Below are 57,671 nucleotides of genomic sequence, written 5' to 3' on the forward strand. Positions count from 1 at the left end.
GACACAGGGGACCGCGTCCGCGTCCGACACCGTCGAGCGGTCCAGCCCCCGCGCGGGATCGTCCCTGGCCTCCCGCAGCCGTCGGGACGCCTCGTCGCCGGTGTCGGCGACGAACCAGATCTGGGAACCGTCCGGCACCTCCCCTCGACCTTCAGATCGCCGGTCATCTCCGTGCCGTCACTCGGGGTCCGGAACTCCAGACCGTCGGAGCCGCCGACACTGATCCCGGTCAGGAACACCAGTACCGCTCCCCGGCCAGCACCAGCAGCGCGTCGACGACCTTCTCCCAGACGGTACTTCGCACACCGCTCAACAGTTTGCAATCACTGGACCCACCTCAGGAATTCGGTGAACGATCGCCGTCGGTGACACCGCACCGCTGACGACACCCCCTGGGGGTAATTGCGCTCATACGGGTAAGGGGTATATACAGGTGGGCGACGACAGGAGGGTCGATGTCCACCGACAGCTTCTTCGCCCGCGCGGGCGCCAGCATCGCCTACCAGCTCACCGGTTCCGGACCGTCCTTCGGCTACGCCCACGGCGTCATGCTCAGCCGCGCGGCCGTCGCCCGGCTCGAACTGTTCGACGTGGGATCGCTGGCCGACCGGCACCGGGTGCTGACCTACGACCAGCGCGGCCACGGCTTCTCCAGCGGCCGCCCGGTCGCCGAGGACTACCGGTTCGAGAACATCGCCGAGGACCTGCTCGGGTTGCTCGACAGCCTCGACCTGCCCGAACCGGTGGACTTCGCCGGGTCGTCGCTGGGGTGTGACACCGCGCTGCGGGCCGCGATCGCCGCGCCGGCGCGGTTCGGCCGGCTGGTGCTGATGATCCCGCCGGTCGCCTGGGAAAGCGGCGAGCGGCAGGCCAGGCAGTGGTACTTCGACACCGCCGAGAGCATCGAACGGGAGGGCGCGGCCGGCTGGCGCGCGCGGATGGCCGGCGGCGAACGGCCGCCGATCTTCGCCGACTACCCGCACTACAGCTTCGTGCCCGACGTCACCGACGACCTGCTCCCGGCGGTCCTGCGCGGCGCCGGGATGTCCGACCTGCCGTCCCACGAACAGATCGCGACGCTGACCCACCCCACGCTCATCCTCGCCTGGGACACCGATCCGCTGCACCCGGTGGACACCGCGCGGACCCTGCGCGACCTCATCCCCGGCGCGCGGCTGCACGTCTCGTCGACCGTCGCGGACATCAGGACCTGGACCGGGCGAATCGCCGAGTTCCTCGGGGATCCGGCCAGGTAGCGGGTGCACGCGGGTCGCCCTAGGCTTTTCGACGGCACGGTGACGGGGGCGGAGGTGCGGCGATGACAGGGCCGTTGCTCCTGGGCGGGGCGGTGCTGCTGGCCGTCGGCGCGCTCCACGGAGTCGCCTTCCTCGTCCGTCTCAGTAGGACGGCCACCGGGGTGGCGCCGTTCCTGTCCGGACACGCGCCCGCCGAACACGCGCTGTCGCGCTTCCACGTCCGGTGGTACGCGATCACGATGGTCTTCCTCGCCTTCGACATGGAGATGGTGTTCATGTACCCGTGGACGCTGGTCGTCGCCGAGGAAGGGCTGACGGCGGTCGTGGAGATGTTCGTGTTCCTGGCGATCCTGTTCGCCGGTGTCATCTACGCGTGGCGGGAGGGCGCGCTGCGGTGGACGTGACCGGCTGGCTGCTGCGGCACACCCCGCCCCGCCCGATGGTCGTCACCGCCCCCGGCGGCACCTCGGCCAGGGTCGCGGTCGAGCGGGCCGTACTGGCGCGCGGCTGGCGCCCGGCACTGAACCCGGCGCGGACCAACCTCCTGGTGGTCGCCGGGCACGCCCCCTGGCTGGAGCCCTACCTGCGCCGGGTCTGGGACTCGATCCCCGCGCCCAGGGTGCGGGTCGACGTCCCGGAGGCGCTCGACGAGCGGCTGCTCGACGACGCCCTCGCCGCGCTGCGCGACCCCGTGCGCCAGCGGACACACCACACCGAACCGGTCGAGGACGTGTTCATGGCAGACCGGGCGCCCGACCGGGACGGGCTGACGCTCGACGAACTGCACGTGCCGCTCGGGCCGGTGCTGGCGTACTGGCCGGCCGGGCTCATCGTCCACACGCGACTCCAGGGTGACGTCGTCACGGCGGCCACGGTCGAGGTCGCCGGTGCCGGCACCGCCACCGGCGACGCGTTCTGGTCCGGCGCCGACCCGGTGGCCCGGCGGCTGGACGCGTGCGGGCGGCTGCTGGCGCTGGCCGGGTGGACCGACCAGGCCGTCGTCGCGCAGCGGCTGCGGGACGCGGTCCTCGACGGGCGGCCGGCCGACGGGCTGGCGCGGTTCACCGCGCGGGTGCGCCGGTCCAGGACGCTGCGCTGGCTGCTGGCCGGTGTCGGACACGTCACCGACGGGCCGTTCGCGGGGGACGCGCTGACCCGGCTGTACGGGTGGCTCGACGGCACCGGGCCGCCGCCCGACACCCGCTGGGCGCTCGACCACCTGCCGGAGCTGCTGGCGGGAACCGAGCTGGCGAACGCGCGGCTGGTCGTCGCGAGCCTGGACCCCGACCTGGAGCCGTCGCACCATGGTTGAGCAGACGCCCTGGTGGGGTGCGCTGGTCCTGCCGGCCGTACTGGTCGCGTTCGCGGCGGCGGCCGTCGCGCTGGACCGGGGACTGGACCCCGCGCGGATCGGGTTCGGGGCGGCGGTGGCCGCGCCGGGCCGGGCCGTGGCCGGGCTGCTGGTGCAGCAGCGGCGGCGGACGCTGGCCGCCGACGGGCTGCTGTGGCGGGGTGCGGGCGTGGTGCTGGTGGTGGCCGCCGTGCTGGCGTCGATGGTGACGCCGCTGGGGCGGTGGGTGGTCAGTGACCTGTCGGTCGGGGTGGTGTGGTTCAACGCCATGGAGATCATGGCGTGGGCGGCGGTGTGGCTCGCCGGTTGGGGGCCGAACTCGGCGTTCGCGCTGGTCGGCGGCTACCGGTTCGTGGCGCAGGGGCTGGCCTACGAGCTGCCGCACATGTTCGTGCTGACCACCGCCGCGCTGGGCGCCGGGTCGCTGCGGATCGGCGACATCGTGGCCGCCCAGCAGGGGCTGTGGTTCGCGGTGTGGATGCCGGTGGCGTTCGTGGTGTACCTGGTGTCGGTGCTGGGGATGGCGTTCGCCCGGCCCTTCGACCACCCGGCCGGCGCCGACCTCGCCGGTGGGGCGCTGGCCGAACTGTCCGGTGTGGACCGTCTGGTGCTCTCGGCCGGGCGGTGGGTGCTGCTGGTGTCCGGCGCGGCGATGGCGGTGCCGCTGTTCCTCGGCGGGGGCGCCGGGCCGCTGCTGCCGGACTGGCTGTGGTCGCTGGTGAAGACCGCCGTGGTGCTCGGCGCGCTGGTGTGGGCCGGGCACCGGCTGCCGACCGTCCGCATGGAACGGTACGCGGAGATCGCCTGGATGGTGCTGGTGCCGGCGACGCTGCTGCAGGCTCTGATCGTGTCCCTCGTGGTGCTCTAGGAGGCGTCGTGGCGGTGGTGTTCTGGGTGTGCGCGGTCGGCGCGGTGGCCGCCGGCATCGCGGTGTTCCGGGTGGACTCCATGGCCAGGGCGACGTTCGCGCTGCTCGCGTCGTTCGTGTTCGCCGGGGTCGCGGTGCTGCTGGTGGAGCTGACCTACCTGGGGGTGCTGGTCATCCTGATGATGGTCATGGAGATGGTCGTGATGGTCGTGTTCATGGTGATGTACATGATGAACCCGGCCGGGCTGATGCCGATGACCATGGTGCACAACCAGAAGGGCTCGCTGGGCATCGCCGCCGGGGTGTTCGCCGTGCTCGCCGCCGGGGTGTACCTGATCGACTGGCCCGACGGCGGGCCGCCGCGGCCGGACGACCCGACGATGCAGTTGGGCGAGGGCCTGATGGGTCCCAAGATGCTGGCGATGATCACCCTCGGCCTCGCGCTGTTCGCCACGATCGTGGTGACCGTCGTGCTGGCCACCCACCGGGGTCGCTACGACCGCTACGGCGACGCGCTGGACCGCGCCACCCCGGACGACCCGGTACGCGGAGGACTCGGCCGATGACCCTGCCGGACTACCTGCTGCTCGCCTCGGCGCTGTTGTCCGTCGGGCTCTACGGGGCGCTGTCCCAGCAGTCGATCGTGATGATCATGATGGGGATCGAGCTGATGGTGAACGCGGTGATCGTCGGCGCGGCCGCGTTCTGGTACTTCACCTCGGCCGACCGGCCGGACGCCCAGGTCGTGGTGGTGCTCGCGGTGACCGCGATGGCGATCGAGATGGCCGCCGGGTTCGCCGTCACCACGGCCGTGTTCCGCGCCCGCGACGTCGACATGACCGACATGGCCGCGGACCTGCGGGACTGACATGCTCTGGACACTGATCGCGGTACCGCTGCTGGCCGGCGGCGGGTTGCTGGTGGGCGGCCGGCGGGCCGACCGGATCGCCGCGCCGGTCGCGCTGGTGACCGCGCTCGCGGTGCTGGTGCTGGCTCTCGTGCGCGGGCCGGCCGTCGAGGCGTCGTTCGTGGCTGGCGTGTCGTTCGGCCTGGCGGCCGGCGGACTGTCGACCGTGATGTGCGTGCTGGTGGCCGTCGTGCTGGCGGCGGTGACGGTGTTCGCCACCGGCGAGCCGGAACTGCGGCGGGCCCGGTTCTTCGGGCTGCTGCTGGTGTTCGCCGGCGCGATGCTGGTCACCGTGACCGCCACGACGCTGCTGTCGCTGCTGATGGCGTGGGAGGTCATGGGGGCGGCGTCCTACGCGCTGATCGGCTACCGGTGGCGCGAGCCCCGGCGCGGCGAGTCCGGCACGGTGGCGTTCCTGACCACCCGGGCCGCCGACCTCGGCCTGTACCTGGCGGCCGGCGCGGCCCTGGCCGGCGGGGCCGGCGGGCTCTCGCTGGACGCGCTGGCCGGGCTGCCCGACGGGTGGCGCGACGCGGTGGCGGCCGGGGTGGTGCTGGCGGCGCTGGGCAAGTCGGCGCAGCTGCCGTTCAGCTTCTGGCTCTCGCGCGCGATGGACGGCCCGAGCCCGGTGTCGGCGCTGCTGCACTCGGCGACCATGGTGGCCGCCGGCGGCTACCTGCTGCTGCGGCTGGAACCGCTGCTGGCGGCGACCCCGTGGGCGGGGGCGGTGGCGGCGGTGGCCGGCGCGCTGACGGCCGTGCTGCTGGGGGCGGTGGCGGTGGTACAGCACGACCTCAAGCAGTTGCTGGCCGCGTCGACCTGCGCGCAGCTGGGGTTCGTGGTGCTGGCCGCCGGCACCGGCGGGGTCGCCGGGGGCGGCGGGCAGTTGGTGGCGCACGCGCTGGCCAAGAGCCTGCTGTTCCTGGGGGCCGGGGCGTGGCTGACGGCGTTGGGGACCAAGGAGCTGGCCGGGCTGCGCGGCGCCGGCCGGGTGTACCCGGTGGTGGGGGTGAGCTTCGCGGCCGGCGGGCTGGTGCTGGCGGGGACGCCGCCGCTGGCCCTCTGGGTCACCAAGGACCACGTGCTGGCCGGCGCCCTCGGCGACTCGGTGTGGCTCTACGTCCTGGGGTTGGCGGCGGCCGGGTTGAGCGCCGCGTACGCGGCCCGCGCGGTGGCGATCGTGTGGTCACGGCCGGACGTCGCCCTGGCCGGGCGGGTGTCCGGATGGCAGGCGGGCGCGTTGGTGCCGCTGGCCGCCGGGGCCGTGGCGTTGGGAGTGCTGGTGGTTCCCGGGGTGTGGGCGTGGTTCGCCGGGATCGTCGGCGGCGGCGACCCGGCCGGGCCGGCGTGGTGGGAGGCGGTGGCGTCCGGGGCGGTCGCGGTCGGGGTGGCCGGGGTGGTCGCGGCGGTGACCGTGCGGCGGGACCCGGTCGGGCAGCCGGCCGACGGGCGGCACGAGCTGGACCGGACCGACGACTGGCTCGGGCTGGAGCGGTTCGTCCGCACCGCCGTGGTGACGCCGGGACTGGCCGGGGCCGGGGCGCTGGCCCGGTTCGACGACCAGGTGATCGACCGGGGCGTGGCGGCCGGCGCGGCCGTCGGGACGGCGTTCGCCAGGGTCACCGACCGGCGGGTGGAGTGGTCGGTCGACGGGCTGGTGCGCGCGGTGGCCAGCGGCGCCGGCCGGCTCGGGCGGCTGGCCCGGCGCCCGCAGACCGGGCAGCTGCACCAGTACTACGCGCAGGCCGTGGTGGCGCTCGCCGCCCTGGCCGTGCTGTTGATCGTGCTGTCGAACGGACGGTGAGGCGTGCTCAGCATTCTGGTTTTCCTGCCGGTGGCGGTGGCCGCCGGGCTGGTGGCGCTGCCCCGGCTCGGCGACGGCGCCGTGCGGTGGACCTGGATCGTGGCCAGCGCGGTCGAGGTGGTGCTCACCGTCGCGTTGTGGATCGGCCACGACGGTGACGGTTACGGCTACGAGGTCAACCACCGGTGGATCCCCAGTGTCAGCTCCGGGTACCACGTCGGGGTCGACGGGTTGAGCCTGCCGCTGGTCGCGTTGACCACCGTGCTGTTCCTGGCCTGCGCGGTGTACTCGCTGCGCCACACCGACCGGATCCGGTCGTTCGCGGCGCTGTTCCTGTTCCTGGAGACCGTGTGTCTCGGGGTGTTCGTGTCGCTGGACCTGGTGCTGTTCTTCGTGTTCTTCGACCTGTCGATCGTCGGGATGTACTTCGTGATCGCCGGCTGGGGGCACCGCGACGCGGCCCGCGCGGCGCTGCAGTTCTTCCTGTACACGTTCCTCGGCTCGCTGGCCCTGCTGCTGGGCTTCATCGGCCTGTACCTCTCGGCGCGGCCGCACACCTTCGACATGGTGGCGCTGGCCGAGCAGAACCCGTTGGCGGGCAAGGGAGGCGTCGCCACCCTGGTCCTGGCGGCGATCCTGCTCGGGTTGGCGATCAAGACCCCGACCGTGCCGTTCCACACGTGGCTGCCGCCCGCGCACACCGAGGCACCGGCGGCCGGCTCGGCGATCCTGGCCGGGGTGCTGCTGAAGCTGGGCACCTACGGGTTCGTGCGGATCGCCATGCCGATGCTGCCCGGGACGTGGCGGGACTGGGCGTGGGCGATCGTGGTCGTCGGGGTGGTCTCGGTGCTCTACGGGGCGCTGGTGGCGCTGGCCCAGCGGGACTTCAAACGGATGGTGGCCTACACGTCGGTCAACCACATGGGCTACGTGGTGCTGGCCGTGGGCGCCGCCGGCCTGGTGTCCACCTCGGACGCGCAGGCGCAGGACCTGGCGGTGACCGGCGCGCTGACCCAGATGGTCAGCCACGGCCTGATCACCGGCGCGCTGTTCCTGCTGGCCGGGGTGCTCCACGAGCGGGGCGGCAGCTACGACCTCGGCGCCTACGGTGGGCTGGCGGCCAGCGCGCCGGCCTTCGCCGGGCTGACCGCGCTGGCCGCGTTCGCCTCGCTGGGCCTGCCGGGGTTCTCCGGGTTCATCGCCGAGTTCCAGATCTTCACCGGGTCGCTGCCCGGCGCGCCGGTGCCCACCGCGTTGGCCTTCCTCGGGATCCTGATCACCGCCGCGCTGTTCCTGCGGGCCTACCAGCGGCTGTTCCTGGGACCGGCGACCCGCCCGGCGGTGGCCGACCTGACCGTCGCGGAGACCCTGTCGATCGCGCCGCTGATGGTGCTCGCGGTCGTCGTCGGGCTGTTCCCCCGGTTCCTGCTCGACCTGGTCGAACCGGCCGCCCGCACGCTGGGCGAGTTGGTGAGCCGCTGACGTGGAGACCGACATGGTCGCGGCGATGGCCGCCGACCTCGCCCGGCTGCTGCCCGAACTGTTCCTCGCCGGCGCCGCCGTGCTGGGGCTGCTGCTCGGGTCGTTCCTGCCCCGGGCGCGGCAGTGGCCGGTGCGCGCGCTGGCCGCGCTGGCCTGCGTGGGCGGTCTGGTGGCGACGATCGCCGGCTGGCCGGACGAGCCGACGGCCGTGTTCGCCGACACCTACGCCGTCGACGTGGCGACCGCCGCGACCCGGGCGGTGGTCGGGGTGTCGGTGCTGCTGGTGCTGGGCCTGACCGGGGCGCTGCGCGGGCACGCGCGGGAAAGCGAGTTCGTCGTACTGCTGCTGCTCGGCGCGCTGGGCGCGATCCTGCTGGCCGGCGCGAACGACCTGCTGCTGCTGGCGGCGGCCTACCTGCTGGCCAGCGTCCCGCTCTACGCGCTGGTCGGGTTCTGGAAGGACGCGCCCGGCACCGAGGCGAGCCTGAAGTTCTACCTGCTGGGCGCGCTGCTGGGCACGACGCTGCTGGTCGGCGTGATGCTGCTGACCGGTGTCGGCCGGGGCAGCGACTACCCGATGCTGGGCCGGATGCTGCCCGGGGCGCCGGCCGCGGCCGTGGCCGTCGGGGTGGTCGCGGTCCTGGGCGGGCTGCTGTTCAAGGCGGGCGCGGTGCCCGCGCAGTTCTGGGTGCCCGACGCCACCGAGGGCACCCACCCGGTGGCCGGCGCCGTGATCACCACCATCCCGAAGATCGGCGCGGCGGTGGCGCTCTACCGGCTGGTCGACGTGCCGCTGGCCGGCGCCGGCCTGGACTGGCCGCTGCTGGTCGCGGTCGTCGCCGCCGCGACGATGACCCTGGGCAACCTGGCGGCGTTCTTCCAGACCGACGTCCGCCGGCTGCTGGCGTACTCGACGATCAGCCAGGTCGGCTACGTGCTGATGGCGGTGGCCGCCGCCGGCCGGGCGACGCTGGCGCTGCCGTCGCTGCTGCTGTACCTGGCGGCCTACGCGGTGACCAACCTGGGCGCGTTCGCCGTGGTCGCGGCGCTGCCCGGGGCGCGGTCGCTGGCCGACTACACGGGCCTGCGCCGGTACCGCCCGTGGCTGGCGGTGAGCCTGGTCGTGTGCCTGCTGGGGCTGGTCGGCACACCGCCGACGGGGGTGTTCGCCGGCAAGCTGACGGTGTTCACCGCGGCGCTGGACGCCGGCCTGGGCTGGCTGGTGGTGCTGGCGGCGGTCAACACCGTCGCCAGCGTCTTCTACTACCTGCGCTGGATCGCCCCGGTCATGCGGGGCGAGCCGTCGCTGGCGGCGGCCGACCGGTGGGCGGGCGTGACGGCCTACGTCGCCGCGCCGGTGTCGGTGGCGGCCGGTGTGCTGGCGGGCCCGGTGCTGGCGGCCGTCGCCGGGTCCCTGCACGGGTGAGCGGTCAGGAGTCCCGGCGCAGGACCTCGGCCAGGACCGCGACGTGGCTGTGGGACACGTCGCGGGTGGCGGTGAGCAGGGTCAGCGGGCCGGGGGTGGCGGCGGTGCGCAACTGGGCGAGGGCCGCCTGACGTTCGGGGGTGGTCAGCTCCTCGTGGTAGCGGGTGCGGAACTCGGCGAAGCGGTCCGGGTCGTGGCCGAACCAGTGGCGCAGCTCGGTGGACGGGGCGACCGCCCGCACCCAGGCGTCGAAGTGGGCCGACTCCTTGCGCAGGCCGCGCGGCCACACCCGGTCCACCAGTGCCCGGAACCCGTCGTCCGGGTCGAGGTCGTCGTAGACCCGGCGGATCCGGATGGTTCCCGCTGTCATGCTGTGTCCTCCCCGATCGTCGGTGGGGCCGAGTCTCGGGGTGGTGCGGGCGGGCCGCAACTCGTCAGCCGGTGCCGCTGAGTTGGCGAACCCAGTCGCGCAGGCTCGGGTTGGCCGGCCGGTACGGCGGGGCGCCCCACCCCCAGCGGCGCACCACCGACCCGTCCAGGACCTCGTCGGCGCCGGTGTGCATCGGCCGCAGGTACGGGCCGTTTCCGGGCAGCAGGCGCAGGATCCGCCAGATGCCCGACGAGGACGGGTCGTGGCACACGCCCTGCCACGCCGCGTCCGGCACGGGCTCCGCGCTGATCGCCAGCCCGGCCGCCGCCGCCCGTTCGACGAGCCACTCCCGGGTGAGCGCGGCCAGCGGCGGCTGCTCGGACCCGCCGCCGCCGACGTCGCCGTGGGCGCCGACGAACCAGCGCTGCTCGACCACCGTCGGGTGGCCGGGGGTCGGGCGCGGCACCCCCGTCCACAGGGTCGGGGCGAACTGGCGGCGGCGTTCGTCGACGGCCATCAGGTGGCACGCCTGGTCGACCAGGCCGCTGAGTTGGGTGTCGTGGAACTGGTAGCGGCGGCGCGAGAGCCACCGGCCCAGCGTGCCCGGAATGCCCAGCGCGCCGACGGTGTCGAACACGCCGACGAACCGGATGCGCACCAGCCGCGACCCGTCGAGCAGGGCGTGGTCGGCCGGGGTGGCGGCCAGCCCGTGGTCCTCGCGCAGCTCGCGCAGGCCGGGAGCGTCGGTGTCGCGGTAGCGGGCGAACAGTTCCTCGTCGCCGATCGCCGACAGGTCGGCCAGGCCGCACTTGGCGATCATGCCGGCGAGACTGCGCGCGGTGAACGCGCCCCGGCTGTAGCCGATGAGAAAAATCCGGTCCTGCTCCGAGCGCCAGTTGGCGGCCAGGAACCGATAGCCCTCACGGATGTTGTCGTCGAGGCCGAACCCGAAGATGCCGCCGCGCAGCCGGTCGAAGCGGCCGGTGCCGACGCCGGGGACGTAGTGGCAGCGGTAGTCGTGCCCGTTTCCCGGTGCGGCGACAAGGCGTTCGTAGATCTGACTGACGTTCGTGTTCTCGTTCAGGTCGTTCCACGTTCCGTCGAGCAACACCACCAGATCCATGGTGTCCTCCTTCCCCGTCACCCGAAAAATCGTTCGCCCGCACCGATTCGCTACGGGGTACACGCGGTGGCGACGGCGCGGTGACGCGCGCGAGACGGTGGCGTGCCCGCTCCAGGGCATGCTGGACCGGTGAGCGTCGCACGGTGTCAGGAGATCAACGCGCGGCTGCGGGCCGCCGGGATCACGGTTCGCGAGGCCGCCGGGTGGCGAAACCGGGGAAACGGCCAGACATCCGCCTACGAGGGCGGTCTGGTGCACCACACGGCGACCGGGTACGGGATCGCGTTGCCCGGCACCGGGGTGGGCGCGCTGCTGATCAACGGACGGCCCGACCTGCGCGGGCCGCTGTGCAACTACGCCGGCAACGACGACGGCTCGATCACCGTCATCGCCGCCCATCCGGCCAACCACGCCGGCGCGTCCGGCGGGCGGTCCATGGGCCCGCTGCCGACGACGTCGTCGTTCAACCGGCGGGTGCTGGGCCTGGAGATCGTCTACCCGGGCGACCGGCCGATGCGCCCGGCGCAGTACCGGGCCGCGCTGGTGTGGGCCAACGTGGTGGCCGCGGTGTGCGGACGTGGTGACGTCCAACGGATCCGCGCGCACGCCGAGACCAGCGTGACCGGCAAGTGGGACCCCGGCGAGGCGCCGGGCCGGACCATCGACATGGCCGCGTTCCGGGACGCGGCCCGGAACCTGGAGGCCGACGTGACACCCGAGGAACACCGCTGGCTGAAGTTCGTCCACGACCGGGTGGCGGGCATGTTGCGCCAGCGGTACTACGTGCGCGACCCGGTGCGCGGCGCGCGCGAGGTGTCGAACACGACACCGGGCGCGATCCCCGCGCAGGTGCTGGACACGTTGGACGGCAACACGATCATCCAGCGGATCGCCCCGCTGCTCGACGACGAGGCGCGGATCATCGCGGCCCTGCACCAGGTGCGGGACTCCGCCGAGGTCACCCCGGACCAGGTCGGCCAGCTCGCCGAGGCGCTGGCCACGACCCTGCCCCGGGACCTGGTCGACGAGTTCGACACCCGGCTGCGCGCCGCCTACGACAGCTGAGGCTTGACCACCAACAGCTGCGACTGGAGGAAACGCTCCCGCTCGCCCGGTTTCCGCGCCAGCCGGGCGACTTCGACGAACCCGTTGCGGCACACCAGGTCCGCCAGGGTGTCAGCCGGCCAGTGGTAGGCGGTGGTGACCCGGTGGTCGAACGGCGTCGGCTCCGAACCTGTTTCGCTGCCGAAGAAACCCAGGTTCAGGTGGCCGCCGGGGGCCAGCGCGCGGTGGAACTCGGCGAGGACCGCCGCCAGCTCGGCCGGCGGGGTGTGGATCGTGGAGAAGTGGGCGAGGATCCCGCCCAGTGACCCGTCGGCGACGTCCAGGGCGGTCATCGAGCCGACCGCGAAGCTCAGGTGCGGGAACGCGGCGCGGGCCAGGGCGACCATCTCCGGGGAGACGTCCACGCCGTGCACGTCCACCCCCAGCGAGTGCAGGTGGCCGGTGAGGTGACCGGGGCCGCAGCCGACGTCGGCGACCGGGCCGTCCACCAGCTCGGCGAACGCGGCCAGGAACGCCCGCTCCAGCGGGGCGGCGGCCACCCAGCCGTCGACCAGCTCGGCGTAGAGCGTGGCGACGGAGTCGTAGGCGGTGCGGGTCGTGGCTTCGGTGCTGGTCACGACCGTGCACGCTACCCGCCGGGCTTGGTCTCCTTCGCCGGCACGGCCATCGGCACCACCCGCAGCGCCGCGCCGGCCACCGCCGCGTTGCCGACCCGGTCCTGGCCGGCGGCCATCGTGGACGCCACGTGCGAGGGCACGGTCGTGGACTGGGCGTCCATCGCGGTCTTGGCCGCCTGGGCGTTGCCGACCACGGCCGGCACCAGCACCAGCGGCTTGGTTCCCCTGTCGGCCGCGGCGGCGGTACGCAGCTCCCCGGCGGTGACCGGGACGGCGGGCTGCTGCTGTGGCGGAAGCAGTTCGGGCATCGACCTCACCCCGTGGTCGGTTGGCGGCCAGCAACGTCGGTCAGCAACTCAGCATACGGGCCCAGCTCGGACGGGCGGAACAGCCGAGCCTCCCGCTGGAACTGCCGGGACACGCCGCGCACCACGTGCCGCATGCCGATGTCCCCGGCGTTCTCGTCGGCCGCCGCCAGCGCCGCGGTCCTGGCGGCGGCCATGATGCCGGCGCCGGTCAGGTCGAGCCGGGCGAGGGTCTCCACGTCGACGTCGGCGGCCAGCGGCGCCTGCGGCGGGAACGCCAGGCTCCACAGCCGGTGCCGCTCCCCCACACCCGGACGCGGGAAGTGCACGACGAACTGGAACCGGCGGGTGAACGCGGAGTCGATGTTCTCCTTGAGGTTGCTGGTCAGGATGACCAGGCCCTCGCTGTCCTCCAGGCGCTGCAACAGGTAGCCGACCTCCAGGTTGGCGTAGCGGTCGGTGCCGTGCTTGACGTCGCCGCGCTTGCCGAACAGCGCGTCCGCCTCGTCGAACAACAGCACCGCGTGGCTGTCCTCGGCCTGCTGGAACACCGCCTCCATGTTCTTCTCGGTCTCCCCCACCCACTTGGACACCACCTGCGCCAGGTCGACCTTGAGCAGCTCCAGGCCCAGCATCCCGGACACGACCTCGGCGGACATCGTCTTGCCGGTGCCCGGCTCGCCGGTGAACAGCGCCTTGATGCCGCCCTGCCCGGAGCGCCGCGCGAACCCCCAGTTCTCGGCGATCCTCGGCCAGGCCCGCGCGGCCGAGGCGATCTCCACGATCTGGGCGCGTTGCGCGTCGGGCAGGACCAGGTCGTCGAGGGTGCGGCGCGCAACCACCGAGCGGACCGCGCCGCTGTTGCGGCCCCGGGTGACGGTGGCGATCGCCGGCTCCACATGCTCGGCCACCGGCTCGGGGTGACCGTTGCCAGCCAAGCGGGCACCGGTGCCGGCGACGGCGGCGACCGCGCGGAGCTCACCGCCGCTCATCCGGTAGCGCGCGGCCAGGTCCTCCAGCAGCCGGCCGTCCAGGGCGGGGAAGGCCGCCGACCACATGGCGCGGCGCTCCGGGAAACCCGGGGTGGCGAAGGTCAGCTCGGCGTAGGCGCGGGCGGCCAGCAGGGCCGGCGGACGCCACGGGGTGAGCCCGGTCAGGCACAGCGGCACCCGCGAGCGCAGCAGCGGATCCGCCGGCACCGCCGGAAGGTCGTCGGTCGGCAGCCACAGCACCGCGCCCAGCGCCGCCGCCGTGTGCAGATCGGTGGGCAGGTCGGAGGTGATGCGGCGCAACGGTTTCCCGGCGGCGGCGGCGAACGCGACGGCCGTGTCGAGCTGGGTGTCGGCGGGGGCGCCCCACAGACCGGCCACATCGATCTCACCGGCGACGAGCGCCCTGGCCAGGTCGGCCAGGCGGGGCGCCGCCACCGGCGAAGCCGGCGCCGGGGCGGTGACCTCACCCGGGTCGTGGCCCACCAGACCCGGATCGGCGCCCCACCCCAGCAGGACGTCGAACACGCCCCGGCCGAGGGTCAGCTCCTGGGCGAGCTCCACCGGCGGGTCACCGTGGGCGCGGAGCAGACCGAAGCGCCGCAGCCGGCCGGCCGGCCCGAGAGCACGACGCAGCGCCAGCCGACTCGCCGGAGTCTCGGCGATGACCGTCACCAGCAGCTCGACACTGGGAGCGCGGCGGTTGAGGTTGTCCACGACGTAGGCGTAGACCCGTTCGTAGGCCGGATCCAGCTCAGGAGCGGCGACCAACAGCAGGGCGTCCTGCTCCTGCCGGGTCAGGCCGAAGCGGGTCGCCAGGGCATCCAGCGGCAGGCGCGCCCCCCGGGCGGCGGCCAGCCGGCGCAGGTCCTGTTCGGACTCGGGATCCGCGCGGGGCGGGGCCGGAGGTTCGGACAGCGCCCCGGTGAGCTCGTCGACCCGCTCCAGCAGCAGCGCCACCTGCTCGTCGGTGACACAGAACGGGGTGAGGTCGGGGCGGGTGAGCCGGGCGGCCAGGCGTGACTGCCGGTCGACGGCCACGCGCAGGGCGTGATGCAGCTCGGCCAGCCGCAGCCGCAGGTGCTCGACGGGAAGGGTCATGTCAGCCGCCCGCGAACGTCAGGGTGCGGCCGCCGAGCCAGACCACGTCGGGGACGTCGGTCAGTGCACCGGCGCGCAGCAGGTCGGCGTGCCGGCGGCCCAGCGGCAGGCGCACGCGGACCGCGTCGGAGGTGTGGTGGACGGTGGCCTCCAGGTCGGCGAAGCGGGCCAGTGCGAGGACCGGGCTGGGGGTTTCGCGTTCCCGCCACAGGTTCCAGGAGATCAGGCCGAGGCCGAGAGCGGCGGCGAGCATCGCGCTGCGCTCCAGGGCACGAGTGGCCGCGCGGCGGCCAACCACCGGATCGGGTGACCTCCGCCCACCCTGCTCCGTCGCGCGGCCGCCGGGGGGCCCCCCGTTTTCCACGTTACCGGGCGGCACCGACAGTTCTGGGGAGAGCGCGGCCAGGAGCTCGTCGAGGTGTGCGGTGTGGGCGGGCAGGTCGGCGGCCAGACGGGGGGCGGGGTTGCCGGCGGTCCACAGCGGGGTGGAGCGGGGCAGCGGGTTGCCTGCCGTCCGGGGCGGGGTGGGGCGGGGCAGCGAATCGCCTGCTGTCCACGGCGAGGTGGAGCGGGGTGGCGAGTCGGCAGCGGGTCGCGGCGGAGTGGGGCGGGGCAGCGGGTCCTGGGGGGCGGGGGTGGTCCACGGCGGGGTGGGGCGGGGCAGGCGGGTGAGCGGGTCGCCGCGTAGGGGGCGGACGGTGGTGATGACGGCGGCGCCGGCCTCGGCCAGGTCGCGTAGGCAGTGCGGTGGCAGAGGGCTGTCGCACACCACCAGGTCGGGGCGCCCGCACGCGGCCCAGTGGCCCAGCAGGCCGACGACGTCGGGCGCCCAGGCGATCGGGAACAGACCCACCGAGTCGACCAGTAGCAGGCCGTCGCCGGTGCCGGTGACCAGCAACGGGTCGGTCGGGTCGTGGCCTCGGCACAGCGACAGCGCGAGCACACCGTCGAGGACCGGTAGTGCGGGTGCCACCGTGGCGGCGAACCGGCCCAGGTCGGGAAGCTCGGTCAGGCCGGCGAAGGCGGCCGCGGCGGCGTGCGCACCGGCGGTGTGCCGCCAGCCGCGTTCGGGGGCGGGCAACACCTGGTAGGCCAACGCCGCGGCGAACAGCGGCGCGTCGTCGAGCAGATCCACGGCGGCCAGGGCGGGGCCGATCGCGTCGAGGTAACCGATCCGCGCCAGCGGGCCGGCCAGCAGGAACGGCAGCACCGAACAGACCGTGGTCTCCCCCACCGCCACCGGCGGGCTGGTCACCGCCGGGGGCGGCTCCGGCGGGACGGCCGGCTGGGCGCGGACGAGAGCGAGCAGGTCCGCCGGGGACGGACTGGCCGGCGGGGACCCCGGGCCGGGCAGAGGGGACTCGGTCAGAGGTGACCCGGGCGGAGGGGACCCTGGCGGCTGGCGGCGGGCGAACTCGGCGGCCAGGGCGGTCAGGACGGCGTCGCCGTTGGGCGGCACCGACCAGACCAGGTCGGCCAGCACGGCCAGCAGGAACACCCGCAGCGTCTCACCGGGCAGCGACGCCAGCAGCGGCACCAGCTCCCCGCGCCCGGCCAGTTCGGCGAACAGCACGGCCGGCGTGCGCCGGTCCGGCCCGGGCGGCGCCGCCACCACCGCCAGCAGGTCCGCCCCTGGGTCCACCGCCCCGTCCACAGCGGAGTTCACAGTGTCCACTGTGGAATCCACTGTGGAGTTCGCAGCGTAGTTCACGGTGGAGTGGTCGGGTGTGAGGACCAGGCCGGTCAGGGTGGCGGGCGGGCGGCGCAGCCGGACGGTCACCGTCACCGGTTCGGTGATCTCCAGGTCCGGGCCGTCGCCGGCCAGCGCGTCGGCGAAACGCTCGCCCAGCGCCGCCGCCAGTGCCTCCGGCAACAGCTCGGGCAACGCGTCCAGGGCCTGGCGGACCAGACCGCGCGGGTCCGGACCCCAGCTCCACCCACCGCGCCGGACCACCCGCACCACACACCGGTGCACGGTGACGTCGCCCGCGGTGGACGTGGTCACGGCGCGGTCACCGCCACCAGCCGGCCCACCCAGCCGGTGACCAGCACCAGCGCGCCGTACTCGCCGGCCGGCACGGTCAGTGGCAGCGTCACCGAGTCCTGGCCGGCGGCGATCTCCCCGGCCAGGACGTGGGTGTCCTGGGCACCGGCGACCAGCGCGAACACCGGGGTCGCCGGCCCGGCGGCCACCGGGACGGTGACGACGAGCCCGGTCGGGTCCAGCCGCACCCCCTCGGTCCAGTCGGCCAGGCGCACCAGCCCGGGTTTCGGGTCGGCGTCGGCGACCTGCTCGACGCCGAAGGCCAGTGGATCGGTGAACACCCTCGGCTCGTCGTCGGCCAGCAGCGGCGACAGCTCGCGGGCCGGCACCGCGACCGTGACCGGCCCACCGGCGGTGGGCACCCGCAGCGGCAGCGCGTCACCGACGAGTGCGGCGGCGTCGGCCGGGACCGCACCGCCGGTCGTGGCCACCGCGCCGGCAACGTGCCCGGTGTCGGGCAGGAACACCACGTGCAGTGCCATCACCGGTCACCGCCGACCGTCGCCAGGACCAGGAAGTCCGCCGCCCCTGGCCGGTCGGTCACCGCGCCGGGGTCGACCACCGGGTCGTAGGTCCTGATCCGGCAGCGCACCCGCCGCTCCGAGTCCACAGTGGACTCCACGGGGGTGACCAGGACCGTGGCGGTGGCCGGCGGCGGCACGCGTGGGGTCAGGTACACGTGCAGCGCGACCCGGCCGTCGGCCACCTCCTCCGGCGTGACACCGGCCGGCAGCGGCAACAGCATCCCGTCGGTGGCGGTGCCCGACGCGGCCAGGACGCTGCCCGCCGAGATACGACCGGCGAAGCTGCCGGCGATCGTCAGGTTCCCGTTGGCGGCCACCGTCATCAGCGGGCTGACCGAACCGGTCGCCCGGTACAGGCCGAAGACCAGGTTCGGCGGGTCCTCACCGGACAGCACGATCGCCGGGGCGCCCTCCCGGGGAACCGGGTTCGACCGCAGCTCCAGGGTGCCCGACCGCGCGGACACGGTGTCCGCGCGCACCCCCGCGTAGCGCGGGGACACCCGCCGGGCGCTGGCGGCCACACCGGTGAAGTGCCCGTCGGTCCACCGGACGAAGCCCAGCAGGACCAGCCAGCGCACCGGCGGGTCGGCCGGCGGCGCGCCCACCGGCGGCGGCTGCTGGTCGGCGACCAGCAGCTCGTCACCGAGGCGGCCGAACAGCAGCTGGTAGGACTCGGTGACCCGCGACGGGCCGGCCGGGCCGGCGCAGGAGACCAGGCCGCTGGCCGGGGCCACCCGGTCGGCGGCGGCCAGGAACACCGGGTACGGCTCGGTAGTCGGCAGGTCGGCGCCGTTCACCGAGGCGAAGTCGCCCTCGGAGAGCACCACCGGCGACGGCACCACCAGCTCACGCCCGGTGCCGTCGACCGCCAGCCCCGCCGCGACGCTCACCTCGACGTAGCGGGCGCCGGTCGCCGCGTCGGTGCGGTTGTCGGTGACCAGCTCCAGCCCCTCGGCGATACCCCAGTCGTGCAGGTGGCGGGCGTGTCTGGCCGCCGCGCCCCGCGCGTGCTCGACGGTCGCCGCCAGGTCGGCCGCCGCCAGGACCTGGCCCTCCAGGAAGGTCGGGCGCACCGGGGCGGTCATGACGACTCACCCGAGCGCGGCCGGGGTTTCTGGGCGCGGGGCCGCCTGGCCGGCGGTGTGGGCGGCGCCTCGGCCGGCGCGCTCTCCAGGTCGGCCAGCCGGGAGCCGAGACGGTCGGGCAACTCGGCGCGGACCTGGCCGACCTGCTCGGTCGCGGCCTCCAGCGCGGCACGCAGGACACCGACGGTCGCGGTCAGGTCGCTGACCTGGTCGCGCAGCACGTTGAGCTCCCGCAGGCTGTCGGTCACGTCGCTGGGCACCGTGTACACCTGCTCGTGCAGCACCCTGGGCGGGGTCTCGCCCGGCGCCGGGGTCAGCAGCAGGCTCAGCAGCTGCTCCAGGTCGCCGGTGCGCGGCCACGGGGCCAGCAGGCCGGCCAGGTACGGGCGCGGCACCGGGCCCTGCGGCGGCGGCGCGGGCGGCTGGTACACCGGAACCGGTTGGCAGCACAGGCGTTCGGCCAGCTCCCGCAGCCGGTACAGCTTGGGCAGCCACTCGCCGTAGGCCGAGCCGCCGGGCAGCACCTGCTCCCGGGTCGCCGAGCAGACCCGCAGCACGTCGCAGCCGTCGAGCTCCAGGTGGGCGAGCAGCACGCCGTCACCGCAGGAGTCACCGCAGTCGACACACGGCGGGTTGAGCGTCGAGCAGGCGGTGTCGGCGACGAACCGGTGCAGCGCGATCGTCAGGTCACGCGCGGCCTCGGCCAGGTGCGCCAGCTCGGCGGCGGTCAGCCGGCGGGTGCTGTCCGGCTCGGGCACCGGCAGCGGCTGTGGGAGGTCCGCCGCGCGCACCTGCGCCCGCAGCCGGCAGTCCGCCGCGCCCGGCGCGCGTTCCAGCCGGCCCAGCAGCCACTCCCGGATCTCGGCCAGGTCGGCGCGCAACACCACGGCCAGCACGTTGTCCAGCGGGGTGCCGTTGGCCAGCAGCCGCACCTCCAGCGGCGCCTGCGCGTCCGGCGGCTCCGGCACGACCCGCGCCACCGTTTCGGCGAGGACCGCCGCCGCCAGCCCCCGGTACACCGGGTCGGGCCACACCTGCTCCTGGTCGGCCGACGCGAGCCGGGCGCAGACGGCACCGAGCACCTGCCGGGCCTCGCCGACCCGGTCCAGCGCCGGGTACCTGGCACGCAGCTCACGCTGGGCGGCGTCGTCGTGGGTGTCGTAGCGGGCCAGCGACGCGGCCAGGGCACGCACGTGCTCGGTCAGCGCCCTGGCCTGCGGCGGCGCCGGCTGGCCGTCGCCGGGCTTGGCCAGCTCGGCGAGGCTGGTGGTGAACCGGACCTCGTCGGCGCCCTCGAACAGGACCGGGCGGGCCGGTGAGGCCAGCGTGGCGAACGCCGGGTCGAGGTAGTGGCCCAGGCGCCGGGCCAGCCGTTGGATCTGGTGGAACCGGTCCAGGTCGCCGATCCCGGCCAGCAGCCGGGTGCCCGGGTTGTAGCGGTGGTCGTCGTGCGAGGCGCAGCGGACGGCGAACCGCAGGCCCTCACGGACCCGCGACGGCACACAGCCCGGCGTCGGGCAGGGTTGTTCGGTGGCGTAGGGGGCGACCGGGTCGACCGGCTGCTCGTCGTAGTGGACGAACAGGCCGTAGCGGCGGTCGCCGTCCTCCTCGCAGCGGTCGCAGTCCACGCCAAGCGAGCTGACCCGCAGCTCCCGTACGAGCGCGCCGACGTCCACCTTCTCCTTGCAGGACACCACGATGTCGTTGCCGGCGCAGTCCAGGGCATGTCCCGGCCGGACCTCCACCGTGCCGCCGCCGCACGGGTCGCAGTCGACCTCCAGGCCGCAGACCACCCCGGGGCCCAGCACCGACCGGTTGTGCAGGCGCTGCTTGCCGGTGACGTAGTCGACCAGCAGCGTCAGGTCCTCCTCGGTCAGCAGCTGGCCCGGGAAGAACCTCGGTCTGGTGAACACGGCCGGTCGGTTCGACGTCCCGCCGCAGCCGCAGCCGCAGTCAGTTCCGGTCATCGGCGCTCCTCGGTGATGAAGAACCAGCTCTCGAACACGTCGCCGCCGGCGCCGGTGCCCGACGTCCACGGGCCGACCCCCGACGGCGGGACCGCGCAGCCGGGGCGCGGGTGGGTCTGCCCGTCGGCCTCGGCACCGAGGTAGGGCACCTTGCCGCCGACGTTGGTGCCGTCGACCGGGCGGCAGCACCGGTCGAGCAGGAACGCGGCGCGGACGGTGACCAGGACCCGGTCGCCGTCCTGGAGGGTCTCGCGGGTGGTCTGGCGGTAGCGGAACTCGCGGGTGAACTCCTCACCGCCGGTGGGTTCGGCGAACGTCCCGCCCATGTACCAGGTGTTGGCGTTGCGGCCGGCGCCGCCCTCGATGACCTGGACCTCCACCACACCCGGGTCGAGGCAGTCGACGCGGATGTCGTCGGAGAACCGCACGACCAGCCCGCCGCCCTCTTTCTGCGTGCCGAGCAGCTCCTTGGCCTCGTCGACGGTGTAGGTGTGGCCGTGGATCCAGTTGACGCCGGTGATCACCGTCGGCACGTGGCGGCCGAAGGGCCGGCGCACGTTGTTGTGGATCTGGTGGGGGCGCACCGGTTCGGTGCGGCGCACGTCGTCGATCCTGGCCAGCCACAGCACGGTGTGCTCGCAGCGCGAGCAGCAGGTGTCGCAGCGTCGGTCCTCGGGCGGGCAGTGCTTGGTGACGCGGATGGTGTAGCCCTCGTCGGTCCAGCCGTGCTCGCAGTCACCGGTGTCGCCGCAGGCGCTGTTGTAGACGGTCCTGGTCGGCTCGACGGGGCGTTCGCAGTACTCGACGCCGATCCACACGGTGTCGGTGTCGCGTTCGTCCTCGGGCAGCGCCGCGAACAGGTCGATGACGCACCCGTCGCGGACGACGACCTCGTTGCCCTCGCAGTCCACCCCGAGACCGGGGGTGATCCGTACCTTCGCCTGGTGTTCCTTGGGGTCGGTGCTCGCGTCGTGGTGCCCGGCGGGCTCGACCAGCAGCCCGCACACCACGCCGTAGCCGAGCAGGCAGCGCAGGCGCAGCTTGAGCTTGTCCCGGAAGTACTCCTGTTCACGCTGGAAGTCCCGCGCGGTCAGCATCTGTCCGTGGAAGTACCGCAACCGCCGCAGCGGCGGGACGTCGAACTCGGTGGTCATGCCCCAGTCCTCTCAAGACACTCGTGTGTGGATCCCGACCGCGCTGACGACGCCGACCTCCAGGCCGTGGCGCGCGCCGCGCGGTCCCGGTCGCAGAACCCCGTCGTGGTTGAGCCGCAACGGGTGTGGCCCGCCGAGCACCGGCGGTGGCAGCGGGACGAACGCGGTGTCCACCCCGACCGCCGAGCGGGTGCCGACCACGAACCCCGCGCCGCCGGTGTGCACGGTCGCCTCGGTGTGCGCCGGTGCCTGCCTGGTCACCAGGCGCCGTACGGCCCGCTCGTCGGCCGGGCCGGGCAGCCGCACGCGGAAGCGGTGGGCGTGCGCGGTGAGCGGGTCGGTGTCCGGGTCGCCGTAGGCGCGCAGCGGGGCCGCGCCCAGCGCCGAGCCGTCCAGGCGGAACCGGGTGGTGGTCCGGCCGAACAGGCGCACCGAGCCGAGGCCCGGGGCTGGGCCGGGCGCCGACACGGTGGCCCAGGCGCGTTCGTCGGCCAGTTCGTCGAGGACCGGCTCGACGCCGAACACGATGCGGATGGCCCTGGCCAGCGCCTGGCGGGTGCCGCGCCAGCGGTAGAGCCAGGGCGCGGCGGCCAGCAGCGCGCGGCGGGTCGCGGCGTCCCACCCGGACTCGAAGGTCAGCCCGAGCAGGCCGGCCAGCCACGGCAGTGCCCGGTCCGGGACGCCGTGCGGGTCCAGCAGGGCGGGGTGGCGTTCGATGACCCGGTCCAGGTCGGCGAGCGTGGCGTCGAACAGCGACAGGAACCGTTCGGTGAAGTCGTCGGCGGCGGGGTCGACGCGGAACGCGGCCGGCAGCAGGTCGGCGCTGGTGGTGCGTGGGAAGTCCAGGCGGATCCGGTGCAGGACCGGGGTGGCGGAGGTGTCGCCGGACAGCCGCACCCGGGCGGTGAGGAACCGGCCGGGCGGCTGGTCGACGAGCAGGTCGGTGATCCCGGGCGGGACGTGCTGCCAGTCGGAGTCGGCGTGGTGGCCGTCCTCGGTGACCACGAACGCCACCGACACGGCCGTGCCGGGCGGGACGTCGGCGTCGATCCGCACGCGGTGCCAGCGGCAGCGGGAGATGCCGCTGTCGATCAGGTCGGTGTGGAACTGGCCGGTGGCGGCGTAGCGGCCGGGGCTGGCCGGCGGGTGGTCGGCCGGTTCGCCGAGCCAGGTGTGGCAGGTGGTGACGTGGTCGCCGTCGGGGCCGGGTTCGCGCAGGCAGAACCCGTTCTCGTCGGCGGAGACCAGCGCACCCGCCGCCAGTTCGTCCACCATGGACTCGACGGTGGACTCGACGCCGTCCCGGTACACCCGCAGGTCGTCGGTCAGCAGCCAGACCGCGCCGCACGGCCCGACCCGGACACCGAGCAGCTCGCCCGGGACGCCGGTGCGCAGCACGCCGCACGGACGGCCGTCGGGGGTGAAGCGGCGCAGGTCGGTGCTGCCGGCGCGGGCCACCAGGATCCGCCCGTCCTGGCCGAGCGCCACCAGCCGGGGGCGGTGGGTCCGGATCACCGCGACGAGCTGGTCACCCTCGTTGTGCCACACCAGGACCCGGTCGCCGTCCACCACCGCCACCCGGTGCCCGTTGGCGGCGACGGCACGCGGGGCACGCAGGTGGGGGTCGCGCTCCCGGGGCCACACCGGGGTCCAGCCGCCGGTGCACGTGTCGCGGCGCAGCAGGCGTCGCCCGGCGACCAGGTACCACGAGCAGGGCCGGCAGCCCGGCGCCAGGCGCGGGTCGGGGAACCACGGGAGCAGGTCCTCGCGGGTCGGGCCGTCCGGGTCCGGACCAGGATGGGCCAGGCGGACCCCGGCCGGGTCGGCGAAGCCGACCAGGTCGGCCACCTCGGTCTGCTCCCAGCCGACGGTGTCGTCGAGCAGGCGGAACGTCGCGGCGTCAGGTGCGCAGGTCATGGCCGTGGCCCTTCCTCGACCGGGATCAGCAGCGGGCGTAGCGGCCAGACCAGCGCGTGCGGCGGCAACGCGTGGTCGGCGCACGGCGGCAGACGCAGGCCGTCGACCGTCAGCACCAGGGCCGAGACCGCCAGCACTCCGTCGACGGTCAGCAGGCGGCGGACCAGCGGTGTGTGGCGCAGGGCGCCCCCGAAGGGCCAGCCGGCGCCCTCCTCGCCGCCGCGCACCGGGTCCAGGTAGGTGGTCAGCGCGTCGGCCGCCCGGGTGAGGACCTCGGCGCGCTCACGGTCCGGGTCGAGCGTCACCCGCGCCTCCACCGCCACCGACCGGAACTCGGCCGGCGCGGTGACCACCGTGACCCCGGCGGGGGCGACCGTGCGGGTGAGGTGGTCGGCCACCGCCCGCAGGGTGTCGGCGGTCGGCACCGGCACGGCGTCCCCCTCCGGCGGCGGGACGACCAGGACGCCGACCACACCGGGCACGGGCCGGCCAGGGAACCCCGGGTGCAGGCCGGGAACGCCGTGGGCGCGGGCGACCAGCGCGCCGGGCGCCTCGGTGGCCAGCAGGCCGTAGTCGGCGGGGGCCACCGCCCGACCCCGGGCGCGCAGCTCGGCGGTGCCCCGGCGGATCGCGTCGGGATCCGGTTCGGGGTCGGTGCCGCCGGTGGCCGGGAACGGGTTGGTGACCCGGGTGACGAACGGCAGGGCGGTGATCACGCTGGTGACCGCCCCCGCGTTGACCGCGCCGGCCGAGCCGCCGCCGACCCGGTAGCGGACCGCGCGGACGTTGCGGAACCCCGGCGGCACGGCCGCGCCGACCACACCGTCGCCGAAGGTGAGCTCGCCGGTGGCGTGGTCGACGACGAACACCCGGTCCAGCGGGCCGAACCCGGACAGCGTCGCCACCTCGCGCCAGCGGGCCGCCGGGCCGGTGACCGTGCCGAACACGTCGGACACCGGGTCGTTGTCGACCTCGATCACCACCGAGCCGGCCAGGATCGGGACCTGGCTCAGGCGCATCCGCCGCGCGGCGCTGACCGTCCGGTCCTGGATCGGCTGGGGCGGCTCGTCGGTGATCGTGCGGGCGGCGGTGGCCGGCACCAGGTTCAGCCGCAGCCCGGTGACCACCGGCGCCTGGCGGGCCAGCGAGCCGTGGGCGAAACGCAGCCGCAGCCAGCGCAGCACCGGGCCGGCGGGTGGGGTGCCGGGCTCCCAGGTGCGCGGCACCCGCAGCTCCACCGTGCCGCTGGCCCGCAGGCCGGCGGTCTCGTCCCGCAGGACCTCGGCCGCCACGACCCGGCCGCCGTCGAGCACGTCCCAGCGCAGGGCGGGCGCCGGTGGTTCGGGCAGCGGTGTCAGGCCGCCGGCCGAGGCCGGGGCGGGCGGCACCGCGTCGACGACGAAACCCAGCGACAGCGCGGGATACGGGCTCGCCGGGCCGGACAGGCCGATCCACAGCGCGTTGCCCGGCACCGGCTCCTCGCCCAGCGGGGCGAACGGGCGGCCGGGTCCGGCCGGGCCCAGCGGCACCGGCTCCACCGACTCGGCGCGCTGCACGGCGAGCGCGGCGATCCGCGCCGGCGTGGCGTAGAGGTCACGTTCGGTCTCGAACACGACCTGGCCGTCGGGGCCGGTGGCGGCGGCCTGGAACCCGGCCGGCACCAGCACCGAGGCGCCGTCGGGCGGGGTGACGGTGAACTCCAGCTGGGTGGCCGCCGCGCCGGCCGGGCGGCGGCGCACGCCGACCACGCGCAGGTGCTCGGCCAGAAGCTTGTCCGGCAGCCGGTTCACCCTGGCCAGCACCGGTTCGGCCTGGGTGCCGAACAGCCGCACCAGCGCGACCCCGGCGTCCTGGCGGTCGGGGTTGGTCCAGTCCGGGGTGTAGCCGGGGATCCGGTCGCGGACCCCGGCCCGCACCGACTCCCTGGTCGCGTCGACCAGTTCCGGCCGGCCGCCGACGATCCGCGCCGGCTCGTCGGAGTCGCGCTCCCACCACACGGGCTCGTTCACGACGCCCCCTCGCAGGCTCGGTGACGCCGCTCGCGGTCGCCCTGTGACATTGGTTCGCTCGCAAGCTCACTCACGACAGCCCCTCCCCCGGCTCGACGGCAGCGACCACCGCGACCCGGACCTCCCGCAGCGCGGGCAGCTCACCCGGCGCCAGGGCCACGTCCTGGCAGTGCTCCCCCGGCGCCGCGCCGTCGAGGGCGACCGCGACCGCCGACACCGACGCCAGGTCCCCGAGGGCGGTCTGGGCCGCGCGCAGCAGGGCCGAGGGCGCCAACGGGTCGCCGAAGGGCCAGCCGGTGGCGAGGTCGCCGCCGGTCAGCGGGTCCAGGTAGCGGCGCAGGGCCTCGCTGACCGTGGCCGCGACCCTGGCGCGGTCGGCCGGGTCGCCGGCCAGGTCGACCCGCAGGCGCACCGGGCGGTAGGCCGGCGCGCGGACGAACACCTCGGTGGTGATCAGCCGCGCCCGGTCCAGCCGCTCGGCGACCGCGCACAGCAGGCCGGGGTCGGGGTTGGGGGCGGGCACGAAGTCCGGGCGCGCCGGGTCGCGGGTGACCGCCGGCAGGACGTGCACGGTGACCGCGCCGGGGACCGGCACGCACGGGAACCCGGGGTGCTCGCCGACCGCCGCGTACGCCCGGCCGACCGCCACCCCGGGGGTGGTGGTGGCCAGGGTGACGTAGTCCTGTTCGGTGACCGCGCGGGTCACCTCGTTGAGGGCGCCGCCGGCCCGGTCCCTGGCCTGGGCCACGGTTTCCGGCTCGGCGCCGTCGGCGGCCCGCACCAGGTTCGCCGCGCGCACCGTGCCCGCCACATCGCCGACCGGGACCCAGTTCGCGGTCAGGCCGCCGTTGCCCTCCAGCCCGCCGCCGAGGGTGTAGGTGACCTGGACGTCGGCCGGCGCGCTGACCGGGATCCGGGCGGTCAGTCCGTCGCCGAAGACCAGGGCGCCGTCCTCGCGGTCGAGCAGGTGGGTGCGGTCGCGCGAGGAGCCGAAGGTGAAGTCGGGGACCGTCCGCCACGGCTCGTCCCCCAGGACCAGCGTCGCGTCCAGCAGGCGACCGGCCGCCTCCGGCAGCACCAGACGCTGACCGGGCAGCTTGAGCCAGGCGTAGAGCTGCTCGGACAACTCGGTGCCGGTGACCGTGCGCGGCTCCTGGTGGCGGGCGGCGGACACGTTGGGCGCCAACGACACCAGCACCGGCGGCGCGGCGAACGTGGCCGCCGGGGTGGACACCAGCAGGCCGAGGTCCTCGGTGCGCCAGTCCGGCGGCGGCAGCAGGCGCACCACCCCGGAACGGCGCAGCCCGCCCGTGCCGTCCGCGACCGACGCGAACCCGCCGGCCCGGTCGGTCCCCGGCCGGAACCACGACCAGGTCAGCTCGGCCGGCGGGCCGGCGTCCACCGCGCGCGGCGACCAGGACGGCGCCACGTCCGCCACGTCCAGCTCCACCAGCAGCGTCAACCAGCCAGGGGCGGCGTGCCCTGGCACCAGCGGCAGGCCGATCCTGGCCTGTGCCGGACCGCCGTCGGCGCCCAGCAGCGCCACCCCGCGCCCGGCGAGCAGGTTGGCGGTGCGGTCGCGGTCGGTCCACAGCGTCAGCTCGCCGTCGAGCGGGAACACCGCCACCTCGTCGTCGGTGGTGAACCGCACGCGCGCGGCCTGGTCCCTGGTCAGCACCGTGCCGGCCGGCACCAGCGGGACCGCGACGCCGTCCTGCTCGGCGCCCAGCGCCAGCACGGTCGAGGCCGGCACGGCCGGGCGCGGCGGGTCGAGCCCCAGCAGCGCCAGGACGGCCACGACCAGCGCGTCGGGCACCTGGTCGAGCCAGAACAGCCGCTGCTCCAACAGGTAGGCGAACAGTTCGAGCAGGGTGACGCCCGGGTCGGCCGGCGCGTGCAGCGTCCAGGTGCCGGCCGACTCGGCCGGGATCGCGCGGCGGACCGCGGCCATCAGGTCGGCCCAGGTGAGGTCGTCGAGCCTGGGCGAGGGCAGGGTCACGGCGTGCTCCCGGTGAGGCCGAGGTAGAACGGGAACACCAGGTTCGACCTGGTGTTGGTGCGCCGGACGCGGTACTCGACGGTGACCGTCACCCGCGAGGCGTCGGCCGGGTCGGTCTCGGCGCGCACGTCGTCGAGCTCCACCCGGGGCTCGAATTCGCGGACCGCGTCGGCGATCGAACGCTCCAGCTCCCGCAGGTTCGCCACGCTGCCCGGCGCGAACACCGACTCCGGGGCGCGGGTGCCGAAGTCCGGGCGCATCACCCGCTCGCCGGTTCCGGTGAGCAGCAGCGCCCGCAGGCAGTGCTCGATGCTCTGCTCGCCCACGGCGTAGGACAGCCGGCCGGCCTCGTCGGGCAGGATCGGGAACCGCCAGCCGGTGCCCAGGAACGGTTCGCTCACGACAGGGTCACCTTCTTCGCCAGCACACCGTCGGTCAGCGGGGTGGTCGGCGCGCTGGCCACGGTGCCGGCGACCGGGTGGGTGTGGGTGTTGAACGCGGCGAGCAGCGCGGTGCCCAGCACGCCGGGTTCGGTGGCGCCGCCACCGAGGTCGATGGCGTCGGCCTCCACGACCACCGTGGGGGCCTTGAGGGTGATGGTGCCGTCGGCGGCGACGGTCACCGAGCCGCCCTCGGCGGTGGTGATCCGGATCTGTTTCTCGCCGTCGTCGAGCAGCACCTCGTGCCCGGCCCTCGTGCGGATGATCTTCTGGTCGCGGCCGTCCGTGCGCGCGGTCGGCGGTTTGTCGACGCCGTTGTACAGCCCGCCGAGCACGATCGGGAACCGCATGTCCCCGTGCACGAACGCCACCAGCACCTCGTCGCCGACCTCCGGGACGAACACCGAGCCGTAGCCCCCGCCCGCGTACAGCTGGCTGACCCGACACCAGTCGGTGACCGTGGCGCCGCCGTCGAACCAGTCGAACCGCAGCTTCACCCGGCCCTCGTCGTCGCCCTCGTTCTCCACCACGATCGCCTCGGCCAGGCCGTAGTAGCGGCGGTCGGTGCTGCGCGCCCGCGGCATCGTCCTGGTCACGGTGTCTCCCCCTGGTGGATCCGGCGGCCGGTGAAGGTGGTGAAGAACCCGCTGGTGCCCAGGGTGTGCTCCACGCGCTTGACGAAGTAGGTGCCGGAGAAGCGCCGGCCGAGGCCGAAGATCTCCAGGTTGTCGCCCGGCCGCAGCTCCGGCAGCCCGGCGACCCGGCCGGTGGCGGTGATGAACTCGTAGGACCGTTCCCGCAGCAGGCTGATCGCCAGCTCGCGGGCCTCCTGGTCGCTGGTGACCGGGGCGTCGACGAGGACCTCCTGGCGCCCGCCGAGCACGCTCTCGGCGACCTCCGGCCCGCTCTCCCCGCCCGCCGAGTTCTGGCCGGCCGGCAGGTTCTCGGCGGTCGCGGTGAACGCGATGGCCTGCTTGGTCCTCGGGTCCCAGCCGCGCACGGTCAGTTTGCTGACCTGCTGGGAGACCGTCAGCGTCGGGGTGAAGTCCAGCAGGTTGGGCACCAGGTCCTCGGGCAGCGCGGTCGGGCCGGTGGTCAGGCCCGGCTGGTAGGCGAGGCGGAACAGCCGGATCGGGCGGCCGTCGCGGCCGTCGGTCGGCTTGATGAAGTACAGCGTCTCCTCGCCGGTGTCCGGGTCGGGCAGCAGGAAACAGTCGAAGTCCAGGCGCTTGGCGCGTTCCATCAGGAACTGCGCGTCGGTCTGGTTCTTCTGCACCACCCGGTCGTGCACCGGGCCCTCGCGGGTGGTGACGATCCGCAGCTTGTTGCGCTGGGCGATCTTCTCGGCGATCTGCCAGTCGGCCAGGTCGCGGTAGACCTTCTCCACGTTCTGGTCGGGTTTGCTCTCCTTGAGCCGCACCATCCCGTCCACGCCGCTGACCGTCACCGTCGGCGAGGCGCCGTCGGGGAACTTGGGGGCCAGCGTCGTGACCGTGCCGGTGGCCACGGTCCACAGCCGGTCGGCGTAGCCCAGACGCACCGACACCCGTGAGCCGAGCCGGAAGTCCCGCGAGTCGGAGTGCTTGAACCGCAGGTTGACGTCGTCCCAGTTGTTCAGCTCCAGGTCGAAGCCGGACATCTCGTCGAGGTCGCGGTGGACCTTGATGTCGATGATGTCGTTCTTGGTCGTCGGGTCGGCCTGGACGCCCTCGATGACCACCTCGAACTCCGGCGCGTACCGGTCGGGGTCGGCGATCTCGGGCAGTGTGGCGGTCATGCCCTCCCCCTCACGGCAGCCGGGGCACGGTCAGTACCCGCCCCGGTGTCAGGTCGCGCGGATCGCTGATCCCGTTGGCGCGCGCCAGTTCCCGCCACGCGTCGGGCCGCCGGTAGACCGCGGCGGAGATGCTGGACAGGGTGTCGCCCCGGCGCACCACGTAGCTCTTCTCCACCGTCGGCGAGGACCGGGGCGGGTCGGCGACCTGCTGGGCGGCCGGGCGGAACTCCTTGAGCGTCACGTCCAGCTGCGCGCGCAGCGGCACGCCGTCGGGGCGGAACAGCACGTAGTTGACGTCCAGCTTCTCCAGCACCCCGGTGAACACCGCCTCGTCCCACACGAACCGCACGACCGGCGGGGCGTGCTCGCGGCTGTCGGGGCGCATCAGGCCGCGCAGCGCGTCGACGTAGGTGGTGCGGACGTTCTCCAGGGTGTCGGAGGTGTCGACCAGCGCCTGAACGCTGAGCGTCTCGCTGCCGCCGCGCACGTACTGCAACGGCGGGGTCTCCAGACCGGGGATGGTGATCTCGGCGAAGGTGTTGGCCTTGCTGAGCTTGTAGTCGGTCGGGTTGAACCGCAGCGGGATCCGGCGCGCCCGCTCGTCGGCGATCACCGGGCGGACGATCTCCAGCCTGGCCAGCGCACCCTGGCTGGCGAACGACACCGGCGAGACGCTCACCAGACACCCTCTCCGTCGCCGAGGCGGCGATCGCCCTGGCTGTGCGCGGCGCGGGCGCACTCGGCCTCGTAGAGCCGCGCCCATTCCCTGATGTGCTTGTTGAACAGGCGGGTGAACACCGCGCCGTCGTCACCGTCCACCTGCAACCGGACCTCCAGGTTGTGGATGATCACGTTCTTCGGCACGTCCGCCACCTCCTAGAGGACATTGGTCAACCCCTCGTGCGCGATCTCCAGCTGCTCGATGGCGACCGCGTTCTGCTCGGCGTGCAGGTCGGGCCCGCTCCATTTGGCGGCCAGGCCGCCGTGGAAGGCCCAGGCCATCGCCGGCACGCCGTCGGTGCCCAGCACGATCACCGCGCCGTCGCGGCGCGCGCCCAGCGAGTCGGCCAGACCCGCCTGGTACCAGGACCAGAGCACCCGGTCGCGGACCACGCCGACCTTCAACGTGATCCGGTTCCACGAGTGGCGCAGCGGCAGCTGGTGGACGGTGTCGTTGCGCCCGCCCTCGGCGTAGGTCACCACCTCCAGCTGCCCGCCGAGCCCGGTGACCTCCTGGAACGCCCCGGCCGCCACCAGCGGCAGCAGCAACGCCTGCGCCGCCGGCAGGTAGGCGTCCCCCGGATCGAGCGTCACGATGAACCGGTACTTGGGCAGCGGATCGATCACGACTCGATCACCTCCAGGTCTCGGTCCTGGCCCAGGGTCAGGCGGAGGTGGATGAACTCCATGGGCACCGCCGGGGCGACGTCGATCTCGCAGACCAGCTGGGCGGGGTCCTGGTCGGGTGGGTTGTTGGTGTCGTCGCACAGGACGCGGAAGGCCTGTTCGGGGCGGGCGCCGGCCAGGGCGCCGGTGCGGTAGGCCTCCAGCAGGACCGAGGTGACGGCCCGGACCAGGGTCAGCCGCAGCTCGGGCGAGTTCACGTCGAACACCAGCGGTCCGGCGACCCGGCGGATGGCCCGCACCAGCAGGTGCAGCAGCCGGCGGTGGGCGACGTAGCGGCGGCGCGGGTCACCGGACAGGGTGCGCCCGCCCCAGCCGACCAGGCCCCGCCCGCGCTGGCAGCGCACCAGGTCGATCCGCGCGTCGAACAGCCGCACCAGCTGCTCGCGCGGGTGGTCGACGGTCAGGTCGACCGCGTCCAGCAGCACCGCGTTGGCCGGGGTGTGGTGGGCGCCCCGCTCGCCGTCGAGCCGGGCGACCATGCCCAGCACGTGGCCAGACGCCGGCACCGCGCGGGTGCCGTGGGCGGCCGGGACCAGCAGCGGCGGGTGGAAGACCGCCGCGTTGGCCAGTGCCGGGTCGCCGGACGCGGTCAGCGACTCCACCCAGGACACCACTTCATCCACAGTGGACAGATCGGGTGGCACGTCGAGCACCACCAGCCGGTCGGCCAGCGGCTCCACCACCGCAAGCAGCTCGGCCACCAGATCCAGGTGGTCCTGGCCGGGCAGGTCCGACCCCAGGTCGGGCAGCGCCACCAGCGCCGGCTCCGGCAGATCGGCCTGCACGCGCACCGCGCCGGCGTAGTCGTCGCGGTCCGGCGGGGAGTCGGTGCCACCGGCCAGGACCAGGTCCCAGGTCTGCGAGATCGGGCCGCCCGGCGGCGGTAGGGGCGCCGCCGGGCGGCTGGCAACCAGCCTGACCAGTCGCGAGGCGGAGAGCCGCTCCACCACCTGCGCCGGTGGCAGGCCGGCGAAGACCTCCGCCGGCTCACCGGGGACGATCACCCGCACGGTCACCGTCGGCGGGCCGGCGACCGTACTGGCCTGGTACCGGATCGCCACCCGGGCGCCGTTGGCCCACGTCCCGGGACTGGCCGCCACCACCCGGTAGCAGCCCTGCCCGACCGTCCACTCCGCACTCGCCGGCGACGCCGGGCCGCTGACCCGCGACACCCACGCCGTCCGGCCGCCGTTGTCGAAGAAACCGCGCAGCGCGTACGGCGTCGCCGACGAGCCGTCCGGCTCGCCGAACACGCCGACGACCTCGTTCCAGCTGGTCACCCTGACCGGACGGTCGACCGGGCCCCGGCGGGTACGGCCGAGGAAGGCGGCGACGTCGGTGCGCAGCGGCTCCGCGCCGGCCGCCACCGGCTCGAAGGTCAACCGGACGCCGGGAAGTGCGGGGGTCGTCATCGGCTCACGCGTCGATCAGGAAGCTCTCGACCGCCAGAACGAGCGTCTCCATGGCGATCTCGTTCTTGGTGGCGTTGAACGACGGGCCGGTGTACTTCGTCGGCCACGCCCGGTCGAAGTTCCAGCGCATCACCTCCTGGCGGTTCTCGTCGAGCATCACGATCGAGCCCGACGTGCGCCGCACCTTGCCGTTGAGCGCCTCCACGACCCAGTTCCAGAAGCCGACGTGGCCGGTGACGCCGCGTTTGAACGTCAGCGCGCTGGGCGCCTTGCGCAGACCGGTGAGCTTGCGGACGGTGATGTCCTCGCTGCCGGTGCGGTACTCGATCACCGGGATCTCCACGTCCAGCCCGCTGGCCTCGGTGAACGACCCGCTCACCGCGACGCCGTCGTCGCTGACGTTGGTCACGATGACCAGGAAGTTGTAAGCGGCATACGGGTCGTCCCTGGTCACAGGTGGCATCGGGGTCGCCTCTCAATCACGTCGACGTACTCACACAAGCTGCTGTTCACGGGTCTTCTGCTGGATCCGGAAGATCACGAACTCGGCCGGGTAGACCGGCGCGACACCGATCACGCAGATCAGCCGGCCGTTCGCGAGGTCGTCCTCGGTCATCGTCGAGCGGTCACAGGCGACGAAGAACGCCTCGTCGGCCGTGGTGCCGGCCAGCGCGCCGGAACGCCACACGGTGGTCAGGAAGTTGGCGACCGTCTGGCGCACCAGCGCCCACAGCGCCTCGTCGTTGGGTTCGAAGACCACCCACTGGGTGCCCTCCTCGATCGACTCCTCCAGGAACAGGAACAACCGCCGCACGTTGACGTACTTCCACGAGGTGTCCGAGGACAGCGTGCGCGCGCCCCACACCCGCTGGCCCAGGCCGGGGAAGAACCGGATCGCGTTGATCCCCTTGGGGTTGAGCAGGTCCTGGTGGCGCTTGGTGACGTCCTGGGCGATGCCGTCGGTGAGCCGGATGCCGCGCACCACCACGTTCGCCGGCGCCTTGTGCACGCCGCGCTCGTTGTCCACGCGGGCGTAGATGCCGGCCAGGTGCCCCGAGGGCGGCACCTCCAGCGCGCCGGTGGCGGTGACCGGGTCGGTCACCACCAGCCACGGGTAGTAGAGCGCCGCGTACTTGGTGTCGAAGACCTCGCGGAAGGTCTGGATTCCCTCGATGTCCAGGCCGTCCTGGGGGTCGAGCAGGGCGAACCGGTCGTGCAGCTGCTCGCAGTGGGTGACCAGGGCCGACTGGACGGTTCCCGCCCACACGCCGGGCACCGCGCACACCGACACCTCGTCGATGTCCTCCAGCGCCACGATGCCGGTGCGCTGCCCGCTGCCGCCGTCGGTGCCGACGAAGTCGGCGACGGTCAGGCCGTCGTAGGCGTCGTCGCCGTCGTCGGCCAGGGTCAGCCAGCTGCCCGTCGCCGGGGTGGGGAACGCCGCCGGGTCGTCGGACAGGTCGGGCAGGGTCGTGGCCCGCACCAGCCGCGAGCGGGCGGCCAGGACACCGGCGACGCTGGCCGGGTCGGTGCCCAGCAGCCGCAGGCCACGGAAGGTCTCGGTGACCGAGCCGCCGGCCGGGTCGTCGAACCGGGTGTCCACGGTGGCCTCGACCAGGCCCAGCCGCGCGGTCTCGAAGACCGGGACGGGGGTGGGCGCGTCAAAGGTGACCAGGTCGTCGTCGATGGCGGTGACCCGCAGGGTGGTGAGCGCGTCGCCGGTGTCGAGCTGGGTGACCGCACCGAGGTAGAGCCGGCCGGCGCCGCCGACGCGCAGCGAGGTGCCGCCGCCGGCCAGCCGCACCCGGCGCACGCCCTGGCCGGCGGGCCACGCGCCGTGCGTGGTGCCCTCGGCGAAGGTCAGTGTCACCCGGTCGTCGGCGTCCGGTTCGCCGGCGGTGACCGGGAACCGCGTGCCGCCGATGAGCACGAACACCTCACCGGCCGACAGGCCCGCCGTGCGGTCCACCACGACCGACGGGCTGTTCTCGGCGGCCTCGACCGACAGCCGGGTGACGAACAGCGAACCCTCGCCCGGGTCGGGCAGCACCGGCAGTGACGCGCTCAGCTCCGGGGAGATCCGCACCCGCACGCCCGCGCCCCACGAGCCGGGGCTGGACGCCTCGAACCGCAGGGTCTGCGCCGGGCCGCGCGCACCGACCTGGACGTAGTCGCCGCGCGCCGCCTTCACCTCGGCCGCCAGCGGGGCGGCCAGGGTGACCCTGGTGCCGGTGTAGCCGGTGATCGTGGTGGCGCCGATCTCCGTGCCGTCGCCCCGGTGGACGGTGACCGGGTCGTTGCCGGCGAAGCCGATCAGGTGGCTCAGTTCCAGGGTGGTGGCGCCGGCGGCGGCGTCGCGCACGACGTGGCTCACCAGACCGCTGCCCAGGGTGCCCGAGCCGGGCCGGGCGTCGCCGCTGACCACCCGCTTGACGTAGAGGCGCTGGCCGCCGTTGTCGAAGAAGCCCTTGACGGCCGAGGGGAACAGCCACCAGCGGCCGCCCTCGGTGGGGTTGGTGGCCCAGGCGTCGCGCACCGGCGCGTCCGGCTCGGGCAGGAATCCGCCGAAGACGGTCTGGAACTCCAGGAAGTTGGTGACGAGCTTCGGTTTCCCGCTGGCCGGGCCGCGCTGGGTGACGCCGACCATGCCCGCCGTGCTGGTGCTCACCCCCGCGATCGGCCGCGGCCCCGCGTCGACCTCCTCGACGTAGACGCCGGGGCTCAGATACTCGGGCATGGCTGGCTCCTCACTTCTCTCGCTGCTACGGGACGATCTCGATGACGTGCCGGCGTCCCGCGTCGGCCGGCAGGCGCACCGCCAGCGACCCGGACCGGCCGGGACGCTCGACGGCCAGCAGGGTGAACAGCTCCTCGCCACCGGCCAGGGCGCCCGGCCACCGCAGGGCCAGCCGGAAGCCGCCGCGCTCGTCGGTCAGCGTGCGTTCCCGCCAGGGCACCGCGTCCTGCCCGGCGGTGCCCTCGGCCGACACCAGCGCGTTGGGCACCGCCGCGCCGGAATTCCCGTCGAGGACCGCGCCGTACACCACGCGCACGCCCGGTGGGTGGGCGAACGAGGCCGCCGGCAGCAGCCGCACCAGCCTGGGCGTGGCCGGCGCCTCGGGCGGGCTGGTCTCGTCGTAGGGGTGGGTCAGGAACTCGACGCCGACCGCGTCCGAGGCGAACGGCTCGCCCTCGGCCGGGTACAGCGCCTGGAAACCCGGCGCCTGGAACCGTGCCCGGAACCGGGTGGCGGCCGGCAGCCGGCGGCCAAGGCCCGGGAAGGCGATGGCCGCGCTGGGTGTGCGTACCGGCGCGACGTCCGTCGGCTCCCAGACCTGGCCGTCGAGCCGGTCGAGGGCGACGGTGACGCCCGCCGAGGTGACCCGGCGGGCGAACTCGTCGTAGGGCACGAACCAGGCCGGGCTGTGCAGGACCGACCGCTCGATCGGCAGGAAACGTGTCATGGCAACGGGTTTCCGTCCAGTTCGCGGCTGTGGACCACCTGAAGCCGCGCCACGTCGAGGGAATCCAGGTTCACCACGCGGATCTCGTAGTTCAGCGAGAGCCGGTAGGGCTTCTGGATCGCGTACCAGACCCAGGACTTCTGGTCGAGCGTCAGCGGGGTCAGCGTGACGTGCAGGGCGTCGACGCCGCCGGCGAGACTGCCCGCCAGCTCCTCGCCGTCGAGGATCGCGTCGTCGTAGAACGACTGCAGCGCGCGGCCGATCATCCGGTGCTGGGTCAGCTGGTCACCGCCCCACGGCGTGACCAGGTAGCGCAGCAGCAACGCCATCGGCGGTTTGCTCCTGGTCGGCGGGTCCGGCGGCAGCGAACGCACCGGCGGACGGTTGCGCGAGGTCGGGTCCTCGGCGATCTCGTAGAGGAACACCGTGAGCTTGGGCTGTTCGGTCTGCACCGGCTCGGACAGGTCGTGCAGCTCGGCGACCGGGTCCGGCGGCTGCGGGCTCAGCCCGGCCAGCGCCCGGTTCAGCCGGCCGACGACGATCGACGAGACATCGGCCACGACACCGAAATCCCCCATGCGGTCCTCCCCGCGCCGTCGCTCCGGAACCGGGCGACGCGGCGCAGGGGCAGGATTTCAGCTGTGGCGTAACGAATCCGCCGCGCGGCCGTCGCTCAGGCGTCACCGCGCCGTTCCTCCGGCGAGCGGAGACGATGTGACAACGCCCCGGTGACAGTCACGAGTCATCCTGCGTGGGTGGACCCACCGGAACAGCACAGCGGCACGTCCAGCGGCACGTCCAGCGGTACTCCCCACGGCACCCTGATCGTGCGGGCCTGGCTGGAGGACGGCCGGCCCGACAGACTCCGGGTGCGCATCCTGTCCACGGTCGGGGGTCAGCCGGCGCCCCCGCTGGCGGCCAGCTCGGTCGAGGCCGTCCAGACGGCCGTTCGGGAATTTCTCACCCGATTAGCCAACATTGCCGAAGATTCTCGGTAACGAATGCCGACCTGTGCGCGAACTAGTTCTGTGGCAAGGAGTTTCGGCGGTTCGTGGCGCCCTGGGGGAAACGGGATGCGCGCACAGGATCATCAGGCCGTGACATTGCGGCTGCTCAAGGGTTTCGCCCTGCTCGTGGGCGAACGACGGATCACGCTGTCGGCCAGCGCCCAACAGCTGCTCGCGTTCCTCGCGTTGCAGGACCGGCCCCGCACCAGGACCTACGTCGCCCGCTCGCTGTGGCCCGAGGCCACCACGACCCGGGCCAACGCCAACCTGCGGTCCTCGCTGTGGCGGGCGCTGCGCAACGAACCGGAGCTGATCCTGGCCTCCTCCCAGGAGATGGCGCTGGCCAGCTTCATCGACGTGGACATCCACGCCTCGGTCGCCCGAGCCCACCAGCTGCTGGACCGGACCTGCTCCTGCGAGGACATCCTCAACCGGCGCACCCGCGAGGACCTGTCCTGCGACCTGCTGCCCGAGTGGTCGGACAACGAGTGGGTGCTGCTGGAGAAGGAGCAGTACCACCAGCTTCGGCTCTACGCGCTGGAGGCGATGGCCGACCGGCTGACCGGCGCCGGGCGCTACGGCGAGGCCGTCGCCGCCGGGCTGGCCGCCGTACAGGCCGAACCGCTGCGGGAGAGCGCCCACCGCGCGCTGATCGACGCGCACCTGGCCGCCGGCAACCGCGCCGCCGCCCAGGACCAGTACCAGCGGTGCCGGCGGGTGCTACTCGACGAGCTCGGCCTGGAGCCGACCGAGTCGCTGCGCCGGGCGTTGGCCCCGGCACCGAACGCCCGGTGAGGTCGGTACGGTGTGGCGGTGAGTGACTACCTGTTCGCGGGCATCCCGGTGAACGACTACCCCGAAGCGGTGGCCTGGTACGGAAAACTGCTCGGTTCGCCACCCGCGTTCCACCCGCACGACACCGAGGCGGTGTGGGAGATCGCCGACAACCGCGCGGTGTACGTGGTGCTCGACCGGAAACGCGCCGGGCACGCGCTGATCACCGTGATCGTCGACGACCTCGACGCGCGGCTGGCCGCGATCGCCGAGCGGGGCCTGGAACCGGCACTGCGCGAGACCTACGACAACGGCACCCGCAAGATCACTTTCCGGGACCCGGACGGCAACGAGTTCGCCCTCGGCGGCGTGCCAAGCTCCTAGGGTTCCCGCTCCTGGGGTTCGCGCAGGCGCACCAGCATCTCCTGGCCGGCGGTGGCCAGCAGCGCGCCGTCACCGCCGTACAGCGACGCGAAGCCGACCGCCCGGCCGCCGCCGGAGGACGGGCTGCGGCTCTCGTGCAGCACCCACTGGTCGGCGCGGCCGTCGCGGTGCAGCCACATGCTGTGGTCCAGGCTGGCGGTGCGGATCATCGGGCGGGTCACCCCGTGCAGGTGGAACGCGCCGTGCAGGATGCTGAAGTCCGACAGGTACACCAGCAGCGCCCGGTGCAGCAGCGGGTCGTCGGGCAGCGGCGCGGTGATCCGCATCCACACCGCCGACTCCGCCCTCGGCGTCGGGTCCCCGGCCGGTGGGCAGGCACGCAGTTCGACCGCCCCGGCCGTCGCGGCGCCGTCGGGGGCGACGTGGAACGGGGTGCGCCCGGCCAGCCCGTCCGGCCCCGGCCTGGCCGGCAGCGGGTCCTGGTGGGTCAGGCCGTCCTCGGGCGGGCTGAACGAGGCGATCACCACGCAGGTCGGCTCGCCGTCCTGGACGGCCTCGATCCGCCGGGTGGCGAACGAGCGGCCGTCGCGGATCGTGGTGACCGCGAACCGGAACGGCGCCGATGGCCGGCCGGGGCGGACGAAGTAGGCGTGCAGCGAGTGCGCCACGGCCGGCGCCGGCACGGTCAGCGAGGCGGCCACCACGCACTGGGCCAGTGTCTGCCCGCCGAACACCCGCCGGGCCGGCAGGGCGGTACTGGTGGCGGTGAACAGGTCGGGCCCGAGCCGGCGCACGGCCAGCGCGGCCACTAGTTCGTCCACTGTGGACGATCCGGAGCGGTGGGCCAGCCAGGCGTCGGTGTCCGGGGGCGCCACGGCCCTCACGCGGGTCCCAGCCGCGCCGCGCGCAGCGCCGAGCGGCGGACCTTGCCGGCCTCGTCGCGCAGCGGGTCGGTGGTCAGCTCGTAGGCTCGGGGCCGCTTGTACGGGGCCAGCAGGGTGGCCAGGTGCGCGTCCAGGTCCTCGGCGCGCACGTCGCCGCCGGCCTCCACGATCGCCACCACGCGGTGCCCGAGGTCGTCGTCGGGCAGGCCGATCACCGCGCTGGACCGCACTCCGGGGAACGAGTCCAGCGCGCCCTCGACCTCGGCCGGGTACACGTTCGCGCCGCCGGTGACGATGCAGTCGGTTGACCGGTCGTCCAGGTAGAGGTAGCCGTCCTCGTCGTGGTGGCCGAGGTCGCCCAGCGACTCCCAGCCCTCGCGGCTACGCGGGGTCGCGCCGACGTAGTGGTAGGTCGAGCCGGGACCGCCGGCCGGCATCAGGAACACCTCGCCGACCGTACCCGGGCCGACCGGCGCGCCGTGCTCGTCCTGGACCTGGAAGCGGGACCCCCGGATCGCCCGGCCGACCGAACCCCGGTGGGCCAGCCACTCCCGGCCGGTGATCATCGTGATGCCCTGGCTCTCGGTGCCGGCGTACACCTCGACGACCCGGTCGGGCCCGAGCCAGTCGATCCACTCCTGTTTGAGCCAGGGCGGGCAGGGGCCGCCGACGTGCAGCAGGGTGCGCAGCGACGACAGGTCGGCCCCCGCGCGGACCTCGGCCGGCAGCCGCCAGATCCGGTTCATCATCGTCGGCACCAGTTGTACCCAGGTGACCCGGTGGCGGTCGATCAGGTCGAGCACGCGGGCGGCGTCGAAGCGGCGCATGACGACCAGCCGGTGCCCGCAGAACAGCCCGCGCATGGCGTAGATGAACGCCGCGTTGTGGTACAGCGGGCCGACCACGAGTTGGACGCCGTCGGCGTGCAGGTACTCCACCACCGGGTTGTCCGGGTCGTACCAGGGGTGGTCGTGGCTCACGATCAGCTTGGGCGAACCGGTGCTGCCGCCGGAGGTCAGCGCCTTCCAGTAGGTCGGCACGCGTTCGGGCAGCGGGCCGCCGTCGCGGCCGGTGGTGTCCGGCTCGTCGTCGACGACCAGGGCGGGGCGGGCGAGGTCCAGGACGCGGTCGCGTTCGGCGGGCGGCAGCCTGGGCGAGAGCGGCAGGGTGGTGCCGCCGAGTTTCCAGACCGCGACGCAGGCGCGGATCAGCGCGGGCGAGTTGGGCAGTCCGATGGCGACGGTGGTGTCCTGGCCGGCGCCGCGCGCGGCGTACTCGCGGGCGAGCCGGTTGGTGGCGGCGTCCAGTTCCGCCCAGGTCATGGTGTCGGCGCCGGTCTCGTCGAGCAGCGCCGTGCGGTCCGGGCGGGTGGCGGCGAAGTGGGCGAACAGGCGACCGATCGGGAGTTCCTGGCCCACGGCGTCCTCCTTGACACGGGTGTGGCCGGACTTACTATTTGCACTGTGCGTGCATCTTAATCCCGGACAACTATTGACACGGATGTGATGCGACTTACTATTTGCACCATCAGTGCAGATACTTCGACCTCCGGCGAGAGGGACCTGACATGGGTGATCACCTGCTTGAGGTCGACCAGCTCCACCTGGCCATCGGCGGCACACCGCTGCTCGCCGACCTCTCGTTCACCGTCGCCGAGGGCGAGGTCGTCGGCCTGGTCGGCGAGTCCGGCTCCGGCAAGACCCTCACCGGGCTCACCGTCATGGGCCTGCTGCCACCCGAGGCCACCGTCGAGGGCACCATCACCTTCGCCGGCACCGACCTGCTCACCGCCAGCCCCGACCAGCTGCGCCGGCTGCGCGGCAACGAGCTGAGCATGATCTTCCAGGAGCCAAGGGCCTCACTGCACCCCGCGCGCCCGGTCGGCCGGCAGATCCTGGACGTGGTGGCCGCGCACGAGAACGTGCCCAAGGCGCAGGCCGTCGACCGCGCCTGCGACCTGCTCTCCCAGGTCGGCCTGCCCAACCCCCGGCGCACCCTCACCGCCTACACCCACGAGCTGTCCGGCGGCATGTGCCAACGGATCATGATCGCGATGGCCCTGGTCTGCCGGCCCCGGCTGCTCATCGCCGACGAACCGACCACCGCGCTGGACGTGACCATCCAGGCGCAGATCATCGACCTGCTGCACCGCCTGGCCGAGGAGCGCGGCCTGGCCGTCCTGCTGATCAGCCACAACCTCGGCGTGGTCAGCGAACTGTGCTCGCGGGTGATCACCCTGTACTGCGGCCAGGTGGTCAGCGACACCCGCACCGACAACCTGCTGCGCCGCCCCCGCCACCCCTACCCGTGGGCCCTGCTCCAGGCGTCCACGGTGGACCTCGACAGCGACGACACGCGGGAGTGGACGGGCATCGCCGGCGCGCCGGCCAACCCGGCCCGCCCACCGGCCGGCTGCCGGTTCCACCCCCGCTGCCCGCACCGGCGCGACGCCTGCGTCGAGGCCGTACCCGACCTGGTCCCCGACGACGACAACGGGCTGACCCGCTGCCTGCGCCACCGCGAGCTGGAGCTGACCGGGGTGCCGGCGTGACCGGGGACGCCCTGGCCGTCGAGGACCTGGTGGTCTCCTACGGCAACCGGCGCGACCCGCTGCGCGCGGTGGACCGGGTGACGCTGCGGGTCGCCAGGGGCGAGACCTTCGGCGTGATCGGCGAGTCCGGCTCCGGCAAGTCCACCCTGGTGATGGCGATCGCCGGCCTGCTGCCGGTGGCGCGGGGCCGGGTGCGGATCGCGCCGCGCGGCGGGGACCTCACCGACGCACCCGGCTCGGTCGGCCGCGACGGCCAGGTCCAGGTGATCTTCCAGGACCCGATGCTGGCCCTCTCACCGAGCCTGCCGATCTGGCGCAGCGTCGCCGAACCGTTGGCCCCCACCAGTTTCCGGGTGCCGACCCGGCTGCGGGCGCGCGCGGTCGAACTGCTGCGCCAGGTCGGGATCGGGCCGGAGCTCGCCGGGCGCGGACCCGCCCAGCTCTCCGGCGGACAGCGGCAGCGGGTCACCATCGCCCGCGCGGTCGCCGCCGACGCCCCGCTGGTGATGTGCGACGAACCGGTCGCCGCACTGGACATCTCGTTGCAGGCCGGCGTGTTGCGGCTGCTCGACGACCTGCGCGAGCGCAACGGCCTCACCTACGTGTTCGTCTCGCACGACATGACCTCCATCGCCCGGCTCGCCGACCAGGTCGGGGTCATGTACCTCGGCAAGCTCGTGGAGGCCGGACCCGTGCGGGCCGTGCTGCGCGAGCCCCGCCATCCCTACACCCAGGCGCTGATCAGCGCCGTACCCACCGTGTCGTCGCACGCCCGCGCCCGGCGCCGGGCACTGCTGCCCGGGGAGATCCCGGACGCGCGGCGACCACCGTCGGGGTGCCGGTTCCGCACCCGCTGCCGCTTCGCCCAGGAGCGCTGCGCGGTCGAGGAACCGGTGCTCGGTGCCGGCGAGGCGCACCAGGTCGCCTGCCACTTCTGGCCCGAGATCCGCTGAAGCACGAAGGAGTGCACGATGCCAGCTCCCCTCCCCCGGCGTGTCCCGGCGCGCCCACTCGCCCTGGCCGCCACGCTCGCCCTGGCCCTCACCGGCTGCTCGGCCCAGGCCGGCGGCGGCGGGACCGGCGGCGGTTCCGGTGAGCCCGACCCGCAGGGCACCCTGACCATCGTCCACGGCTCGACCCCCAACCAGTTCGACCCGTGCGGCACGCTGTCGGGCTCGGAACTGGCGTACATGACGGCCATCTACGCGCCGCTGCTGCGCACCGACCCGGCCACCGGCGAGCTGTCCCCCGGCATCGCCACCGAGTGGCAGACCTCGCCCGACGGGCTGACGCTGACCCTCACCCTCCAGGAGGGCCTGACCTTCCAGGACGGCACCCCGCTCAACGCCGAGACCGCCGCCCAGAGCATCGACCAGTGCCTGGAACTGGGCAACCAGACCGTTCCCGGCCTGTCCGGGGTCACCGCCGAGAACGCCACCACCCTGGTGTTCACGCTGGAGCAGCCGCTGTCCGGGCTCGTGGACCTGCTCGGCAGCCGGCTCGGGATGCTGGCCTCACCGGCCGCGCGGGACAAGTCCGGCGCGTCGTTCGGGTCGACGCCCGTCGGCGCCGGGCCCTACCAACTGGCCGACTTCGTGCCCGGCAGCTCGGTGCGGCTGACCCGCTGGGACGGCTACCGGCAGGCCGGGCCGCCGCCCGGCAAGGCCGCCACGATCAACGTCTCGATCATCACCGACCCGTCGGCGCAGGTCGCCGCGCTCACCGGCGGGCAGGCCGACTTCGGCTACCGGCTCGAACCGCCGGTGGTCACCTCACTCACCGACCAGCCGTCGGTCACCGTCAGCTCCGACATCGGCGTGGCCATCGCCGACCTGAACGTCGACCGCAGTCAGGGACCGCTCCAGGACGTGCGGATCCGCCAGGCCATCAGCTACGCCATCGACCGCCAGGCGCTGGCCGAGACCGGGTCGGAGGGCCTGACCGACGTCGGCGCCGTGCAGCCCTACCCGCCGGGCCACCCGTACCACATGGACGACCTGGACGACGCCTACCCGCACGACCCGGACAAGGCCAGGGAGCTGCTCGCCGAGGCCGGGCACCCGGACGGGCTGACGCTGCGGGGCGTGTCGCTGGACGGCAGCAACTTCCAGAACACCGGCGTGATCGTCGCCGACCAGCTGGCCAAGGTCGGCATCGAGGTCACCTTCGACGCCAAGGCCCTGCCCGACGCCACCAAACGCTTCTACACCGACCACCAGTACGACATCTTCTCCACCGGCATGAACTCCGGCCCCGACTGGATGACCATCTACCGCCGGCTGCTGACCACGTCCTCCTCCGGCAACGCCGGCAAGGCGCCGATCCCCGACGGCGACGCCGCGGTCGAGGCGCTCAACGAGGCCACCACCGAGCAGGACCTGCTGGCGGCGCTGCGCCGGGCCAACGAGGTGCTCCAGGAGCAGCTGCCGATCATCCCGCTGTTCTACACCCCCTACGTCGCGGCGTGGACCGACCGGGTGACCGGCGGCAAGGACGCGTTCGCCATCAACGGCGAGGCCGACTTCACCGCGCTCGGCGTCACCTCCGCCGGCTGATGCGCACCGACACCGAGGAGGTCACCGGCCTGGCTGACGAGCCGGTCGCGGACCCGCCCGCCGCGAACCGGCGGCGCGGCCGGTTCGCGGCGGGCGGGATGCCCCGCTTCGTGCTGCGCCGGCTGCTGCTGTTCGTGCCGACCGCCGTCGGCGCCGGGCTGCTGACCTTCCTGCTGGTGAAGATCATCCCCGGCGGCCCGGCCTACGCCCGCCTCGGCGAGGAGGCCACGCCGGAGGCGATCGCCGTGGTGGACAAACAACTCGGGCTGGACCGGCCGGTGGTCGAGCAGTTCACCAGCTGGCTGGGGCGGGCGCTGACCGGCGACCTCGGCGAGTCGTTCCAGACCGGGCAGCCGGTGTCGAACCTGATCGCGCTGGCCCTGCCGGTGACCCTGGAGCTGGTGCTGCTGGCGATCATCGGCACGATCGTGGTGGCGGTGCCGCTGGGCGTGTACGCGGCCAAGCGGGCCGGGCGCCGCTCGGGCCGCTGGGTGCGCACCGTGTCCGGGGTGGGCCTCGCGGTCCCGGACTTCTTCCTGGCGCTGGTGCTGATCAGCGTGTTCTCGGTGGGGCTCGGGCTGCTGCCCCGGCTGGGTTATCCGAGGTTCACCGAGGACCCGCTGGGCAACCTGTACCACGTCGTGCTGCCGGTGCTGCCGATGATCCTGGGCGGCAGCGCGATCGTGATCCGGCAGGTGAGCGCGGCGATGGTGGACGCGCTGGCCAGCGACCACACCCGCACCGCGCGGGCGATGGGCCTGCCGGAACGCGTGATCACCTGGCGCTACGCCTTCCGCGCCGCGCTGCCCACGGTGCTCAACGTCGTCGCCCTGCTGGCCCTCGGGCAGCTCGGGGTGACGCTGGTCCTGGAGAAGATCTTCGTGCTGCCCGGGATGGGCAGTGCGCTGGTCAACGCGATCGGCGTGCGGGACTACACGCTGATCCTGGGGATCGTGCTGGTGTACGTGTTGATCGCGCTGGTGGTGAATCTCGTGGTGGACATCATCAGCGGGCTGGTCAGCCCGGCGAGCCGGGGAGCGTGACCGATGCCTCGCGCACGCCCGTCCGCCGGGCTGATCATCGCCCTGACCGTCCTCATCGGACTCCTGCTCGCCGCCCTGCTCGCCCCGTGGGTGGCGCCCTACGACCCACTGGCCCAGAACCTGGACAACCGTCTGGCCGGACCGTCGGGCGCGCACCTGCTGGGCACCGACCAGTTCGGCCGGGACGTGCTGAGTCGGCTGATCTGGGGCGGGCGCAACGCCTTCGGCGGCGTGGCGATCGCCGTCGGGGTGACCTTCGTGGTCGGCGTGCTGTGGGGCACGGTCGCCGGCTACTGGCCCCGCTACGCCGGCACGACGCTGATGCGCCTGGCCGACATCATGATCGCGTTCCCGACGATGGTGCTGGCGGTGGCGATCACCGGCTCGCTGGGCGCCGGGCTGGTCACCTCGATGGTGTCGATCGGCCTGGTGCTCTCGCCCAACACCGCGCAGCTGACCCGCTCCGGGGTGCTGGCCGTGCGCCAGCAGCAGTTCGTGCAGAGCGCGCGGCTGTCCGGGGTGCGCACGCCGGTCATCCTGGCGCGGCACGTGCTGCCGATGGCGCTGCGGCCGGTGGTGGTGCAGCTGACCATCTACACCGGCCTCGCGTTCGTCATCCAGGGCGTGCTGTCGTTCCTCGGGCTCGGCGTGCCCAAGCCGGCACCGAGCTGGGGCAGCGACCTGTCCGACGCCTACGCCCAGATCCTGTCGGCCCCCGCCCAGATCGTCGCGCCCGGCGTGCTGCTGGGGGTGGTCGTGCTGTGCGTGTACCGCGTCGGCGACGCCCTGCGCGACCGGATGAGCACCGGGGTCGTGCGCACGGAGAGGACCGAGGATGACCTCATCGTCGCCTGAGGGGCCGTTGGCCGGGCTGGTGGTGGCCGACCTGTCGACCAGTGTCGCCGGACAGTACGCCGGGCGGTTGTTCGCCGCGCACGGCGCGACGGTCGTGCTGGTCGAGCCGCCGGGCGGCACGCCGACCCGCCGGCTGCCACCCCGCTGTCCCGACGGCGACTCGTTCCTGTTCCGGCACCTCCACCACGGCAAGCGCCACGGGAAGCGGCCGGCGCGGGTCGACGTGGTCCTGCGCGACCCTGGCGAGCCGCCGGAGCCGGCCGGGGACGTGGTGGACTGCGAGATCGGTGACTTCCCACCCGGCCCGTACGCGCACTGGCGCGGCGGGGAGATGGTGGCCCAGGCGCTGGCCGGGGTGATGAACGCGACCGGCCCGGCCGACCGCCCGCCTGTCTACGGGCTGGGCCGGCGCGCGTCCTACGCCACCGGCACCACCGCCTACGTCTCGGCGCTGGCCGCGCTGCACGAACGGCACCGCTCGGGGCGCGGGCAGCGGGTCCGGGCGACGGTGTTCGAGTCGACGCTGGCGATGGCGCAGAACCTGGTCAGCCAGTACAGCTACAACGGCACCGCCGAGACCCGCGCCCGCTACCCCGGGTTCCTGGCGGTGCTGCGCTGCGCGGACGCCTGGGTGGTGCTGTTCGCCATCCGCAACTGGCCGGCGCTGTGCCGGGTCTTCGACCTGGAGCAGTTGCTCGACGACCCCCGGTTCGACACCGCCGGCGACCGGCTCGCCCACTGGCCGCTGGTCGTGGACCTGTTGCGCGCCAAGGCGTCCGGCCTGCTGGCCGACGACGTGGTGGCCGCCTGTCAGGCCGGGCGGGTCAGCGCGGAGAAGGTCACCGGCCTTGGCGAACTGGTGGCCTCCGAGCAGTGGCGGACCCGGGGCCTGCTGCACACGGCCGGCGGCGAGACCGCCCTGCGCGGACCGTTCACCCTGGACCCGAGCCCGGCCGCGCCCACCCGGCGGGCGACCGCGCGGGGGCGGGGGCCGCTGGCGGGGGTGCGGGTGCTGGAGTTCACCACGGCGTGGGCCGGGCCGTTCGCCGGGCGGTGCCTGGCCTACCTCGGCGCCGACGTGATCAAGATCGAGGCGCCGAGCCACCCGGACTCGTGGCGCGGGACGCGCGCGGGCGGCGCGCGGTTCTACTACCCCGACCTCGATCCCGGCGACGACCCGCAGAACCGCAACGTCCTGTTCAACTCCCAGAACCTCGACAAGCGTTCGCTGGCCCTCGACCTGAAGCGGCCCGGCTCGGCGGAGGTGCTGCGCGACCTCGCCGCCACCGCCGACGTGGTGCTGGCGAACTTCACCCCGGGCGTGCTGGACCGTCTCGGCGCAGGGCACACGGCGCTGCGTGAGGTCAACCCGGCGATCATCGTGGTGGAGATGCCGGCGTTCGGGCCCGGCGGGCCGATGTCGGGCCACCAGGGCATGGGCAAGACGATGGAGCCGGCGTCCGGGATGACCGCGCTGATGGGCTACGCCGACGGCACGCCGGTGCTCACCGGCCCGGCCTACCTGGACCCGACCGGCGGGCTGAACGCGGTCGCCGCCGTGCTGACCGCGCTGGTGTCCCGCGACCGCACCGGGGCCGGCGGGCGGCTGGAGGTGGCGCAGGTCGAGGCGGCGGCGCACTGGATCGGCGAGTACGTGCTGGAGCAGGTGGCGACCGGCGACACCTGGCACCCGGACGGCAACACCGCCCCCGGCCACGCCCCGCACGACGCCTACCCGTGCCGGGGCACCGACCAGTGGCTGGCGATCGCCGTCGGCGACGACGCGACCTGGCGGGCGCTGTGCGCGGTGCTGGACCGTCCCGACCTGGCCACCGACCCCCGGTACGCCACCGCCGACGCCCGCTACGCCAACCAGCACGACCTGCGCGACCCGATCACCGCCTGGACGTCCACACAGGACAAGAAGACCGCAGCGGACCTGTTGCAGGCCAACGGAATCCCGGCCGCTCCAGTCCTCGACGGCGCCGACATCGCCACCAGCCCGGCGGTCCGCGATGCCGGCCTGGTGGTGGCGCTGGACCACCCGAGGGCCGGGCACCGCGAGTACGGCGCGCTCGGCTTCCGGCTCGACCGCACCCCCGGCGGCCACCGCCGTGCCGCGCCGCTGTTCGGCCAACACAACGACGAGGTCCTCCACGAACTCGGCTACGACGACACCCGGATCGCCGCTTTGCGCGCCGACGGCGCGATCGCCGACCGGCCGACCGCCGACACCGACACCCCGACCAGAACGGTGCGCACCCCATGACCCCTTCGCCGATCGAGTACACCGCCGCCCAGCGGGAGTTCCGCGCCGAGGTCCGGGACTGGCTGGCCGCCAACGCCCCCGCCGAGGTCCGCGGTCTGCGGGTACCGCGCGGACCGTCCGACCTGGACGAGCGGCTGGCCGCCTGGGCCGCCACCCTCGCCGAGGCCGGCTACCTGTGTGTCGCCTGGCCGACGGAGTACGGCGGGCGGGGCCTGACCGGCGTCGAGGTGTCGATCATGAACGAGGAGTTCGGCCGGGCCGACGTACCCCGGCTGACCAGGGGCATGGGCGAGTCACTGGTCGGCCCGGCGATCATCGCGCACGGTACCGACGAGCAGAAACGCCGGTTCCTGCCACCGATCATCTCCGGGGAACACGACTACTGCCAGGGGTTCTCCGAGCCCGACGCCGGGTCGGACCTCGCCAGCCTGCGCACCACCGGCGTCGTCGACGGCGACGACCTGGTGCTGACCGGCCAGAAGGTGTGGACCTCCGGGTTCTGGAAAGCGAACATGATCTTCGTCCTGTGCCGGACGAACCCCGACGCCCCCAAACACCACGGCATCTCCTACGTCCTGCTGCCGCTGGAACGCGACGGCCGGCCCAACGGCGTCGAGTTCCGGCCGATCACCCGGATCACCGGCAAGGCGCTGTTCGCCGAAACCTTCCTGACCGGCGCCCGCGCCCCGCTGGACAACGTCATCGGCGGCCTGGACAACGGCTGGCGGGTGGCCATGACCACGCTGGGCAGCGAACGCGGCGGCAGCGCCACCACCCAGCACGTCGCGTTCCTGCGGCAGTTCTGGCAGCTGGTCGACGAGGTCCGCGCCCGGGGCCTGATCGGCGACGTGCGCGTGCGCGAACAGCTGGCCTGGGCCTACACCCAGGTCGAGACCATCCGCATGGCCGGCCTGGCGCTGGTCGCCGACCTGGCCGGCGGCGGCACCGGCCGGGGCCTCGGCAACGGCTCCACCAGCAAGATCCGCTGGTCGGAGTACCAGCGGCGGCTGACCGAGATCGCGATGGACCTGCTCGGCCCGGACGCGCTGGTCGTCGGCGACGGCTACGACCTCGACCACTGGCAGGAGGAGTTCCTGGTGACCCGCTCGCACACCATCTGGGGCGGCACGGCCGAGGTCCAGCGCAACATCGTCGCCGAACGCGTCCTCGGCCTGCCCAAGGACCCCGCCCCCGGAGGTACCCGATGAGCCTGGCCACCACGACCGAGCAGCGTGAACTGCGGGCCACCGTGCGGCGGTTCCTGGCCGACCGGATGCCGCTGACCAGGGTCCGCGAGCTGATGGCCACTGACACCGCGTTCGACCGTCAGGTCTGGGACGGGCTCGCCGGCCTGGGCGTGCAGGGTCTGGCGGTCCCGCAGGCCCACGGCGGCGCCGGGTACGGGTTCGGCGAGCTGGCACACGTGGTCGAGGAGTGCGGCGCGGCGCTGCTGCCCGGCCCGCTGCTGGCCACCATCGGCCTGGCACTGCCGGTCCTGCTCGCCGCCGACGACCACCGGTACCTACCCGGTGTCGCGAGTGGACGGACGGTCGCCACCGTGGCCTGGCTCGCGCCGGGCGGCGGCTGGGACTCGGCCGGCGAGTCGCTGACGGTGGCCAACACCGACGCCGGCTGGCGGCTGTCGGGCAGCGCGTCGACCGTGCTGGACGGGCTGGTCGCCGACCTGGTGCTGGTGGTGGCCGGCACGGGCGCGGCGAGCACCGTGGTGGCCGTCGAGTCCGGCGGGACGCGCACCGCGCTGCCCGCCCTGGACCAGACCAGACCGTTGGCGCGGCTGGACTTCGACGACGTGCCGTGCACCCCGGTCGGCCGGGTCGGGGACGGCGCGCGACTGCTGGACACCGCCCTGGACACCGCCGGGACGCTGCTGGCCGCCGAGATGGTCGGCGGCGCGCGGGCGTGCCTGGACATGGCCGTCGGCTACGCCAAGGTCCGCGAGCAGTTCGGCCGGCCGATCGGGCAGTTCCAGGCCGTCAAGCACAAGTGCGCCGAGGCGCTGGTGGCGATCGAGGGCGCCGAGGCCGCCGCCCGCTACGCCGCCTGGGCCGCCGACGAGAACCCGGCGGAACTGCCGGTGGTGGCGACGCTGGCCAAGGCCTCCGCCGCGCAGGCCTACTTCCGGGCGGCGGCCGACAACGTGCAGATCCACGGCGGGATCGGCTTCACCTGGGAGCACGACGCACACCTGTACTTCAAGCGCGCCAAGGCATCGCTGATGTTGTTCGGCGACGTCGGCGCCTACCGCCGCCGCCTGGCCGACCGCCTCGGGCTCTGACACCGCGCTGAGAAACGGAGAAACGCATGCAGACCTACGAGTCCATCCTCGTCGACCGGGACGGCCCGGTCGGTGTCGTGACGCTCAACCGCCCCGAGGTACTCAACGCCTGGGACTGGCTGATGTCGGCGGAGATGAACCACGCCTTCGGCGTGTTCGACGACGACGACACCGTCCGCGCGATCGTGCTCACCGGCGCCGGCCGCGCGTTCTGCGCCGGCGCAGGCCTGCTGCCCGCCGGCCGCACCTTCGACGGCTCACTGACCCGCGACCAGGCCCAGGCCCGCTACCCGGACTCCGAGGGCCGCCAGGCCGACCGGCTGCGCACCCCGGTGATCGCCGCGATCAACGGCGCGGCCGTCGGCGCCGGCATCACGATGACGCTGCGCACCGACATCCGGTTCGTCGCCGCCGACGCCAAGCTGGGGTTCGTGTTCAACCGCCGGGGCGTGATCCCCGACGCCGACCTGCTGTGGAGCCTGCCCCGGCTGGTCGGCTACGCCCGCGCGATGGACCTGCTGCTCACCGGCCGGATCTTCACCGGCGCCGAGGCCGCCGAGGCGGGGCTCGCCTCCCGCGCCCTGCCCGCCGGCGAGGTGCTGGCCGCCGCGATGACCGCCGCGCACGACATCGCGGACAACGTCGCCCCGGTGTCGGCGGCGATCACCAAGCTGGTCGCCCGGCGCTTCCTGGAGGAGACCGACCGGCAGGCCGCGCTGGAGCTGGAACGGCGGCTGTTCCGCTGGGCCGGCCAGCACGCCGACGCGCCGGAGGGCGTGAACGCGTTCCGGGAGAAGCGCACCCCGCGCTGGACGCTGTCCAAGACCCGCGACTTCCCCGCCGAGCTGCTCGACGAGGCCCGATGACCCTGCCCGGGCTCGAGTTCGCGCCGCTGCGCGCCCACCTCGAGCGCACCCGCCCCGGGATGACCGCCGGCGAACTGACCGGCCGCGTTCTCGGCGGCGGGAAGTCGAACCTGACCTACCTGGTGACCGACGGGACCAGCCGGTGGGTGCTGCGCCGCCCGCCGCTGTGGCACGTGCTGGACACCGCCCACGACATGCGCCGCGAGTACACCGTGATGCGCGCCCTGCACGGGTCACCGGTGCCGGTGCCGGCGATGGTGCTGCTCTGCGAGGACCCCACGGTCCTCGGCGAACCGTTCTACCTCATGGAGTACGTGCCCGGCACGGCGCTGCGCGACCCGGCGCTGCTCGACGACCTCGGCCCCGACCGGCTGCGCGCGCTGGTGCTGGAGACCGTGGAGCTGCTCGCCCGGCTGCACGCCGTCGACATCGCCGAGGTCGGGCTCACCGGTTTCGGGCGGCCGGTCGGGTTCAACCAGCGGCAGGTCACGCGGTGGCGCCGCCAGCTCGACGACTCCCGCAGCCGCGAGGTCCCCGGCATCGACGAGCTGCACCGGCGGCTGGCGGTCGCGGTCCCCGACGGCCGGGACGCCACCGTGCTGCACGGCGACTTCCGGCTGGACAACGTGCTGGTGCACCGCGACCGGGTGCGGGTGGTGCTCGACTGGGAGATGTCCACGCTCGGCGACCCGCTGGCCGACGTGGCGCTGATGCTGCTCTACGCGGAACGTCCGGTGGTGTCCGACAGCGGCCCGCCGCGCCCGCCGGTGTCGGTTCCCGGTCACCCGACGGTGGAGCGGATGCTGGCGCACTACGCTTCGGTCTCCGGCCGGGACCTGTCGAACCTGGCGTGGTATCGCGCGTTCGCCGCGTTCAAGCTCGCGGTGATCCTGGAGGGCGTGCACTACCGGCACCTGCACGGGCAGACCGTGGGTCCGGGGTTCGACCACGTCGGCGCCCAGGTACGGCCCCTGGTAGAACGCGGGCTCGCGCTGCTCGCGTGACGCGGAGCCGAAAGGGACACCGAGTTGAACCCCACCGAACCCGAGGTGAAGACCGACGGCCGCACCCTGCGCGGCGAACGCACCCGCGCGGCGATCATCGACGCCCACATGGCGCTGATGCTGGAGGGCGACCTGCAACCGACGGCGTCGCGGGTGGCCGAGCGGGCGGGGGTGTCGCTGCGCACGCTGTGGGGCCACTTCAAGGACCTGGAGTCGCTGTTCGCCGCCGCCGGCCAGGAAACCCTGCGCATCCAGTACGACGGGTTCGCGCCGGTGCCGCCGGACCTGCCGCTGGCCGAACGCATCGACCGGTTCTGCCGCCAGCGGGTGCGGATGCTGGAGGTCATCGCCGGGGCGTCGCGGGCGGCGCAGATCCGGCTGCCGTTCTCCGCCCAGTTGCGCCGCAACCGGGCCCGCCACAACGAACGCCTGCGGGCCGAGCTGACCGACCTGTTCGCCGAGGAGACCGCCGCCGACCCGGGCCTGGTGACCGCCCTGCTGGCGGCGACGACGTGGCCGGCATGGACGGGCTGCCGCGACGACCTGGGGTTGGACGTCGAGCAGGCCGCCGAGGTCATGCGCCGCACGGTCACCGCGTTGCTCACCCCCACCTGAGAGGACCCCGAGCCATGCAGTTCGCCTACGACGAGCCGACCGAGCGGTTGCGCGCCCGGCTGACCACGTTCCTCGACGAGCACGTGTATCCGGCCGAGCCGGTGTACGCCTCGCAGACCGCCGAACGCGACGACGAGTGGACCACCCCGCCGGTCGTGGCGCGACTGCGGTCCGCCGCGCGGGAGGCCGGTCTGTGGAACCTGTTCCTGCCCGGCGAGGACGGCGCCGGTCTGACGAACCTCCAGTACGCGCCGCTGGCCGAGCTGACCGGCCGCAGCCCCGCGCTGGCGCCGGCCGCGCTGAACTGCGCGGCGCCGGACACCGGGAACATGGAGCTGCTGTCGATCTTCGCCACCGCCGTGCAGCGCGCCGAGTGGCTCGACCCGTTGCTGGACGGGCGGATCCGCTCGGCGTTCGCGATGACCGAACCCGACGTCGCCTCCTCCGACGCGCGCAACATCGCCACCACCATCCGCCGCGACGGCGACGAGTACGTGATCAGCGGCCGGAAGTGGTTCATCACCGGCGCGCTCAACCCCGACTGCCGCCTGCTGATCGTCCTGGGCGTCACCGACCCCGACGGCGCCCCGCACCGCCGGCACAGCATGGTGTTGGTCCCCCGCGACACCCTCGGCGTGGAGATCCGCCGGGGCCTGCACGTGTTCGGCTACACCGACGGCACCAAGGGCGGCCACGCCGAGATCGTGTTCGACGGCGCCCGCGTACCGGCGGGAAACCTGCTCGGCGAGGAACACGGCGGTTTCGCCATGGCCCAGGCCAGGTTGGGTCCCGGCCGGATCCACCACTGCATGCGCCTGATCGGCATGGCCGAGCGGGCCCTTGACCTGATGTGCCGACGAGCCCTGGCCAGGACGGCGTTCGGCCGGCCGGTGGCCGACCAGGGCGTGGTCCGGGAGTGGATCGCCGAGTCCCGGGTGAGGATCGAGCAACTGCGGCTGCTGGTCCTCAAGACGGCGTGGCTGATGGACACCGTCGGCAACCAGGGCGCCCACACCGAGATCCAGGCGATCAAGATCGCCACCCCGTCGACCGTCGAATGGATCCTGGACAAGGCGATCCAGGTCCACGGCGCGGCCGGCGTCAGCCAGGACTTCCCGCTGGCCCACCTGTGGGCCAGCGCCCGCACCCTACGGCTGGCCGACGGCCCGGACGAGGTCCACAAACGCTCCCTCGCCCGCCGCGAACTGGCCCGCTTCACCGGGTGATCGCGGACGAGAAGCCGCCACCCGCCACGCAACCACCGCCACACCGACAACAGCAACCGGGGGAACCCTCAGCAGGGTCTCAGCTATGCCTTGCCGGCCGGTTCAAATGCGCCGACCAACTCGACTGACCAGGACATCGCCCGTCACACACCCAGTCAGGATGCCGTCGACAACCACACGGCTCCCGGTGCGCATCGACCACCACTTGATTGGGTCAAGGGGTCGCAGGTTCGAAGCCTGCCAGCCCAACGTTCGTGAGGGGCCCGCTGGTTCTGGACGAAAGCCCAGGTCGACTGATCCTTCCACTGCCTAATGTTGATCTTTCTGGACTATCCATTGTGGTCTAAATGAAGATTGGCAGGGGCAAGAAGGAGCAATCAACGATTCGATCATGGTTGGGGCTTGACCAAGGGCCATGTGAGGTCGCCTTGTGGGCTCTCCTCCGCCTTCCGTTCTCAACGGGCGTGATCCGCAGGTTCACCGCTGCGGGTCTGGTGTGGTCGCAGTGGGTTGTTGCGTGTGGCCGGGGTGTCGCGGGTGGGTTGATGTCGGGTGTGGGTGGTTGGGGTGTGGTGCGGTTGGTTGATTGCGGCAGATTGGCCGGGGAGTCGCCGTGGGCCGAGAGAGGAGGGCCGCCGTCTCCGATGGGGGAGGCGGCGGCCGTGGGTGGTTGGTGTCAGGCGGCCAGGTCGGTCGCGGTGGCGGTAGAGTGCGCGAGCACTGCATACTCCTTCTGAATTACTTCCCTCACCACTAACCCATTCTTGAATTGACCGTCGGAGTCGTCGAATGTCGATTGAACTGGGTTCGGTAAGGGCTTTATTCTGTTCCGAGCGTTCCCCCAGCAAGATCAACAGGGTCCGGATACTCCCCTGGCGACCGCTTGGACTCCTTACCCAAGGACCCGTCAGAATCAGCGTGCTCACCGGGCCCACGATTGATCCGACGTTCGTTCATGATGAGATCCTCAGGACTACTACCGATACCTCTGGAGCCCGGACGATCAGGACGCTGCACGGTTCCGGACGTGCCCCCAGCAGGATCAACAGTGTACGGATACCCCCCTGGCAACCGCATGGACTCCTTATCCAAGGACCCGTCAGGACCGGCGCGCTCACCGGGCCCACGATTGATCCGAGGTTCGTTCATGATGAGATCCTCAGGACTGCCGATATCCCTGGAACCCGGACGATCAGGACGCGATTCAGGACTCGGCTCGGGCTTGTCGTCGGGATAAGGATGTGGGTTGTCGGCGATCATCGCTGCTCCGGTGTGCGTGCGGTCGTGGCGTCGACGAGGACCCGAATTGGCCATTCGGTGGTCAGCCGAAGGAACTTCGATGCCTCGAGGAAACGCCCGCGTGATTCAGGTGCACGGCTGAGTTGGTTGATTGCGGCGGCATAGATGGGCGGGCTTTCTGTTCCGGTGATCACCGTGGGCGATGGACGCCAATAGTCCGGATGCGCCTTCAGCTCAGCGAGTTGTTCGGCTTGCGTTCTCCCGACAAGATGGAGTCCGCGACGTGCCCAGGATTCGGTGTCGGGGTGTGGCAGGTCGACGTCATGAGAATCATCCTGGAGTAGCGATCGGCACACGTCGACCCATCGGTAGCGACCGGCCTGCCATTCCACTTCTGTGCCGTCGCAAGGTTGTATCGTGCCATTGAGTTGGCCACGCGCCTGGGTGGCAAGGTGGTTCGCGAGAGACTCAGGTTGGTAATGGAGGGCAAGGCTCGGATAGCGACTGTTGACAGCGGTCTCCACCCGGTGCGTTATGGCGCAGTCCAATATCGGCGGTGCCGCGCGTGCAGTAATAGCGGCAATCCATGGCCACGTTAGCGTTGGCGCCGGCATTCCCACCAGGTGCGCAGCAGCCAGTAGTTCGATCCACAGCGTGAGTTCCGGGTCGTTCGCGAGATGCGTTCCGTGGTTGATCGTGCGGAGAACGCAGTGTACTGAGCGGCATCGCTCACTGCAGGCAGCACTTCGTGGTCGTGTCGTAGTGGCTGCAAGGACGGCGCCTGCCGAATATTCTCTATCCTCCCCGAGAGGAACTTGGATTCGCACGGGATGGTCCATGCCGTCGGCGAACGCGGCCGCACGACCAGGTGGGAGGGAGACGAGGTGCCGGGACTGCGCCTCGGTGAGGTTCATGGTGGCACCGACGGTATGCCGGTCGTCGTGCGCGGGAAGCCGATGAACGATCTTGAGCGCGGTGTTCTTGATGACGTCCTGGGTGATCTTCGAGGGGATCTGTTCGGCCACCAAGATACCTTCGCCGTAGGCGCGAGTTTCGGCGAGCAGGGCAGTGAACAGTTCGACGGCCTGGGCGGCCTGACTGCCGGGTGGCGCGCGTTTGAGCAGGCGGTGAGCCTCCTCGATGACGGTCAGGTGACGAAGACCTTGACCGGCACTAATGGGCTGGGTTCGTAGTTGTTCGTACAGTCGGATGAGGACAACGCCAATGAAAAATGCCTTGTCTTGGTCGTTGCCGATGTCCTCAATTTCGAGTACTGTGTTGCGACGCAGCAGGTCGGCGACGTCCAAAGGATGGCCACCCTCGAAGAACCGTCCCGGAGCGCCGAACCGGAGCGAGCCGATGCGGATATCGACGAAGCCACGGACGTTGTCCGTAACCTCTTTTCCGTAGCCGATACGTTCAACAACGTCGACCGCTGCGCGTTGCAGATCGCCCAGGGTCGGGTACTTCGGAGTGACAGCTGAGTTCCTGGGCATGTTGATCGTCGTGTCCCAGCCAACCTCATTATAGCAGCGGGCCAACGCCTGACTCAATACCTGCGGAAAGGGATCGCTGGCATCGAAGGCAGCGAGAAATAGCGCCCGAAGCATGTCAATGTGGGTCTGGAGCGGGAAACCTGGCTCGGGTTCAAGTGGGTTGAGTCCAACCGGAACCACGTCGGGGTCACCAGGGCGGATGACCGTGACCTGATCCGCGCCGATACGTCCGGCCATGCGTGCGTACTCAGCTTTGGCCGGCTCGATAACCAACCACGGGATCGCGGCGTGATACAGGCCCTCGAGGAGATATCGGATGGTTTGGGACTTGCCTGCCCCGGTCGCGCCCGTGACAAACGTGTGCCGGTTGAGTGTACTGTCACTGATGATAAAACTGCCGACACGCTGATGCCCGTCGTCAAGGACGTCGCCGAGCGCAATCGTCTTTCCGGTGTTGCTGGTTTCGGGAGTGACGTCAAAGTCAGTTCGATCGGTCAGATTAATGCCCGGTAGCTCGTGTTTCGGTGGACGAGTCAGCGCAGCCAACAGTTCCGCAGTCGCCGCGAACGGTGACTGCGGCTGATCGGGATCGTCGATGGTCGTGCTCAGGACCTCGTTGAGACCAGTGGCCGCATGTGAGTGCGGGAAGAGGACATAGGGCAGCTCGTCGAGATCACTGGCACTACACAGCAAGGCGGCCGCACGCCGGACGTTGCGGGACCTGGCTCCGCCGATGAGCACGTG

53 protein-coding genes (2 of these 53 cut by a window edge) are annotated in these 57,671 nt (G+C 73.1%); 24 read left to right on the top strand and 29 right to left on the bottom strand.

Translation table 11 applies throughout. From position 1 onward, the window contains the following. Window positions 1-138, bottom strand: the 5' portion of a protein-coding gene (locus tag BLA60_RS43325) for a hypothetical protein (RefSeq protein WP_154814411.1). The gene continues 24 nt to the left of window position 1, outside the view; only the first 138 of its 162 coding nucleotides appear in the window; it begins with the start codon at window positions 136-138; its stop codon lies off the left edge, out of view. Between the two features lie 317 nt (window positions 139-455). Between BLA60_RS43325 and BLA60_RS17135 the strand changes: the two genes are divergently transcribed. The 9 genes from BLA60_RS17135 (at window position 456) to BLA60_RS17175 (ending at window position 9,094) form a co-directional block, all read left to right on the top strand. Beyond that, entirely contained in the window at window positions 456-1,256 is an 801-nt protein-coding gene (locus BLA60_RS17135; protein ID WP_075133890.1) for an alpha/beta fold hydrolase, read from the top strand. 62 nt (window positions 1,257-1,318) lie between these two features. Continuing rightward, complete coding sequence (locus BLA60_RS17140) at window positions 1,319-1,660, top strand: NADH-quinone oxidoreductase subunit A (RefSeq protein WP_075133891.1); 342 nt, start codon at window positions 1,319-1,321, stop codon at window positions 1,658-1,660. Next, window positions 1,630-2,568, top strand: a complete 939-nt coding sequence (locus BLA60_RS17145) for a hypothetical protein (RefSeq protein WP_245812022.1) — start codon at window positions 1,630-1,632, stop codon at window positions 2,566-2,568. Before BLA60_RS17140 ends, BLA60_RS17145 begins: the two co-directional genes overlap by 31 nt. Then, the gene (locus tag BLA60_RS17150) at window positions 2,561-3,475 is read left to right on the top strand and encodes a complex I subunit 1 family protein (RefSeq protein WP_075133893.1); all 915 of its coding nucleotides are present in this window, start codon (window positions 2,561-2,563) and stop codon (window positions 3,473-3,475) included. Before BLA60_RS17145 ends, BLA60_RS17150 begins: the two co-directional genes overlap by 8 nt. A gap of 8 nt (window positions 3,476-3,483) precedes the next feature. Then, window positions 3,484-4,041 (top strand): NADH-quinone oxidoreductase subunit J, encoded by a 558-nt coding sequence (locus BLA60_RS17155; RefSeq protein WP_075133894.1) that lies wholly within the window; start codon window positions 3,484-3,486, stop codon window positions 4,039-4,041. Next, the gene (locus BLA60_RS17160; RefSeq protein WP_075133895.1) at window positions 4,038-4,343 is read left to right on the top strand and encodes an NADH-quinone oxidoreductase subunit NuoK; all 306 of its coding nucleotides are present in this window, start codon (window positions 4,038-4,040) and stop codon (window positions 4,341-4,343) included. The genes BLA60_RS17155 and BLA60_RS17160 overlap by 4 nt, the downstream gene beginning before the upstream one ends. 1 nt (window position 4,344) lies before the next feature. Further along, window positions 4,345-6,186 (top strand): proton-conducting transporter transmembrane domain-containing protein, encoded by a 1,842-nt coding sequence (locus tag BLA60_RS17165; protein ID WP_075133896.1) that lies wholly within the window; start codon window positions 4,345-4,347, stop codon window positions 6,184-6,186. A gap of 3 nt (window positions 6,187-6,189) precedes the next feature. Further along, window positions 6,190-7,668 carry a complex I subunit 4 family protein gene (locus BLA60_RS17170; protein WP_075133897.1) on the top strand — a complete coding sequence of 493 codons (1,479 nt, stop codon included), beginning with the start codon at window positions 6,190-6,192 and terminating at the stop codon, window positions 7,666-7,668. A 1-nt stretch (window position 7,669) separates the two neighbouring features. After that, a complete protein-coding gene (locus BLA60_RS17175; protein WP_342744751.1) occupies window positions 7,670-9,094 on the top strand; it encodes an NADH-quinone oxidoreductase subunit N in 1,425 nt (474 codons plus the stop codon). Window positions 9,095-9,098: 4 nt separating this feature from the next. On the opposite strand, the gene BLA60_RS17180 is transcribed toward BLA60_RS17175, so the two are convergent. Both BLA60_RS17180 and BLA60_RS17185 read right to left on the bottom strand, forming a co-directional pair. Continuing rightward, window positions 9,099-9,464, bottom strand: coding sequence for a DUF488 domain-containing protein (locus tag BLA60_RS17180; RefSeq protein ID WP_075133898.1), 366 nt, complete (start codon window positions 9,462-9,464; stop codon window positions 9,099-9,101). A gap of 64 nt (window positions 9,465-9,528) precedes the next feature. Next, window positions 9,529-10,608: a phospholipase effector Tle1 domain-containing protein gene (locus BLA60_RS17185; protein ID WP_162292973.1), complete on the bottom strand. Its 1,080-nt coding sequence runs from the start codon at window positions 10,606-10,608 to the stop codon at window positions 9,529-9,531. 108 nt (window positions 10,609-10,716) lie between these two features. On the opposite strand from BLA60_RS17185, the gene BLA60_RS17190 reads away from it, so the two are divergent. After that, a complete protein-coding gene (locus tag BLA60_RS17190; protein WP_075133900.1) occupies window positions 10,717-11,652 on the top strand; it encodes a peptidoglycan recognition protein family protein in 936 nt (311 codons plus the stop codon). Here BLA60_RS17190 and BLA60_RS17195 read toward each other — a convergent pair. The 23 genes from BLA60_RS17195 to BLA60_RS46230 all read right to left on the bottom strand — a co-directional run bounded on the left by BLA60_RS17195 (window position 11,640) and on the right by BLA60_RS46230 (window position 36,740). Then, window positions 11,640-12,269, bottom strand: a complete 630-nt coding sequence (locus BLA60_RS17195; RefSeq protein WP_075133901.1) for a class I SAM-dependent DNA methyltransferase — start codon at window positions 12,267-12,269, stop codon at window positions 11,640-11,642. The genes BLA60_RS17190 and BLA60_RS17195 overlap by 13 nt on opposite strands. Window positions 12,270-12,280: 11 nt before the next feature. Then, the gene (locus BLA60_RS17200) at window positions 12,281-12,577 is read right to left on the bottom strand and encodes a hypothetical protein (RefSeq protein ID WP_075134019.1); all 297 of its coding nucleotides are present in this window, start codon (window positions 12,575-12,577) and stop codon (window positions 12,281-12,283) included. Window positions 12,578-12,582: 5 nt separating this feature from the next. Continuing rightward, entirely contained in the window at window positions 12,583-14,664 is a 2,082-nt protein-coding gene (locus tag BLA60_RS17205; protein ID WP_075133902.1) for an ATP-binding protein, read from the bottom strand. 1 nt (window position 14,665) lies between these two features. Next, window positions 14,666-16,669 (bottom strand): hypothetical protein, encoded by a 2,004-nt coding sequence (locus BLA60_RS17210; RefSeq protein ID WP_075133903.1) that lies wholly within the window; start codon window positions 16,667-16,669, stop codon window positions 14,666-14,668. Then, entirely contained in the window at window positions 16,666-17,190 is a 525-nt protein-coding gene (locus BLA60_RS17215) for a hypothetical protein (RefSeq protein ID WP_075133904.1), read from the bottom strand. Before BLA60_RS17215 ends, BLA60_RS17210 begins: the two co-directional genes overlap by 4 nt. Further along, complete coding sequence (locus tag BLA60_RS17220) at window positions 17,190-18,317, bottom strand: hypothetical protein (RefSeq protein WP_075133905.1); 1,128 nt, start codon at window positions 18,315-18,317, stop codon at window positions 17,190-17,192. Before BLA60_RS17220 ends, BLA60_RS17215 begins: the two co-directional genes overlap by 1 nt. Further along, the gene (locus tag BLA60_RS17225) at window positions 18,314-20,284 is read right to left on the bottom strand and encodes a hypothetical protein (protein WP_075133906.1); all 1,971 of its coding nucleotides are present in this window, start codon (window positions 20,282-20,284) and stop codon (window positions 18,314-18,316) included. Before BLA60_RS17225 ends, BLA60_RS17220 begins: the two co-directional genes overlap by 4 nt. Further along, window positions 20,281-21,438 (bottom strand): hypothetical protein, encoded by a 1,158-nt coding sequence (locus BLA60_RS17230; protein WP_075133907.1) that lies wholly within the window; start codon window positions 21,436-21,438, stop codon window positions 20,281-20,283. Before BLA60_RS17230 ends, BLA60_RS17225 begins: the two co-directional genes overlap by 4 nt. 12 nt (window positions 21,439-21,450) lie before the next feature. After that, entirely contained in the window at window positions 21,451-23,355 is a 1,905-nt protein-coding gene (locus BLA60_RS17235) for a phage tail protein (RefSeq protein ID WP_075133908.1), read from the bottom strand. Beyond that, entirely contained in the window at window positions 23,352-25,364 is a 2,013-nt protein-coding gene (locus BLA60_RS17240) for a putative baseplate assembly protein (protein ID WP_075133909.1), read from the bottom strand. Before BLA60_RS17240 ends, BLA60_RS17235 begins: the two co-directional genes overlap by 4 nt. Window positions 25,365-25,434: 70 nt before the next feature. Further along, window positions 25,435-27,363: a baseplate J/gp47 family protein gene (locus BLA60_RS17245; protein WP_075133910.1), complete on the bottom strand. Its 1,929-nt coding sequence runs from the start codon at window positions 27,361-27,363 to the stop codon at window positions 25,435-25,437. Continuing rightward, window positions 27,360-27,764, bottom strand: coding sequence for a GPW/gp25 family protein (locus tag BLA60_RS17250; RefSeq protein WP_075133911.1), 405 nt, complete (start codon window positions 27,762-27,764; stop codon window positions 27,360-27,362). Before BLA60_RS17250 ends, BLA60_RS17245 begins: the two co-directional genes overlap by 4 nt. Next, window positions 27,761-28,399 carry a phage baseplate assembly protein V gene (locus tag BLA60_RS17255; RefSeq protein WP_245812023.1) on the bottom strand — a complete coding sequence of 213 codons (639 nt, stop codon included), beginning with the start codon at window positions 28,397-28,399 and terminating at the stop codon, window positions 27,761-27,763. Before BLA60_RS17255 ends, BLA60_RS17250 begins: the two co-directional genes overlap by 4 nt. Then, window positions 28,396-29,580, bottom strand: a complete 1,185-nt coding sequence (locus BLA60_RS17260; protein WP_075133912.1) for a phage late control D family protein — start codon at window positions 29,578-29,580, stop codon at window positions 28,396-28,398. The genes BLA60_RS17255 and BLA60_RS17260 overlap by 4 nt, the downstream gene beginning before the upstream one ends. Window positions 29,581-29,590: 10 nt before the next feature. Beyond that, complete coding sequence (locus BLA60_RS17265; RefSeq protein WP_075133913.1) at window positions 29,591-30,259, bottom strand: CIS tube protein; 669 nt, start codon at window positions 30,257-30,259, stop codon at window positions 29,591-29,593. Next, complete coding sequence (locus BLA60_RS17270) at window positions 30,256-30,444, bottom strand: putative phage tail protein (RefSeq protein ID WP_075134021.1); 189 nt, start codon at window positions 30,442-30,444, stop codon at window positions 30,256-30,258. The genes BLA60_RS17265 and BLA60_RS17270 overlap by 4 nt, the downstream gene beginning before the upstream one ends. 12 nt (window positions 30,445-30,456) lie before the next feature. Continuing rightward, window positions 30,457-30,927, bottom strand: a complete 471-nt coding sequence (locus BLA60_RS17275; RefSeq protein ID WP_075133914.1) for a phage tail protein — start codon at window positions 30,925-30,927, stop codon at window positions 30,457-30,459. Further along, the gene (locus BLA60_RS17280) at window positions 30,924-32,399 is read right to left on the bottom strand and encodes a phage tail sheath family protein (protein WP_075133915.1); all 1,476 of its coding nucleotides are present in this window, start codon (window positions 32,397-32,399) and stop codon (window positions 30,924-30,926) included. Before BLA60_RS17280 ends, BLA60_RS17275 begins: the two co-directional genes overlap by 4 nt. A gap of 4 nt (window positions 32,400-32,403) precedes the next feature. Then, window positions 32,404-32,862, bottom strand: a complete 459-nt coding sequence (locus BLA60_RS17285) for a phage tail protein (RefSeq protein ID WP_075133916.1) — start codon at window positions 32,860-32,862, stop codon at window positions 32,404-32,406. Window positions 32,863-32,892: 30 nt separating this feature from the next. After that, window positions 32,893-35,136, bottom strand: a complete 2,244-nt coding sequence (locus BLA60_RS17290) for a phage tail sheath C-terminal domain-containing protein (RefSeq protein ID WP_075133917.1) — start codon at window positions 35,134-35,136, stop codon at window positions 32,893-32,895. Window positions 35,137-35,161: 25 nt separating this feature from the next. Next, the gene (locus tag BLA60_RS17295) at window positions 35,162-35,863 is read right to left on the bottom strand and encodes a carboxypeptidase regulatory-like domain-containing protein (RefSeq protein ID WP_075133918.1); all 702 of its coding nucleotides are present in this window, start codon (window positions 35,861-35,863) and stop codon (window positions 35,162-35,164) included. After that, window positions 35,860-36,441 (bottom strand): Pvc16 family protein, encoded by a 582-nt coding sequence (locus BLA60_RS17300; protein ID WP_075133919.1) that lies wholly within the window; start codon window positions 36,439-36,441, stop codon window positions 35,860-35,862. Before BLA60_RS17300 ends, BLA60_RS17295 begins: the two co-directional genes overlap by 4 nt. A gap of 164 nt (window positions 36,442-36,605) precedes the next feature. Beyond that, entirely contained in the window at window positions 36,606-36,740 is a 135-nt protein-coding gene (locus tag BLA60_RS46230) for a hypothetical protein (RefSeq protein WP_281257455.1), read from the bottom strand. 220 nt (window positions 36,741-36,960) lie between these two features. Between BLA60_RS46230 and BLA60_RS17310 the strand changes: the two genes are divergently transcribed. Both BLA60_RS17310 and BLA60_RS17315 read left to right on the top strand, forming a co-directional pair. Continuing rightward, window positions 36,961-37,665 carry an AfsR/SARP family transcriptional regulator gene (locus BLA60_RS17310; RefSeq protein ID WP_075133921.1) on the top strand — a complete coding sequence of 235 codons (705 nt, stop codon included), beginning with the start codon at window positions 36,961-36,963 and terminating at the stop codon, window positions 37,663-37,665. Window positions 37,666-37,683: 18 nt separating this feature from the next. Further along, window positions 37,684-38,028: a VOC family protein gene (locus BLA60_RS17315; RefSeq protein WP_075134022.1), complete on the top strand. Its 345-nt coding sequence runs from the start codon at window positions 37,684-37,686 to the stop codon at window positions 38,026-38,028. Here the strand turns inward: BLA60_RS17315 and BLA60_RS17320 are convergent. Both BLA60_RS17320 and BLA60_RS17325 read right to left on the bottom strand, forming a co-directional pair. After that, window positions 38,025-38,912: an acyl-CoA thioesterase gene (locus BLA60_RS17320; RefSeq protein WP_245812024.1), complete on the bottom strand. Its 888-nt coding sequence runs from the start codon at window positions 38,910-38,912 to the stop codon at window positions 38,025-38,027. The two genes, BLA60_RS17315 and BLA60_RS17320, sit on opposite strands and share 4 nt — an antisense overlap. Continuing rightward, window positions 38,909-40,330, bottom strand: coding sequence for an AMP-binding protein (locus BLA60_RS17325; RefSeq protein ID WP_075133922.1), 1,422 nt, complete (start codon window positions 40,328-40,330; stop codon window positions 38,909-38,911). Before BLA60_RS17325 ends, BLA60_RS17320 begins: the two co-directional genes overlap by 4 nt. Window positions 40,331-40,479: 149 nt before the next feature. Here BLA60_RS17325 and BLA60_RS17330 point away from each other — a divergent pair, with 149 nt between their 5' ends. From BLA60_RS17330 to BLA60_RS17385, 12 genes are read left to right on the top strand one after another with little or no spacing between them, the layout of a single operon-like run. After that, the gene (locus tag BLA60_RS17330; RefSeq protein ID WP_075133923.1) at window positions 40,480-41,463 is read left to right on the top strand and encodes an ABC transporter ATP-binding protein; all 984 of its coding nucleotides are present in this window, start codon (window positions 40,480-40,482) and stop codon (window positions 41,461-41,463) included. Beyond that, a complete protein-coding gene (locus BLA60_RS17335) occupies window positions 41,460-42,416 on the top strand; it encodes an ABC transporter ATP-binding protein (RefSeq protein WP_075133924.1) in 957 nt (318 codons plus the stop codon). Before BLA60_RS17330 ends, BLA60_RS17335 begins: the two co-directional genes overlap by 4 nt. Window positions 42,417-42,434: 18 nt before the next feature. Then, window positions 42,435-44,018, top strand: a complete 1,584-nt coding sequence (locus tag BLA60_RS17340; protein ID WP_075133925.1) for an ABC transporter substrate-binding protein — start codon at window positions 42,435-42,437, stop codon at window positions 44,016-44,018. After that, window positions 44,018-45,061, top strand: coding sequence for an ABC transporter permease (locus BLA60_RS17345; RefSeq protein ID WP_084735018.1), 1,044 nt, complete (start codon window positions 44,018-44,020; stop codon window positions 45,059-45,061). Before BLA60_RS17340 ends, BLA60_RS17345 begins: the two co-directional genes overlap by 1 nt. 3 nt (window positions 45,062-45,064) lie before the next feature. After that, on the top strand, window positions 45,065-45,916 hold the full coding sequence (locus BLA60_RS17350; RefSeq protein WP_075133926.1) for an ABC transporter permease: 852 nt from the start codon (window positions 45,065-45,067) through the stop codon (window positions 45,914-45,916). Next, window positions 45,897-48,185 (top strand): CaiB/BaiF CoA-transferase family protein, encoded by a 2,289-nt coding sequence (locus tag BLA60_RS17355; RefSeq protein ID WP_084735019.1) that lies wholly within the window; start codon window positions 45,897-45,899, stop codon window positions 48,183-48,185. Before BLA60_RS17350 ends, BLA60_RS17355 begins: the two co-directional genes overlap by 20 nt. Further along, a complete protein-coding gene (locus BLA60_RS17360; protein ID WP_075133928.1) occupies window positions 48,182-49,393 on the top strand; it encodes an acyl-CoA dehydrogenase family protein in 1,212 nt (403 codons plus the stop codon). Before BLA60_RS17355 ends, BLA60_RS17360 begins: the two co-directional genes overlap by 4 nt. Further along, on the top strand, window positions 49,390-50,481 hold the full coding sequence (locus BLA60_RS17365) for an acyl-CoA dehydrogenase family protein (RefSeq protein ID WP_075133929.1): 1,092 nt from the start codon (window positions 49,390-49,392) through the stop codon (window positions 50,479-50,481). The genes BLA60_RS17360 and BLA60_RS17365 overlap by 4 nt, the downstream gene beginning before the upstream one ends. A gap of 26 nt (window positions 50,482-50,507) precedes the next feature. Continuing rightward, entirely contained in the window at window positions 50,508-51,347 is an 840-nt protein-coding gene (locus BLA60_RS17370) for an enoyl-CoA hydratase-related protein (RefSeq protein ID WP_075133930.1), read from the top strand. Next, window positions 51,344-52,351 (top strand): phosphotransferase family protein, encoded by a 1,008-nt coding sequence (locus BLA60_RS17375; protein WP_075133931.1) that lies wholly within the window; start codon window positions 51,344-51,346, stop codon window positions 52,349-52,351. Before BLA60_RS17370 ends, BLA60_RS17375 begins: the two co-directional genes overlap by 4 nt. A gap of 24 nt (window positions 52,352-52,375) precedes the next feature. Then, window positions 52,376-52,966: a TetR/AcrR family transcriptional regulator gene (locus BLA60_RS17380; protein ID WP_075133932.1), complete on the top strand. Its 591-nt coding sequence runs from the start codon at window positions 52,376-52,378 to the stop codon at window positions 52,964-52,966. Window positions 52,967-52,980: 14 nt separating this feature from the next. Further along, the gene (locus tag BLA60_RS17385) at window positions 52,981-54,192 is read left to right on the top strand and encodes an acyl-CoA dehydrogenase family protein (RefSeq protein WP_075133933.1); all 1,212 of its coding nucleotides are present in this window, start codon (window positions 52,981-52,983) and stop codon (window positions 54,190-54,192) included. A gap of 1,256 nt (window positions 54,193-55,448) precedes the next feature. Here BLA60_RS17385 and BLA60_RS17390 read toward each other — a convergent pair. Next, window positions 55,449-57,671, bottom strand: the 3' portion of a protein-coding gene (locus BLA60_RS17390; protein WP_075133934.1) for an ATP-binding protein. It continues 654 nt past the right edge of the window; the window shows 2,223 of its 2,877 coding nt (coding positions 655-2,877); the start codon falls outside the window, past its right edge — the gene reads right to left on this strand; its stop codon occupies window positions 55,449-55,451.

Source organism: Actinophytocola xinjiangensis (genome assembly GCF_001921215.1).
In the GTDB taxonomy this organism is placed as follows: Bacteria; Actinomycetota; Actinomycetes; order Mycobacteriales; family Pseudonocardiaceae; genus Actinophytocola; species Actinophytocola xinjiangensis.

Coding starts and splice junctions, on each gene's coding strand:
- BLA60_RS17135 (WP_075133890.1), top strand. CDS start 456: ATGTCCACCGACAGCTTCTTCGCCCGCGCGGGCGCCAGCATCGCCTAC.
- BLA60_RS17140 (WP_075133891.1), top strand. CDS start 1,319: ATGACAGGGCCGTTGCTCCTGGGCGGGGCGGTGCTGCTGGCCGTCGGC.
- BLA60_RS17150 (WP_075133893.1), top strand. CDS start 2,561: ATGGTTGAGCAGACGCCCTGGTGGGGTGCGCTGGTCCTGCCGGCCGTA.
- BLA60_RS17160 (WP_075133895.1), top strand. CDS start 4,038: ATGACCCTGCCGGACTACCTGCTGCTCGCCTCGGCGCTGTTGTCCGTC.
- BLA60_RS17165 (WP_075133896.1), top strand. CDS start 4,345: ATGCTCTGGACACTGATCGCGGTACCGCTGCTGGCCGGCGGCGGGTTG.
- BLA60_RS17180 (WP_075133898.1), bottom strand. CDS start 9,464: ATGACAGCGGGAACCATCCGGATCCGCCGGGTCTACGACGACCTCGAC.
- BLA60_RS17200 (WP_075134019.1), bottom strand. CDS start 12,577: ATGCCCGAACTGCTTCCGCCACAGCAGCAGCCCGCCGTCCCGGTCACC.
- BLA60_RS17205 (WP_075133902.1), bottom strand. CDS start 14,664: ATGACCCTTCCCGTCGAGCACCTGCGGCTGCGGCTGGCCGAGCTGCAT.
- BLA60_RS17215 (WP_075133904.1), bottom strand. CDS start 17,190: ATGGCACTGCACGTGGTGTTCCTGCCCGACACCGGGCACGTTGCCGGC.
- BLA60_RS17220 (WP_075133905.1), bottom strand. CDS start 18,317: ATGACCGCCCCGGTGCGCCCGACCTTCCTGGAGGGCCAGGTCCTGGCG.
- BLA60_RS17225 (WP_075133906.1), bottom strand. CDS start 20,284: ATGACCGGAACTGACTGCGGCTGCGGCTGCGGCGGGACGTCGAACCGA.
- BLA60_RS17230 (WP_075133907.1), bottom strand. CDS start 21,438: ATGACCACCGAGTTCGACGTCCCGCCGCTGCGGCGGTTGCGGTACTTC.
- BLA60_RS17235 (WP_075133908.1), bottom strand. CDS start 23,355: ATGACCTGCGCACCTGACGCCGCGACGTTCCGCCTGCTCGACGACACC.
- BLA60_RS17260 (WP_075133912.1), bottom strand. CDS start 29,580: ATGACCGCCACACTGCCCGAGATCGCCGACCCCGACCGGTACGCGCCG.
- BLA60_RS17280 (WP_075133915.1), bottom strand. CDS start 32,399: ATGACGACCCCCGCACTTCCCGGCGTCCGGTTGACCTTCGAGCCGGTG.
- BLA60_RS17285 (WP_075133916.1), bottom strand. CDS start 32,862: ATGCCACCTGTGACCAGGGACGACCCGTATGCCGCTTACAACTTCCTG.
- BLA60_RS17290 (WP_075133917.1), bottom strand. CDS start 35,136: ATGCCCGAGTATCTGAGCCCCGGCGTCTACGTCGAGGAGGTCGACGCG.
- BLA60_RS17295 (WP_075133918.1), bottom strand. CDS start 35,863: ATGACACGTTTCCTGCCGATCGAGCGGTCGGTCCTGCACAGCCCGGCC.
- BLA60_RS17300 (WP_075133919.1), bottom strand. CDS start 36,441: ATGGGGGATTTCGGTGTCGTGGCCGATGTCTCGTCGATCGTCGTCGGC.
- BLA60_RS46230 (WP_281257455.1), bottom strand. CDS start 36,740: ATGCGCACCCGGAGTCTGTCGGGCCGGCCGTCCTCCAGCCAGGCCCGC.
- BLA60_RS17330 (WP_075133923.1), top strand. CDS start 40,480: ATGGGTGATCACCTGCTTGAGGTCGACCAGCTCCACCTGGCCATCGGC.
- BLA60_RS17340 (WP_075133925.1), top strand. CDS start 42,435: ATGCCAGCTCCCCTCCCCCGGCGTGTCCCGGCGCGCCCACTCGCCCTG.
- BLA60_RS17345 (WP_084735018.1), top strand. CDS start 44,018: ATGCGCACCGACACCGAGGAGGTCACCGGCCTGGCTGACGAGCCGGTC.
- BLA60_RS17350 (WP_075133926.1), top strand. CDS start 45,065: ATGCCTCGCGCACGCCCGTCCGCCGGGCTGATCATCGCCCTGACCGTC.
- BLA60_RS17355 (WP_084735019.1), top strand. CDS start 45,897: ATGACCTCATCGTCGCCTGAGGGGCCGTTGGCCGGGCTGGTGGTGGCC.
- BLA60_RS17360 (WP_075133928.1), top strand. CDS start 48,182: ATGACCCCTTCGCCGATCGAGTACACCGCCGCCCAGCGGGAGTTCCGC.
- BLA60_RS17365 (WP_075133929.1), top strand. CDS start 49,390: ATGAGCCTGGCCACCACGACCGAGCAGCGTGAACTGCGGGCCACCGTG.
- BLA60_RS17370 (WP_075133930.1), top strand. CDS start 50,508: ATGCAGACCTACGAGTCCATCCTCGTCGACCGGGACGGCCCGGTCGGT.
- BLA60_RS17375 (WP_075133931.1), top strand. CDS start 51,344: ATGACCCTGCCCGGGCTCGAGTTCGCGCCGCTGCGCGCCCACCTCGAG.
- BLA60_RS17385 (WP_075133933.1), top strand. CDS start 52,981: ATGCAGTTCGCCTACGACGAGCCGACCGAGCGGTTGCGCGCCCGGCTG.